The following is a 56140-nucleotide window of genomic DNA, read 5'->3' as shown; positions in this document are numbered from 1 at the left end:
TCGAAGCACAGGGCGATAAGGCGCCGAAGGTTTTCTCGCGTGCCGCGCCAACTGTACAGCGGCACGATGCCGGCCGCGATGCGGCGCAGCGCCTCCGGCGTGAACAAGGCGTGCGGCTCGAACGCAAGCCAGGCGGCCATCCAGTGCATGAAGCTGTCCGGGGTGCGCAAGGTGAGGTTGGTCGGCGATCCGATCGGAGCAAACAGCGCAGGAATGGCGTGAATGCCGCTCTCGATGCCGGGCAGCGTGAGGCGGGCGGGGTCACCATGCTCGCTCTCGAAGAACAGCGCTTCGAACACGCCGAGCAACCTCGCCAGATCGCCCGTGGCGTCGGCGGCCTCGTAGACGGCCGGCAGGCTCGCGAACATGCGCTCACCGAGTTCTTGTTTCATGGACGGTCTCCCGCGCCGCTGGGCCGGCGCGCGCCCGGGAGCGGAGCTTGGCTCGCATCGATCATGGCGTCGCGCTCGAGTTGAACGCGCGCGAGCTCCCACGGGTGCAGCGCAACCGACGTGACCTCACCCTGCGGATCGCGCATCAGCCTGCGGCCTGGAATGCTGACAACGCCGCCCAGCCGCGCATCTTCGGCGAGTGTCGATGCGACGCCGATGCGAACACCGATCCGCGCATCGGCACTGGCCATGGTTCGGGTCGCGATGCGATGAACGGCAATGTCGTCGACCCAATCGATCCCTTCGACGCGATCGATGACCTCGGCGATTTCGGACAGGTGCAGCGCGCGCCCGAACGACCGCGCGATGTCGGAAGGCTCGTCAGCGCTCAGGGGGCCATAGCGGCGGCGCAGGGCTGCGTCGATGGCCGCGCGCACGTGCGCGAGCGATGCACCCGCTTCGAGGCCCAGGCGGCAACCAACGAACACATGCAGGTACACGGGGCCGACCACGTGCGCCCGAGTCGTCAGCAAGCAACGCGGCGCCAGCTCGTCCTGCACGTCCCGGCAAAGGCGCTCAAGCGCATCGGCGTCGAGTTCGCGTTCGGGTGCGAGTACCACGCTCACGTCGCCGAGTTCTTCGGGCGCGCCCGGCGCTGCGCTATCGAACTGTTCGTGCCGTCCACGACGAAGATCGGCGCCGGCCAGTGCGAACGCCCTCACACGCTCGTGGGGGCCGAGGTGCCGGCGGGCGGCTTCGAGGGCTGCGCGCTCGAAGTCCTCCGGCGTGATCGCGCATTGCGCATGCGACAGCGCCTGCATCCGCAAGCGAATGGCCTCGTCGACCTGTTGGACCGGCGCGCCCAGCAACTCCCGCCAGCCGTCCCATTCGGGACCTTCGAGCAGCCGCAGCAGGTTCAGCTTTGCGTCAGGCGTGACCCGCAGCGCGCGGTAGGTCAGGATTTCGCTCAAGTACGCGAAGAGCTCGATCAGCGTGATACCGGGGTCGGAGGTGTTGTGGTTGGTCCACTCGGGTGCATACGCGGGAATCAGCGACAGGCCCTCGCGCACGAACTCGTCGAACTGCCACGGGTGCGCGCGTTCGTCCCTGGGCGTGTCAAGCGGGGTCATGGCGCAATACCTGCAATATCTGTCTGCACGGTGCCCGCAGCCACGATGAACGGCACGCCGGGCATTGCGTCGATGTCGAGCGAGAGCGCGTGCACGAGGTCGACGCCGTCGATCGCGCCGAGGAGCGAGTAAAGGTCCGACCGGTGCGGCCGCTCGCCGGGCGCCCAGCCTTGCCCTCGGCTTCCGCCGGTCAACGGGTGCAGGAACTGCGCCACGCGCTTCTGGCATTGCATCGCCACCTCGTGAGGCGACCCGTGGCCGTGGACGCTGATTTCCAGCTTGACCGACACACTCGCATAAGCAGGGCCGACGATCACGAGCCGGCCGGCAGGAAAGCGTCGTGCATCGAGATAGGCCTTCACCGTCGCGAGCAGCGCCGCGTCCGGTTGCGGGCGCGCAGTGTCGGAATGCGGAATGACGATCAGGCTGATCACGGCAGCGCTGGGCTCGACCGTCGCGCCCGCCCCCCTCGGCACCGTGACCAGGTCTCGGCCCGCGAAACAGTAGGCGCGTGCGACTTCGGGGGAAGCTGCGAGCGCCAGATCGGCATAGTCGGGGGCACATACTGCACGGTCGCGGTGCCGAAGCCAGGTCGATGCGCGCGCACGAACCTGGCTGCGGGTTTCGGCGTCGATGCCCCCGCTCGCCGGCTCCAGGTTGACCACGGACTCGACGCCCGGGACTGCGCTTTGCGGTAGCGTGATCGACAGGGGCGGTCGGTTTCCCTGGCGTCCACCGCCCGCCGCATACGCGAGCAAGACGATGTTGTTGGCGCCCGCTGGCGGAATCCTGCCTTGGCGTCCATCGCCAAAGCGCAGCTCGCCGGTCTGCCGATCGAGCGTGAAGTGGCGCGATGCGGCCGTCGAGTCGGAAAGGTCGTCAACCTCCTCCCACGGCACCCATGGGTCGTCGTGCTCGCGCACTTGAAGCAGCACGCCACCGATGATGGGTGTGCGCAAGGCCTTGAAGGCCTGCGACGCCCGTCCATTGCTCGACCCGAGCACTTCATTGCGCAGGGTCTGGATATGGGTGGCGGCCACTGCGTTGAGCGCCAGTCCGAGCGGCAGCGTGCGGACAGCGTCGATGGCGTCTGGCCAGGAGACGCGAAGCCATCCGAGCTGGGCCAGCGGGTCCAATGCGAGCCCCGTCCACGGCGATGCATCGTGCGACAGACGCAGTCGCACGATGCCGGAACGTGCCATGCCGTTCGAATCGTCGCGGACCACGTCCACTTCTCGCCAAGTGCCTGCGCCGCGCACTTGCCAACGGTGCGCCACCGCCGGTGCGCCATCATCGAGGGTGATGGGAAGGGTCGGCGGTGCCGGGCGCACGTGGAGGTTGAGGACGCGACCCGCCGCAAGCACTGCCTCGAGTGGCACGCCAGGCGCCGCAAGGCCGAGATACAGCGCTGGCCCGTCGACGTCGGGTGCGATGAAGAGATCGAAAGGAACGGCCGTCGCGCGATCGAGCACCTTCCTCGTCAGCGCGCCCTCGCAGATGACCAAGTCGGGCGCCATCGGACCGCGCTCCAGCGTCGCCTCCGCAGCCAGCGCCCGGATCGAGGGTGCGCAAGGTATCGAAAGCCCACCGGCATCCGCAACCGCGACGCTGCCGAAATTCCCCGAGACCAGGCGGGCGCGCAGCCAGACGCCGCTTTGGCCCGCGATCGTGGTGGACACCACGTCGGCGGGAACCGTGAAGACGACCGTCCCGTCCTGCGTCAGCGAACGGGTGCCGTCGGCGGCGACCAGCGCGCGATAGCCATTCGCGGTCGGGATTTCCCACGCAACAAGGGGCTTGCCGTCGCGGCTCACTGGCGGGATCGGCGACGATGCGGCGCCCTGCGGATTGGTCATCTGCACGCGCAGTTCGATATGGGCACCGGGCTCGACCAGGGCCGGACACAACACATGGAACACATCGCCGAAACGCGGCCGTTCGCCCAGCGGATAGAAGTCCTTGCTGATGTCCAGCGGCGCGGGGCCGTGACAGGCCGCAACGATGGGCTGCAGTGGAACGGCTGCGAGGACCAGGAGCGACACGTGCGCCACGCGCGGCGGCGCGTTCGCTCCTGCGAGCAGCGCCGGCCCACTCGGGCGCACGCTCAGCCATCGCGATTCAAGGCCCTCGATAGCCAGCGTGGGCCACGCGGGCGGCGGCTCGAGCACGACCTCGCCATCGTGCGTCATTTGCTGGGTCGTGTCGCTGCGAACGGCGAGCGGAACGAAGCCCTGGTCCGACACCACGCCCCACTCGAGCTGCAACTCCGGATCCCTCGGCGGACCGGATGCGATCCTGGCCCGCACCCGCACCTCGCGCAGTCCGGAAAGTCCGAACGCTTCGCGTTGGGCGAAGTGACAAGCGCGCGCAACCGGCAGCGCGGCATCCATCGGATCGGCCTCGCCGCGCCCCGGTGCCGCCAGCATGGCAGCCAAGTCCGCCACGCGGCGATGGCCCGGGTCGACATACCAGACCTGAACCAGGTGAGCGCGCACCAGGTTCAGGTCGTCGGCCGTTTCGAACACGACAGGCGCCGTATCGCCCGACGCCGGGGCCGCCGCGACGCGCGTATGCCTGGGCACCACGACCGGCGCAACACCCGGCGCAGCGCCGAACGCGAGATGCACGCTTGCCGCCGATGCGGGCCGTGGACGGCCGGCAACGAATTCGCTGAACGCTTGCAGGTGAAGCCGCGGCGCCTCGTTCACGCAACCGGTGACGATTTCCGCGTACCTCGCCGCCACGCCCACCAGCGCTTCGAGCAACGGGTCGCTTGGGGTGGGGGCGAATCCCTCGCGCTCGAGCAGGCGCCGCAGCGCAGCGGCGATCTGCTCTGCGCTGCGCGGGCGGTCGATGACGAGGGGTGCGGCTGGAGGCTTCAACGCCATGCTCCTCTCAGACCAACGCCCGGTCGAGGTAGAACGGGTAGACGAGGTTGTACCGGTTGTCGGTGCTGCGCACCCGGTAGTCGACTTCGATCAGCAGCATCTCGCCGCGATCGCCGCCGGCGCTCACCCGGACATCGAGCAACTCGATGCGCGGCTCCCAGATGCGCAACGCTTCGCGCGTTTCGAACGCCGCAGTGGCCCGCGTCGCAGCGTCGTTGGGTGAAAAAAGAAGCCCGCCGAGATCGCAGCCGAATTCCGGACGCATCACGCGTTCGCCCTTGCGGGTCGACAGGATGATCTCGATGGCGTCGTGCACGCTGGCATCGTCAGCGCTCATGGCCAGAGGTGACGGACCGTCGTCGCTCGTGCTCTTGCGCTCGACCGGAAAGGCCCAGCCGCAGCCCAGCACGAGGAGTTTCGACACGGGTCTCACGGGTTGGCTCGCCATGGTTCAGTTCACGTTGACCAACGCGCCCTTGATGTTCACCTGGGCAGTGGCGCTTGCATCGATGGTCGATTGCGCCTGGATCTTCACGCCCGCGTTCGACGTGATCTCGATGCCGATGCCCTCGATCGTGACCTTGCCCGTCGAGGACTTGATCGAGATATCGCCCTGGCTTTCGATCGCGATGCTGTTGTCGGAGCTCTTGATCACGATGTGGTTGTTGCCGGTCTTGTCGATGATCTCGATGCGCTCGTCGCCGTCGGAGTCGCACAGGCGCACGATGTGTCCGCTGCGCGAAGTGATGCTGCGGTTGTCGTTCTTGCCATCGCCGTTGCTCTCGGGCGGCTTGTCCTTGCCATTCCACAGCGCTCCGACGACATACGGATGCTCCAGGCTGCCATGCTCGAACGCAACGAGTACCTCGTCGTCGGGCTCCGGCAGGAAGTACGAACCCCGCCCGTTTCCGGCCATCGAACAGGCGACGCGCGCCCAGTGGCTTTCATCGTCAAGGTTGAGCCAGGGGAAACGAACCTTGACGCGGTGCATGCCGTCGGGGTCGCGGTTGTTGGTGACGATGCCGACCACGACGCCACAGAAGCGCCGCTGCGCATCATCCGGGGCGAGCAGGTCGCGCAACAGATCGTTGTGCATCACGTTGCGTTCCTCCGCGCTGAAAAGGCCGTGCGATAGCCCTTCCTGGGGGCAAACGAGTGCTCGACCGAGGTCACGTAGTACGGACCGCTGAAGCGCACCCCGAGCCCTTCGATGTTGACGACCTTGCCGGCGCGCATGCGCGGGTCACCGATGCACACTCCTTCGGCACGCACGTAGCGAAGCGCCATCTCGGCAAAGGCACGCTTGGCCATGGCATCGACCTCCTCCTGGCTTTGCACAGGCACGCTCACGCGCGCGCTGGCCGCGCCCGAGAAGGCTCTCTGCGCCGCAGACGGCCCGGAACGCGATCCGCCCATCGAGGTCGGCTCATCGCCAATCCTCGCCTTGCCGACGATCTCCTTCTTCTGCTTCGGGTCCCAGCCGCGCACTTCCAGCTCGGAGACCTGCCCGAGCGTCGACAGGCGCGGCTGAAACGAGATCAGCTCGATCTGCCGATGCAGGGTCAATTCCGCCTTCTCTTCGATTTTGCGCGGCCGGAACAAGAGGTCCCGATCCTGGACGACGACCTCGAACTCGATGCGACGGGCGCGCATGGCGAGGAACTCGAGGTCCGTCTGGTTGTGCTGCAAGACATAGGGCAAGGTCACGCCGCTGTCGCTGGTCTTGGGGTTCAGCCCCGCATCGGAGGCGATCTTGCTTGCGATGTCGCTGTCCTTGCAGTTCATGTACGAGCGCGTCTTGCGCGCGGACATCAGACGATGGCGCCGATCGTGCCCGCGAACCGTCAAGGTGGGCGGGCCCTTTTCAGGGAAATCGGGTTCCAGGCCCGTGATCTCCCCGCTCAATACCTGGGTCTTGTGCTCGCGGTAGCCAAACGCAATCTCCACCGGATTGCCTTCCTGGAACAACTTGTCGTCGATCCACTTGGGCTTCATCTCCGCCGTATCCCAGGCGGGGAGCGTCAGGGTGAACATGCCCGGTGCGTCGACATCGTCCAGCACGCTGAGCTGGCTCACGTCGGCCGCGGCTTTCAGGTCCAGCGGGGCGCCGTTGACGCGGATCTCGAATTCCGGCGACAGCGTGTTGAACTCGTCGCGGGCGGTCATGGTCCGGTCCCTCCGCTCCAAGCCACCTGGCGCGCGGGCAGCATGAGGCTCATGCCCGGCGAAAGCGCCAGCGGATTGTCGATGCCGTTGGCTTCGGCGATGAATTGCCATTGACGCGGGTCGCCGTACTCCTGCGCGGCGATCGACGCCAGGGTCTGGCCGCGCTTGACGATCCATACCTTGGCAACATCGGAGGACATCAGGTTCTGCTTCTCCAGGTCCGTCATCGTCGAGACCCATTGCTTGAAGGTGCAGCGGTTGGTCGCGCGTACCGGGAAACCGTTTTCCACAAACATCGTGAACTGGGTCTCGATCTGCTGCAGCACCCCCTGGAAAAACATGCCCTGTGCGCCCCAGGTCAGGCGACAAACGGGGGGACGATGCTTGTCTCCGTGCTGCTCCACGGTCGTCAGGTGCAGCAGCTTGTCGGTGTAGAGCTTCTTGACGCTCTTCTTGTCGGCCTGCTCTTCGTCCGTGTCATAGGTATCGAAGAACAGGTCGACGCTGAGCGTGGCGGGCTCGCCGCCGATGAACTGGGACTCCGGTGTGTCGCGCTTCGCTGCGTTCTGATTCGGCCAGGACACGCTGCGGCTGACGGTCAGGCGGTTCGGATTGAACATCGCGACGATGGTGCTGGCCGAGGTCGGCCCGCCGAACCGCAGGTTGTTGTCCGTGCTGCCTTGCGCTTCCACGAGGATGGTGAGCATCTCTAGGCCCATCGCGCGAACCCCCTTCGTTCATGTTCGGTGGCCAGGCGCGACATCAGCGCTCCCCACGCGCGTTCGACGATGTCATCAACATCGACCTCCGGGTGGGCCCCGCGCTGCTCCGGCTGCGCTGGATGAACCGTCGTCAAGCCGGAGGGCGGCGGCCCGGCAACCTCGGGCGACCACACGTCGACGGAACCAGGATCGGCCATGCGGGGTTGCGCGACCCGTGCGACTTGCGACGACGACGCGCTACCGGCGGATGCCGGCCCGCCATGCCTGACGAGCGGCATGTCGATCATGCGGGCAATGGCTGGCGCCGCGCGGACCGCGGCATCAGGCGAAGTGCCATCGACGGACGTCCTTCGCTGAAATGGCGCAGCGAGCAGGGGCATGTTCCTGCCGTCGTTGCCCGCCCCGCCGTCCACATGGACCGCGCCTGCCGTTTCGCCCGGGAGGGAAGCGATCGGCGCCAGCGCATCGCTTTCCGGCGCCGGCGCGTCCGTGCCGGGAGGGAGCGTGCTCCTTCGCAGCAGAGTCTGCGTAGCTGACGCCGGTACCGCGCCGGCATCCCCATCGCGCAAGGGCAACGCTTCGTCGCCATGCAGGCGCGGGGCCTGCGCGCGACGTGCGATCGCGACGCTGGCCAACTGCATCGGATCTGACAATGCCAGGCTCCTTGCACTGCCGATCACGTCTTGTCGAGAGACAGCAGCCACCTTGCGAGGATGTACCTCGTGTACCTCGACCAACTGAGGGACGGGATCCCCAGGGCCGGTGGGGCCGGCGGCGCCGGGCTCCTGGCGGGATCGACTTCGGGCGATGCCCGTGCGATGCCGCAATACCCCGACGTCTGACCCGGCCCCGGCGGCGACGGCCACGGACGCGGCCACGGGCGCCAAGTCGATGCGTGATGCGCGCTCTGTGGACGATGGGTGTTCGCTCGCATGATTCGGCGACAGACCCGGTCGCGGCTGCACCTCGACGAGCGGCATGCCATGTCCTGGCGCAGACACAGTGAAGTGCACGACCCGCCCCGCAGGCGCTTCTGTTCTTCGGATCCCCTGTTCGAGCGACGACGCGGCCGCGGTCAGTTGCACGGGACGCCCGGTCAACTCGGTCTCCTGCGGCACGCCGTGCGAGGGGGGCGCAGCATCGGAGATCGTCGCCGGCGCCGACGCGGCTTCCGCCAAGGTGCGCCACTGCGTCGTCGTCGCGGATTGCGCCAGTGCCGGCGCCGGCTTCGCGCTGGAGTCCACGGCACGGGACGCCGGGGTTTCGCCTGTGCCCGCGACGCGGGAAGGGATGGCGATCCGGGCCATCGGCATCGCGTGCGTGGCTGGCATGCGCGCGACGTCACGGGTCTCCGGTGGCCGAGAAGCCGGCAACGTGCGCTCTACCGGGATGACCTGTGCGGGGCCGTGCGGTGGGAGCCTCTCGGCGCGTGCAGCCACGGCTCGGCCGGACCCCGTGCGAGGGGGCACGGCACCGGCATCGGCATCGGCGCGATCTGCGGTCAGCGCGATCCTGGGCGAAGTCGTCGGTTCGCCGAACTGCGCCGCGCTCCGAATGGGCAATGGCATATCGACCTCGGCACGAGCTTGCTCCATCGGCACGACGACGGGCGAAGTCTCAATGCGGCGAGCGATCGATGCAGGGTGGCCGGGCGGCGATGGCGCCATTGCGGCCGATGCCGGCGCCGCCACCGGCTCGGCCTCACTCGGCGCGTCCCGCATGGCGGACATGATCGCCGGCTTTGCGTCCGCTGGCACCGCGCCAGAGGTGTGGCCTGACTGCTCTACCGCGCGACCCATGCGCGAAGTGCCGAGATCCCGCGTCCCCGCCGCGTCGTGGATGGTCGAAATGGGGAGGGGCGCGATGCCATCTTCCGGGCGATGACCAGCCCCGGCCAGATCGGCAACGGAAGCGGGAGCCTGGACCCGGTCCAGGGCCGGAGTCGGACTCTGACGGTCATGCGACAACGCGACCGACGCAACTGACGCGACCGATGCGATCTGGGCAACCGACGGCAATGCTCGCCGCAGAGGCATCGAGGGTGCGCGCAGGATCACTCTCGGCGCGGGCACCGTCTCCACCGGTGCTCGATACGGCAAGGAGCGCGGCACCGCCAGCGCCGGCGCATCGGCGGGATGCCGCTGCAGGTCCCCACGCCGAGGCGAAGACGCGGCACCTGGAACGCCGCCAGCAACATCGCCAGGACTGGTCGTCGAGCTCGCCGCCATCGCGGCGCGCACCGCAAGACTCACCGGTCGCAGCGCACTCACTTTCCCGATCGCCGCGACTCGCAGGGTCGGGGACAACGGCGGTGCGCCGTGCTTCCTGGAAACACGGACAGGCACGCTGGCTGCGACGCCGTCGCCACTCGGCCATGGGATGGCCGGCAAGCTCGGCGGAGCTGATTCGGCGCGTCCGATCGGGCTCCGCTGCACTGACGCGGCGCCGGCATCAGCCGAAGTCGAAGGCGCATCGCTTTGCATCTCCGTGCCCGCCTCCTCGCGGGTTCGCTGGACGAATTCCGCCATCTCCTTGCGCTGCGAGCCAGCGCCGGAATCAGCGCCGTGCGCAATGCCGGGATCGGCAGTCGCCTTGCGCCGAACCACCGCTTGCGCGACCTCATCCACAGCGACACGCGAGCCGGCGCCTGGCATGTCCGCATGCGCGACCTTTGCAAGCGCCACAGCCGATCGAAACACCCTCGGGTCGTCCCCTGCCATCCGTTGCGCGTTCGGGTCATGCACGGACAGGGACTCCACGAACGAGGTGTGCTGGTCGTGGATCGACGTCAGTCCGCCGATGACCGAGAGATTGGCTGGCGACGCCGCGATACCGACGTGCCGCGAGCGTTGCCATGCAGCGAGGCCGATGGAATCACCGCCCATCCACGGGGGCGTCGGCAAGGGGTTGGGCGGCGATGACATGGGGCCTCGTGCGTGCCGGCGTCAGCTGGCCAGCTTCTGTAGCAGGACGCCCTTGTGGATGAGCTCGACCGCTTCGAAGGCAACGGCAGATGTCGAAGCGTGCAACTCGGGTCCCGTCCACTTCACGGGACAGGCTTTCAAGAACTGCCAGGCAAGGTGAGTCGTGCCGTCGGCGGACTGGATCTCAATGCGCACGTCCTTGCGCGTGATCTTTCCGCCCATGATCTCGAGGTACCACTTCCACAGGTACTCGTTGTCCGCGATGCCGCGCTTGAGCACCAGCCGCGAGGAAAACTTGGTGGCGCCTGCGAGTTGCACGTCGTGCGAATTCACGCCGCCGGCACGCAGTGTCTCGACCTCGGTTTCAGCGCCCAGGCCGGAGACATCGCTGAAGCCGCCAATCACCTTCGCGTCACTGTTCTCGAGCGCCACGGTGAAGCGAAACGCCATGTACTTGTCCGGCGGTGGACGGGGCGGTTTCTTTGCAATTCCGGACGACTCAGCCATCGTTTACCCCCCGTTCAGCCGAGTTCGAAGCTCTCGCCGTCGCGTGACTCGTTGAGCCTCTTGTTGATGCGGGCCACCTGGTCGACCCAGAGCAGCCGCTCCTGGTGGTTCATGTCCATGATCTGTCCGTACGGCCAATGAAAGTAGTAAGCCAGGTAGGCCACCTCCTGAAACAACTGATCCGGGAGGTAGCCTAGGACTCCCCCACCGGCTCCGCCTCCACTTCAAAGGTCTTCTCGCAGGCCGGACAAGTCACGCTCAACCTGTTGTGCCCATGCTCGTTGATGCGTCGATACATCGTCTGCAGATACGCGAAGTCGGCCACCGGCAGGTCTTCGATCACCTGCGGGTAGATCTGCGGCAAGTCGCCCAGCCGCGTCACCACCCGCGCCAGCAGGATCACCGCGAGGTAGCCCGGGTTGGTCTTGACGCGGTAGTCCTGAAGCGGCGTGACCTCGTCCTTCGCCGTGGCCAGCCGCATCGTGCCTTCCTTGTGCACGCGACCTTCCGCATCGACAAACCCCCGCGGCAGGGTAAAGGGAAATTCGCTCTGAAAAGTCATTTGACGCGCTTCAGACCTTCGTGCGCGATCTCGATGGTGTCGATGGCGACTTCGTTGGCGGTCGCGTTGAACGTCGGACCGGTCCACTTGGTCGGCCAGCCCGCAGTGAACGTCCACTCGGCCGCTTCGTTGCCTTCGTCGTCGAGCAGGATGATCTGGCCATCCTTGCGCGCGTCCTTGATCTTGCCGTCCATCACCATCGTGCGCCATTTCCACAGATCCTGGTCGTCCGTGATGCCGCGCTTGAGCGTGATGTTCGAGAACTTCTTCAGGCCCGCGAGTTTCAGGATCGAGTCACCATCGCCTTCGCGGTAGTCGACGGCATCGGTGGACGCATCCAGCCCCGACACCTCTCGAAAACCAGCTTTGCTGATGCCATCGATCTGTATCCTGAATTTGAAACCGCGGAACGGATCCTTGTTGCGTTGACCAGTAGCCATGCTCGCATCTCCTTGCCGTTGGATGAAGAACTAGGAAAGCCCACTGACAGTCGATCCGCTGCCGTCATGCGTGACGCGCACGACGATGAACTCTGCCGGCACCGAAGGCGCCAATCCGACATGCGCGACCACACATCCCAGATCGCGCACCTCCGGCGGGTTGGTCTCGCCGTCGCATTTCACGAAGAACGCATCGCCGGTACGGCCGCCAGCGAGTGCACCGGCCCGTTGCATCTCGAGGCAATGGGCAGTCAGGCGGTTCCTGACGAGGTCCCAGAGCTGCGGTCGTTGCGGCTCGAAGACCAGGTCACGCATGCCCGTGGCCAACCAGCGCTTGAAGCCGATCACCACGCGTGCAGACGACACATGGGCCCACAATCCTTGGTTGCTCAGCGTTCGCGCGCCACCGACGCGAATGCCGCGGCCGCGCACGCTGCTATGGATGCAGTTGATGCCCGCGTCGTTGAGCCGACCCCGTTGCGTGGGCGACAGCCGCAGCGCGGTGTCGAGCACCCCTTCGAGGATCTCGTTCGCTGGCGCATGCTGGGCGCCGACTTTGGCGTCGATGCGCGCAATGAGTCCGGCGACGTGCCCGCATGGCGGCACCCAGCTCGGCAGAGCAGCCGATGCTGCCTGCGACTGGCGAAACGGGGAATCCCGGTAGCGCCACCCCGCGATGTCCGCGGTGCGGGGCCGGTCCGCGTCCCAGGTCGGATCGGCTTCGATCCACGGCGTGTAGAGCGCACCAAACGATGAATTCAGGTCCGACGCCATGCGCAGCAAGTCAGTGATGGCGTCTTCGTTGCCACCCGGGTGCGGGACCGCCGGCCCATCGAGCAGCGCGAATCGGTCGCCCATCGATTCGCAATGGCGCAACGCACTCAACTGCAGGTTGCCCCGCGCCTCATCGATGACCCACGGACTCCACACGTCGGGCAGGCACAGAAGGTCGACATCCGAGCGGTCGTCGAGAAGCCCGCCCGGTTCGAGCAACCGCATCAGCGCCCCTGCACCGGTACGCGGGTCGGCCGGTGGCGGCACCGCGAAGATCACACAGCGCTTGCCGCCGTTGGCAAAGAACCCGCGCACCGCCGCGCGCAGATGACTTCCCGGCGCGGGCACGATGGCCTCGTTCCAGAGTCGCGAATCCCAGCGATCGACCACGATGCCCGGCGCGCCCGAACGTTCGCGCAGCGCCGGATCGACGTCGGCCAACGCCAGGAACGCGGGCACGCCCCCAGCCATTTGCGCCGCTTCGGTCGGCGCGGAGATGCTGCTCTCCACGTAGAGGCCAGGCGGCACCCGCTCGGCTCGCCCCTCCCGTGAGAAAGCGCTGGAAGTGATGCTCATGGCCGTTCGCCCGTGAGAGCCAGGATCACGGCTGCTGCTGCCCGGTCGATTGCGAGATGCGGAAGATCACGAATTCGGCCGGCCGAACGATCGCCACGCCGATTTCAGTGATGACCTGACCCAGATCACGAACCTCCGGAGGATTCAACTCGGCGTCGCATTTCACGTAGAACGCTTCTTGCGGCGTGAGCCCGAACAGAGCGCCACTGCGCCACACATTCGTCAGGAAACTGGTCACGTTGAGAATGATCTTCGACCACAGCTTCGGGTCGTTCGGCTCGAACACGACCCATTGCGTGCCTTCGTCGATGGACTCCTCGAGAAAGCCCGCGAAGCGGCGCACGTTGACATACTTCCATTCGCCGTTGCGGTCGCCGCCTATCGTGCGCGCACCCCAGAGGGTCACTCCGCCATCCATCAAGCGGATGCAATTGACACCCTGCGGATTGAGCAATTCCTGCTTCGGCTTGCTGACGTAGTACATGACCTCGAGCGCGCCCCGCACTTGCGCGTTGGCGGGAGCCTTGTGTACGCCACGTTCCTCGTCGGTTCGGGCAAAAATGCCAGTCACATGCCCGCTCGGCGCGACGTAGGTGCGGCCACGGTACTTGGGCGAAACGTTCAACGCCGGATCGCTGTCCTGCAACCGCTTGGCCGGGTCGCTCACCTCGATATGCGGGAAATAATAGGCGGCATGCGTGCTCTTGCGCGGCAACACGTTGCCCAGTGTTTCGTACTGCAGCTTCTCGATGTCCAGGTCGTTCGAGCCACCATCGTTGACGACGCGCGGCGAATCAAGAACCGCAAACACGTTCTGGTGCGCATCGTCTTCGCAATAGCTTTCCAATTCTTCCCAGACGTCGGTGATCTTCGGCAACCCCGGCGCCGCGAGAATGGCGACGTCGTCGATCGACGTGAAGCGCTCGAGAACGTCCTTCAACTTGTCGATCGAACTCACGCGTGCCACAAAGGCGCGCGTCCCGCCGTTGGTGAAGAAGCCGTTGACCGCATGGGTCAACAGGTGATGCCCAGGATGCAGCGGAACCATGCGGCCGTCCGCATCGAGGCCAAATCCGGAGAAGTCTCCGAAGAGTCTGGCGTATTCGGAAAAATTGGTACACAGCTTGGTCGCGCAGTCGGCGGCCGACACGGCATACGGCACCAGGTAATAGGGACGCAGCACGGAGGGCGTGAGCAGTGCCTGGTCTGGAGGGTTGTCTTTGTAGTCGATCAGCTCCTGTTCGGCTGGCTTCTTTGCAGGCTCTGCAGCGCCGCTCGCAGGGGGCGGTGGCGCCGCAGCCGCTTCCGTCTTGCCTTCCTTGATCTCGTTGTTGATGTCGTCTTGCGCTTTGGTCTTCATCGCCAGCGCCTTTGCCGCCTCGGCGGCGACCTGCCTGGCGTCGGCAAGCTTCCTTTGTGCTGCGCTCACCTTCTGGGCTGCATCGCTCGTCTCTTTCGGCTTTGCGTCTGCAGGCAATGCCGTCTGGGCGGCAACGAGAGCGGTCACATCGGCCTCCAGCTTCTGGATTTCCGCGTCCTGCTTCGGCTTCTGATCGTTGATGGCCGTGATCTCGGCCTTCAGCACCTCGAGTCGCTTGTTCATATCGGTCTGGATCTTCTCGATATCCTTTTGTCGCCGCTCCTCGGCATTCGGGTCCTTCTGCGGGGAGGTGGCTTGCAGGCGCGCGAAGTCGAGCAGCTGCTGGGTGAGCACCGGGTCGTAGTCTGGATTCGGCACGGGGATGTAGATCGTGGACGGCACCAGTCCGATGAAGCCGGCGGTGTTGGTGCCGACGCCTGCAATCGGCTGCCGTGCGGAAGGTACCTCTTCAACGTACACGCCGGGTGCGTAGTAAGCCAGTCTTGCCATGTCAGATCCCCTTGTCAGTGAAAGTCGACCGAACAACCATGGTCGAGCGCTTCGACCACGCAAAGCAATTCATTGCGCGCCGGCGCCCAACCGCCGGCCGCGGCGCGTGATTCACGGAGGCCGGCCCGCGGGCGGGCCTTCCGCGTCCTCAACAACCAGATCCACATCGAGCAACGGCGGCATCCGTGCGCGATCGGCGACCGGCACGGTGATCGCCCTGGACTCGATCAGTCCGCCGCCCTGGTCGTGCCCGCCCAGCACGTAGCGTCCGGCCGGCACATCCAGGTAGAAATACAAGCCATCGCGTCGGATCTGCGTCTCGAAAGCCGACGCCTGCGCCGTCGTCGTGGCGGTGGCCGCTGCATCGGCGCGGGCGCTGCCGCGCGAGCCGGCTCGCTCGGGCACACCCGTTTGCGCTTGGACGCTCGCTTCATGTCGCAGCTGGACAACGCCACTCGAAACCGGGCTTCCATCGCGGCGGGCAACGCGCCCAGCGACGCTCACGCGCCGACGCACCACGGTCCAATGGATGTTCGCCTCGGCGCCCATGGGCAATCCAGGCTCGGCGCTTCGCACGCGGGTGCGGCTCTGCTTGGGACGGCGGGGCACGGTGCTCATGGCAAGGCCTCTGCGTCCAGTTGAATGCGGATCTCCTTCTCGATCACCAACGGCAGAACCTCGGGTTCATACACATCGACCGACAGCGTCACCATGTAGTTGAGGGCAGCCTTGGGTTTGCCGCCCAGCGCCTGCCAGAATTCGCCCAGGCTCTGGAGCCGCCCCGGGTGCAGTGTCGTCACCGGTAGTGGCAACTCCTGGTTGGCCAGGCTGCCCTTGAGCAACTCACGCGGAAGTTTCCTGAAGCGCAGCAGGGTGCGCATCACGGCGCCGAGCAATCTGTGCTCATCCTCCGACGAATCGTTCTGGCCCCCGGCTCCGCCGGGCCAAGCCGTGATGAGGTAGGACGCATCGACCCGCACGGGTGGCTGGAAGCGCGTCACAGTGCCATCGTTGTGGTGGTCGATCACCTCGTCGTTGCTGCGCAGCTCCAGGTTCTCGCGCAAGTCATACAAGAACAGATCGACAGCCGGCGGCTTGACGGTGAACTGATCGTCGGGCGCCGCGAAGGACACCGTGATCTGATCACGGCCAGGCATCTCCCGCTTCAGCAGCGCTGCGAGCGTTTGGTCGAGGTCATGAATCATGTGCGCCACTCCCTCCAAGCCCGTGGGTTGCTTACATCCTCAAGGCCGATTCTTGACAATCGATCTTGCTTCCCAACCAGCTCCCTTTGCTGATGCTTTTGTGGCAATCACTCGACGAATCGAGCTGAGGCACTGCACGAGACAGGGGGAAGGTACGCTCGCAAAAATGCATCGTCAATGCGCCATCCGATATAGGCGCATGCGCCGACAAGCCTGTACCCAAAAGGTTCGACGTCATGGCTAAGGAATGTTGTGCGTGAACTGGCCCGGCACGACCACCTTGATCACGCCGGCCCACATGCACATGAGCTGACAGTTGTTGTCGAGCGATGGAATCTGCCCCAGGGTGACGGTAGGCGTTCCGGGTACCCAGGGTGAAACTGTCATGGGGATGCAGGGCATCGGCGTCAGCACCCCCAGCGCGGCAGCAGTGGCCGCCGCCACGGAAGGATTGGCCGGACTCATGCACATACCGAAGCTCGGGATGTTGACCATCGGCTGGAAGTCCATGATCGTGGCCGCAGGCTGGTTGCTGGTGTTCACCCGGCGCACTGGCAGCACCACCAGCGATGATGGTGCTACCCCGAAACTGCACTGCAAGGTCGCGCCGTTGCAGACGTGTTGAGCCATGACTGAAGCCCCCGCCAAGCTTTCGATTGTTCAAAGCATGCATCGGCCTCGAGCAAAGCACAACGTCTTGTTTGGGGATGGGACATTGGGCGTTCGTGGTCCACGGTGAGGCGCTGTCCTGCGGCGCTGCCAAGGCGGCTTTGCTGAATGGCCAGCGACGCCGTGGCGCGGCGCCGCTTGCTGGTCCGAACACGCAGAGCACGTGCCAAGTTGCATGAACGACAACGCGACGCTGACGGGAGCGCGGCAACCGGGGCGCCCTGTGACGAGAGAGCTGCCTCGGATGCGAGCTGTGTCTCAGGCGTCGGCCAGGTGACGATGCATCGACGCGGCGGCATGCCGGAGGAGCTCGAACTCGTTGTCCGGAAGCCGCAAGCTGCGCATGTCGAAATGGGACACCGTGCCCCAGAGGCGTCCCGAGGCGGCGTCGAGCACAGGCACTCTGTGATAGGAGATAACGATCCCGCGCAAAGCATGCCCCATGGATTGCCTTCAAGGCCCACATTCCAAGACGATTCGCTGCCCGCGCCCTGCGTTCGCCCTATGGAAGTCGTCGATGGTGGTGCCCACGCAATCCGTGTTCTGCGTGCTGAATGTATTGATGTCATTGGCGTATTGACGGGCGGCAGCTTGCCAAGCTGACACAGCAACGCGGAACTCCGCACCCGTCATGCCGACAACTCCAGTGAACTGCGGGGGAGGATTGCTTGCGAGGAACTCCATGAAATCAAGACCATGGCTCCCTTCGTGGACGCGAAGCGTGGTACTTGCCGGGGTGACCCGGCCTCCCGCGACGTCGGCCGGTGTCGTCCCGCGGCCATAGGCGGAGGGGCCTTCTGGGTTGGCTCCGCGGGCATACCTTGTTCGTATGTGAACGACTGGGGTGCGGGGCCCGGTGACTCGCGTGATTCGCCCTCTGCGGGATGATGCAAAGCTGATGCCGCCCCATTGGATGTTGATGCGCGTTTCGCCTCCGGAACGGACACTGCGATCGTTCGTCACGTCGGGAAAGATCGTTACGTTGAAGCCGTTCGTTCTCAGCGTGACTCGCCCGGAACGCGCGTTCCGTGCGGCACCTTCGGGGATAGGAGTCGAGATGCCAGTTTCCATGTGATGCGCCGTTGCCCAGGCCCACATGGGGATGCGGCCTCGATTCTCGCGATACAGGTCTGCTTCGGTGCGTCCCAGTTGTGAGGCGGCACGCGTCATCAGCGCTCGGATCGCCGCGATGTAGCCTGCCCGCAAGGAGGCGATCAGGCCTGGGTCCGCGGCGAGTTGATCGTTGATCATGCGTTCGCCGTCGACAACCATCCGGTACCAGCTGTTGATCACCCGCTCAAAGCGGGCGGCATCCAGAGTGGCCAGCGGGAAGAAGGAAGCTGCGCTGGTGAATTGCCGAATGGTGGCCTGAATGAAGTCGCGCAGGTCGGCCGGGCTCGCCGGCACTGCTTGCCGCTGGATGTGAGGGCTCAGAAGTGCGCGCGCACGGCGATTTCCCAGGACCTGCTGCAATTGAAGCAACGAAGAACGGATGCCGGATGGCGACTGCAGGTGCAAGCGCAAGTCGTGCGGTATCGCCGCGGTTGAATTGCTGCTGCGAGGGCTGCGGAGCGAAGCTGCTGTACTCGAAGACCGGGAGGGACTCGGTGCGGAGTGGCAATGCGTCTTCATGCGGCCCATGATGAGTTCATGTTAGCGTGAAAGTCCTGCAGTGAATGCGTCGGGTCCGCTGTTGCACGCGGGCGCACGGTCGATTGGAAACGGGTCAAGCAACCTTCTGCGCGGTGACGGAAAACTGGTTGACCGGACGGTCCAGCCCCAGGTTCTCCCGCAAGGTACGACCTTCGTAGGCCGTGCGAAACAGCCCGCGTCGCTGGAGCTCGGGAATCACCAGGTCGACGAACTCGTTGAGCGATGCCGGCAGCACCGGCGGCATGACATTGAAGCCGTCGGCCGCGCCGTTCTCGAACCATTCCTGCATCCGGTCCGCGATGGTCTGCGGTGTGCCGACCACCACCCAGTGGCCCCGAGCGCCAGCCAGGTATTCGTAGAGCTGACGCACGGTGAGCTTGTCGCGCCGGGCCAGCTCGAGCACCACGTGGGCGCGGCTGTTCTGGCCCGGCGGCGGCTCCGGAATGTACGGAGGCGCTTCGTCCAGTTCCCATTTCGACAGATCTTCGCCGGGCCAGAAGGTGTGCAGCGTGTTCAGGCCGACGGACGGGTGGATCAGTCTTTGCAGTTCCGCCCATTTGGCCTCGGCCTCTTCTTGCGTGCGGCCGATCACCGGCGAGATGCCGGGCAGTACCAGCAACTGCTCGGGCCGCCGGCCGTACTTGGCAAGCCGCCCCTTCACGTCGCGATAGAAGGCCTGCGCTTCGGCCAGGCTGGTCCACGCCGTGAAGATGGCTTCGGCCGACGCCGCCGCGAGCTCGCGCCCCGGTTCGGACGATCCGGCCTGCACGATCACCGGGTAGCCCTGCGGCGGACGCTCTAGGTTGAGCGGACCGGAGACCTTGAAGTACTTGCCCGAATGGTTCAGTGCATGCAGCTTGGTGGGGTCGAAGTATTTCCCCGACGCCGGGTCGCGAATGAAGGCGTCGTCCTCGAAGCTGTCCCACAGACCCTTGACGACATCGATGAACTCGTGGGCTTGCTCGTAGCGGGTGGCCGGGTCGGGATGCTTGTCGAGGCCGAAGTTGCCATGAACGTTGTCCGCGCCGGTGGTCACCACGTTCCAAGCCGCCCGGCCCTTGCTCAGGTGATCGAGCGACGCGAATTTGCGCGCCAGCTGGAAGGGGTCGCCGTAGGTCGTGGAGGCCGTCGCCACGAAGCCAATGTGTCGGGTCACCGCCGACAAGGCGGCCCACAGGGTCACAGGTTCAAAGTACGACACCCGGCCCTGGCGGCTGAAGGCTTCGTCGTCACCATGGAAGCCCAGGCCCGGGCTGTCCGCCACGAAGACCTGGTCGAACAGTCCGCGCTCGGCGGTCTTGGCGATTTCGATGTAGTGGTCGATGTTGACGCCCGAGTCGGTCTGCGAACCCGGATGGCGCCATGCCGCCACGTGGTGGCCGGTGGCCATGATGAAGGCGCCGAGGCGCAGTTTGCGTTGGCTCATGAGATGGGTTCCTGTCGATTCATCCGCCGTCAGCGGCCGGCTTCCACGCGGTGAAGTGGCTCTCCAGCCTTTCGAGCGCGAAGTTCAAGGTGATTCCGATGGTCGTGATGGCAATGATCCCGAAGTACATGTCGGCGATCAGGAAGCTGTACTGCGCATAGATGATCAGGTAGCCCAGTCCCGCCTTGGCGCCCACCATCTCGGCTGCGATCAGCACGAGCATGGCGGAGGCGGCGGCCAGCCGGATGCCCACGAAGATGGTTGGCACCGCTGCGGGCAGGATCACTTTCAGGAACAGCTGCGTGGCGCTCACACCCATGGTGCGCGCCGACTTCACCAAGAGCGGGTCGACCTGGCGGACACCATTGATGGTGTTCAGCAGCAGCGGCCATGCGCACGCGTACACGACGATGGCGACCTTGGAGACTTCCCCGATGCCCAGAAGCAGCAGGAACACCGGCAGCAGTGCCAGGGGCGCGGTATTGCGCAGCAACTCGATGATCTGGCTCAGCGCGCTGCTCACGCGCTGGTACCAGCCGATCGCGAGTCCAAGGGGAATGGCAAACAGGATCGCGAGCAGCAGGCCGCCGAGCGAGCGCGCCAGGCTTACCGAGGTGTGCTGCCAGAGCTGGCCATTGAGGGCCATCGCCCAGCCTGCCGCCAGCACCTCGCTGAGCGGCGGCAGGAAAGTCGCGTCCGTCAGGCCAAGCCGCGGAGCGAGCTCCCACAGCAGCGCGAGTGCGACCGTCAGGCCGGAGCGCCAGGAGACGTTGGCAACCCTGCCGTAGAGGTGCGTGATGAGTGACGGTCCGCGCGTTCGCAGCGCGTGCGGCGCCGGATGCGTTCCGGCGTTCAGTGCGATATCAGGCATGGGAGAGTTCTTTCCTTGCAGGTTGTGCGGCGATGCGCGCGCGGCGCTCCTGGCGCGCCGAGTCGACCTCGTCATGCAGCAGAGACCAGATCTCGTGGCGCAGTTCACCGAACAGCGGCAGCGAGCGCACGTCATCCGTGCCGGCTCTCAAGGAGTCGGGGATCTCCACGATCTCCTTGATGCGCCCGGGGCGCGTGGTCATCACGGCCACCCGCTGGCCGAGCACCACCGCCTCATCGATGCCATGCGTGATGAAGACGATCGTCTTGCCCGTGCGTTGCCAGATCTCGACCAGTTCTTCCTGCAGCGTTTCGCGCGTTTGCGCATCCAGCGCGGCAAACGGCTCATCCATCAGCAGCACCTGCGGTTCATAGGCCAGGCTGCGCGCGATCGCCACGCGCTGCTTCATGCCGCCTGAGAGTTCGTGCGGAAAGCGATTCGTGAAGTCGCTCAATCCCACCAGGTTCAAGTAGTGGGCCGCCTTGTCGCGGCGCGCTCGCGCCCCGAGTCCGGCCACCTCGAGGCCGAAGGCCACGTTGTCCAGCGCGGTACGCCACGGGAACAGCGCGTACTGCTGGAACACCACGCCACGGTCACGCGCCGGGCCGACCACAGGCTTGCCATCGATCAGGACGCGGCCGCGGGTGGGCATCGCCAGGCCGGCCAGCAGGTCGAGCATCGTGGACTTGCCGCAGCCGCTGGGGCCCACGAGCACGAGGAACTCACCCAGGTTGACGTCGAGGTCGACTTCGTTCAGCGCGACAAATCTCTGAGCGGCGCCGCGATCGTCGGCGCGCACGACGAATTCCTTGCTGACGCTCTCGAATCGGATCTTGGCGGCGCTCATTTGCTTGCAGCCACCTTCTCGGCGTTCTTGAAATAGGGATTGAAAGCGTTGGTGTACAGGTCGGCAGGCTTGACCTGGCCCGGCTTGAGCAGTCCGTCCTTCACGAGCCAGTCGATCCAGATCTGGAGTTCACCTTCCTTGATCACGCCGCCCGTCCCAGCCACGCCGGTGCTCTTCCAGTACTGGATGGTGTCGGCGCTCTCGGCCCGCTTGCGGCTCTCGATGACCTTGACGAAACGCGCCCGGACTTCGGCGGGCGGCGTGTTGCGGGCCCACTCGATCGAGCGCGCCAGTGCCGACACGAGATGGCGGGTGGTGTTGGGGTTCTGTTCGATGAACTTCGTGTGCAACACCAGCGTGCCCGCGGTGAAGTCGCCGTACAAGCCGCGGTCCGTGAACAGCGCACGGATGCCGCCGCGCTCCAGTGCCTTGTCGCGCAGCACGCCGCCCAGCGTGGTGACATCCACATGGCCCTGGCGCAAGGCCTGCTCGCCGGTCACCGGCGGCGTCGCCACCAGGGTCACCTGCCTGGCTTCCACGTCGCTGACCTTGCTTCGTTCCAGGTACTCGCGGACCATGAATTCATGGTGCGCGCCCAAGGTGTTGACGGCAATCTTCTTGCCGACCAGGTCGCGTGCCGACTTGATCGGGCTGTCGTCCTTGACGTAGTAACCGGAATAGGTGTTCTCATCCGCACCGTAGTAGCCCAGCACCGCCTTGATCGGCGCCTTCTTGGCCAAGAGCTTGACCACGGCGCCGTTGAAGGCACCGCCGATGTCCACGTCGCCGGTGACCACCGTCTGGATGTCCTGCGGGCCGCTGGTGGTATTGCCCACCCACTTCGCCTTGAGCGGCGCCAGGTAGCCCAGCTCTTCGGCCAGTTCGAGCCACGTCACCTGGCCGGCCCAGCCCTGGTAGCGGATGTCGGTTTTTTCCAGCGCCTGCTGGGCGCTCGCGATGGCCGCCAGGCCCAGCGACAGCAGCGCCGCAGCAAGCAGGTTCGGTAGTTTCAGCATTCGATTTCCAAGTGGTGGCAGTGAAATAGGGCAATGGACGCACTCTTCGAGTGCTCGAGGAGGCCTCACGGTAGAGGCCCGCCACGGCGATGCCAAAGAAGAAATTCGCGTTTTGATATTTGCGGCGTCCGTCGCGTCACCGAAGTCCGGGTGGCGCTCCGGCCGCCCTCGTGTGATCGCATTCCCTAAGCGGCGGATTGGCGCCGCCTTTGCGCTACGTTCGCGGCGTTGGGCTATGTTCCGAAGGCGGCTTGTATCGCACTCGGCCGGCCCGCCAGCGAGTTGCTGCGCGACGAGCGCACCACGCCACGTCCCTCGGCCTCTGAAGGAGACAGCATGAAAAATGAAGTCAACCCGGACATCCTGATCAGCGAGGTGCAGGCACGAGCGGTCAACGTGCCACTCGAACACCCGGTGCGCACCAGCGTCGGCGTGATCGCGACCTCGCCCTTGATCCTGATCGACCTGCAAGCGAACGATGGCAGCGTCGGCCGCGCCATCCTCTTCACCTACACGCCGGCGGCGCTGGAGGCCACCCGGCAGATGGTGATGTCGCTCGGCGAGGGCCTGAAGGGTCAGCCGCTGGCGCCCTTCGAGCTCGACCGGCTGCTGGCCCAGCGCCTGCGGCTGCTCGGGCGCACCGGCATCGCGCAGATGGCCTGCGCCGGCATCGACATGGCGGCCTGGGATGCGCTCGCAGTGGCGCGCAAGCTGCCACTGGTGGAACTGCTGGGCGGCAGCCGGCGGCCGATCCCTGCTTACGACAGCCACGGCATGGACGGCGTCGAGCTCGGCGTCGAGCGTGCCGAGCGCGCAGTGGCGCAAGGCTTCGGCGCCATCAAGACCAAGGTCGGCTACGCGACGCTGGCCGAGGACCTGCGCGTGGTGCGGGCACTGCGCCAGTCGATCGGCGCTGACACGCAACTGCTGGTCGACTACAACCAGGGCCTGAGTGTGCCGGAAGCGGTCCGCCGCATTCATGCGCTCGAAGGCGAAGGCATCTCCTGGGTCGAGGAGCCCACGCTGCAGGAAGACTACGCGGGCCACGCGCGCATCCGCGAGAAGGTGCGCCTGCCGATCCAAATGGGTGAGAACTGGTGCGGGCCGGGCGAGATGGCCAAGGCGCTCGAGGCCGGAGCCTGCGACCTGGTCATGCCCGATGCGATGAAGATCGGCGGTGTGACCGGATGGCTGCGTGCCGCGGCGCTGGCCCAGGCGCGGGGCCTGCCGATGTCGAGCCACATCTTCCAGGAGGTCAGCGTCCACCTGCTGGCCGTCACGCCGACCAGCCACCTGCTCGAGCGCATGGACCTCGCGAGCCCCGTGCTGGCGCAGCCCTTGACCTTCGAGAACGGCACGGCGATCGCACCACAGCGACCGGGCACGGGCATCGCGTGGAACGAGGACGCAGTGCGCCGCTTCGAAGTCAAGGCTCGCTGAACTGGAACTCTGGAGCGTTCAGGGCTCGGGCCGCATCCACAGCCAGAGCGCGATCGCACCCATGACAAGCGGTGCCGTGATCTTGAACACGATCGGCACATCGGCAAGGAGCACAACGGCCGCGCTGAAGACCATCATCCCGCTCGCGGCCCACTTGGCACGGCGTGGTACTGCGCCCCCTCGCCGCCATTGCCGGATGTGCTTGCCATAGCGGGGGTGTTCAAGAAGCCAGTGTTCCAGTGCAGGCCAGCCGCGCCCGCCCGCCCAGGCTGCGGCGATCAAAAAGGGAACGGTCGGCAGGAGAGGAAGGAAAACCCCGACCACGCCGAGCGCAACAAACACCAGCGCCAGCCCACGCCAGACCAACTTCGCAACGCGAGCATCGAGACGCATCAGCGCGCTGGCCAGTCGGGCCGCGCGGCCGGGACCTTGGAAGGAGACATGAGGCGAATGGTAGGTCAACTGCCTGCCGAAACCGACAAGGCGTGCGACACCCCCTACTCCTCGAACACGTCGGTGCCGAACACCTCGTAGTGCACGCGAGCGTCCGGAACACCCAGCGCCTTGAGCGCTTCCACCTGAGCGCGCATGAAAGGCATCGGGCCGCAGATGTAGTAGTCCGCATCGGCCTTGACCGCGGACGCCGCGATGCGTCGCAGGTCGACCAGTCCCTCCTGGTCGTAGTCGTAGCCGAGGACGTCGCTGGGCAGCGGCGCGTCGTAGAACACGATGCTGGTCAGCCGCCGGTTCGTGTCGGCGGACGCCTTCAGGCGGTCCTTCATCGCGTGCACTGCGCCGTTGCGCGCGCCGTGCACGAACACGACCTCCCGGTCAGTGTTCTTCAGGACTGCCTTGAGCATGCTGACCAACGGGGTCAGGCCGACCCCGTCACTGATCAGCACCACCGGCGTGGTGGCCTCCATGTCGACGTGGAACGGACCGAACGGCGGGGTGATGCGTACCACGTCGCCCCGGTTGACATGGTCGTGCAGGAGGTTGGATACATAACCGGCGGTTTCGGACTCTCCCTCGCTCTCGCGCTTGACCGAGATCCGGTAGTTCCTGCCGTTCGGCGCATCCGACAGGCTGTACTGGCGCACCTGCTGCAGGCCCAGGCGCGGAACGTCGACCACGATGCTGATGTACTGACCGGGCTTGAAGTCGGCGATCGGCAGCCCGTCTTCGGGTTCGAGAAAGAAGGAGGTGATGACCTCGCTCTCCATCCGCTTGTGCCGCACCACGAAGTTGCGCCAGCCGCGCCAGCCACCGGGGCGGCGCTGCGCTTCGTCGTAGAGGGCCGCCTCGGCGGCGATCATGATGTCGGCCAGGGCCTGGTACGCCTCGGCCCAGGCGGCGACGATGTCGCCGGTGGCCGCGTCGCCGAGAACCTCCTTGATCGCGGCCAGCAGGTGCTCGCCCACCACCGCGTACTGCGCCGGCTGCACGTTCAGACTCGCGTGCTTGTGGGTGATCCGCTCGACCGCCGGGCCCAGCACCGACAGGTTGTCGATATGGGTGGCATAGGCCAGCACCGCCGCGGCGAGCGCCCGCTGCTGCTCGCCTCGTTCCTGGTGCCGCATGTTGAAGATGTTCTTGAGTTGCGGATGGGCTTGGAACAAGCGCTGGTAGAAGCGCTCGATGATGGCGTAGCCGTGCTCGGCAAGAACCGGCGCGGTGGCCTTGACGGTGGCGATGGTGGATGGCTGGAGCATCTTTGATCCTCGACTGACACCGCTGAGAGATGGATGTTATTGCTTTGAGTCCGAACGTCAATCCTGAACCGCTGAAACCGCGCTGCTTGCCCACCCACCCTTCGCGCGCCGAACCCGCCTGCCGCGGCCGTGCAGGCGGCGAGGGAAAAGCCTGGGTCCTGCCGACGCCCCTTGGCGATCCGTCTGATCTCGGTCCTTGGCCGCGCCGGCGCGTTCAGAATGGGATTTTGATGACAGATCAACCATGGCGAATGACCGTGCGAATCAGGGCGACATGTCGATCCGGAAGGCAGTGCCCGCCACCATCGACGAGTACATCTCGGGTTTTCCGCCCGAGGTGCAAGCGACTCTGCAGAAGGTCCGGCAGACAGTGCGAAGCGTTGCGCCCGATGCGCAGGAAGTCATCAGCTACCGGATACCGGCGTTCAAGCTCAACGGCGTCCTTGTGTATTTCGCTGCCTTCAAGCGGCACATCGGCTTCTACCCTCCGGTGAAGGGGGACACGCGCCTGGAGAAGGCTGTCCTGCCCTACGCCGGTGAGAAGGGCAACCTCAGGTTTCCGCTTGACGAACCTGTCCCCTTCGACCTGATTGAACGAATCACGCGACTGCGCCTGAAGCAGAACCTGACGATGGCCCACGAAGGCCGTGCGGCAAACCGCCAGCGAAAGAGATGACTGTGACACCCTGGTTGCGGCGCTTGCGCTGATCCGCGCAGGGAGGTTGCGCGCGCTCCTCGTCATGGCGCCGGAACGCCTGACCGCACTGCCGGTTGTGCCCACCCCGGCAGAAGCGGGAATGCCGCAATTCGCGCTCTCGGCTGGGGGTCTGGTCGCACCGGTGGGCACGGCCCGCGCTACCGTCGCGCTGCTGTCCGATGCAGTGATGAGGGCGCTCGCATCGCCTGAGGTCAGGGCACAGCTTGCGAGCCAGCAGCTGGAACCGATGCCCTTGCCGTCGGCCGCCTTCGGCGCACTGATTCTCTCGGACCTGCCCTTCCGGTCTGACTTCGTTCGCCACAGCCGTGTCCGGCTTGAGTTCTGCAAGGCTCTTGCTGAGCGGTGGAGTCTGCGTGGCTTGACGGATCGCTGAGGCGCGGCCGGCCCGCTGCAGAACAAGTAGGCCGCCGAGGCCGAGTCCCGTCGGCCGCGTCCGTCGGAACAGCTCGCCATCGCGCGACGGCCGGCGCCAGTGCGCCACGCCGGGGCTGGCTCGAAGCCCGCCGCCCGATCATCAGCCGCACCCTCACTTCTTCGGGCGGGGATTGATCGTCTTTTGACGATCGCCGCCCTTATCCTGCGCTTCCAACGGCAGGCCTGCGCGCGCCATGCGCATCGGCTCAGCCTCCCCGGTGATTGTGACCACCACCCGGGTCCAGCCGTCGGCGGTTCGAGCGAACACTGCCGTTCCTTCAACGCCGCTCGTGCGCACGGCGCGCAAGATTCGCGCGTCGTTGACTTCGAAGTCCGCTGGCGCGTAGACGAATGGGATTGTTTCGGTGGAACTCACCTGTGGATGCTACGACTGTTGATGGGCATGGGGGAGTCCTCACCCAGCCCTTTCCCTGTCGCCGACGATCCATCGTGATGTTCTGCTCGGAACTCGCCTGGAAGTGTTGTCAGGCGTCATCGACACAGGACCACGGATCTCTCCCCTCCTCGCGACTTCGCCGAACAGCCAAGTGACGACGCCTGCACGAACGACCTCCAGTTCCAACTGTCAACCTCATGCATCCAGCTTCACCGGAAAGTGATCGCGAGGCAGCGAGCCTGCACGATGTTGGGGCCCTATGCGCGACGTGGCAGCTCCTGATCGGGCCCTTCCGCAGCTTCACATTTCTTTAGGCCGAAAGGCGAAGTAACACAAAAGACCTCATCACGCAACGACCATTCCACTGACGCGAACCAATCCGTCCTTCCGTACGGTGGTTGCGGGTTCCAGTCAGTAACGATTACAACGGAGTGTTCGATGAAAACTGTTGCGCTTTCTTCGATTTCGATGGCGTGCGCGATCCTCGTGGCCGCTTGTGGCGGTGGCTCTGGAGGGGGTGGCTTTTTCGGGGGGGGCACGACGCCACCGCCCGCGGCGGCCAGTTCCAAGGTGGATGTGAAGGTGGTGGACGGCGCGATCTCCAACGCGTCCGTCTTCCTCGACCTGAACGAAAACGGCGCGCTGGATTCCGGCGAGCCGACCGCCAAGACCAACGCATCAGGAGTCGCTACGCTCGAGGTTCCGAACGACAGCGTCGGCAAGGCCCCGGTCGTGGCATTGGTCGGCACCGATGCGGTCGACGCCGACACCGGCCCCGTGCCGGTCGCCTTCAAACTGACGGCACCAAAGGACAGCACTGGCGTGGTCAGCCCGCTGACGACCATCGTCCAGCACATGGTCAAGGAAAACGGCATGACCACGGCCGACGCTGCTGCCGCTGCGCAGGCGCAGGCCGGCTTGAACGTTTCGATGCTGAGCGACTTCACCGCCAACTCGAGCGCCGATGGCAAAGTGGCGGCCAGCGCGGCGAGACTCTTTGTCGTCTCGGTGCAGCAGTACACGAGCACGCTGAGCCCTGCCGCCGGCAGCACAGACCTTTCTGGGGCAGTGATCACCCAGGCCGACATCGACAGGATGATTCTCGCGAAGGCGGTGGAGACCTTCCCTGTCATGGTGGAGGTCGCAAAAAGCCCCGAGGTGCAGGCGGCGTGCGCAACGCTGGGCGCCGATGCGTGCAAGACCGAGGTCACGGCTCGCGCTTCCGAGGTCAATGCGGCGAGCGGCCTGACCGCCGCATCACTGCCGCTGGTCGTCGCCGCGGCGCGCACGCCCGTCGACAATGCCACAGGCGTCGGTGGCGCCACCTTGGCGTTCCTGAATTTCGGGGACGCGAGCAACTGGTACTACCGTGTGTTCATGGCGTCTGCGGCGGAGAACACCGCAGACGCCAACGGAAACACCCGTTACCGCGGCTATTCGAGAGCGATGACGAACGGCAGTTTCGTCGAGTGGGCTACGGGCGGCTCGTACGCGCGGCGCGGCGACCGGCACTGGAATGGCAGCGCATGGGTCACCTGCGAGCTGGGGCAGCAGAACGTCCAGTCGAAGCGTGAATCCAACGGGAACGTTGCTGCCAACAACTACTGCGACGGCCTGGAGCTCAGCTCGTCAACGCGCTCGGAAGTCGACGTCTCCAGCAAGAAGATCGCGGACATCGTCGCCGTGATTCAGGCGAGCTTGCCAAACTATTCGAGCTGGGGAATGCCTCCTGCAGGGTACACCGGTGGCGGGACGGCCAACTATGGCGCGGCGATCTTCCCCGCAGGATCGAAGCTTCTTTCTCAAAGCACGACAGTTTCGCAAACCGCGTTTGCGTTCGATGTGACGTCGCCACTCCGCAGCTACAACGACGCGATCGCCGCTGGCGCCGATACGCGCGGAAATCCGGGAACGGCCTGCAGCAGCCCAGAGGCGAACGCTGCGCCAACGATTCCTGTCACGACCCTGGAGGGCATGATCGCCAAGTACAAGGGGACGCCGTGCATCTTTGGCACCCACTTCATCGGAAACGGCATTGCCAGCCCCAACCCCAGCGAATGGTGGGGTAACAGCACCTTGAGCGTTGGCCTCCTGGGAACGGCGCCGGTCCTGGCCGATCCGACGACCTTCATGACGGGGAACACCTACGTCCGGTTTGCTTTCTCGGGAGGCAACGCGATCAACTACTACTCGTGCCAGCAGCAGCACGTCAACAGGTCAGAGCGCAACTGCGTCCAGATCGGCACAGGGACGTACTCGATCCAGACACTGGGCGATTCCAGGGTACTCACCATCGCGAATCCTCCCGCCGTTGCCTCGCAGCTTGACTACGAACGCATCTTTGTGGAAAACGGCGGCCAGGTCTTCCATGGCTACAAGTCCAAGATGCGGACGACCTACTCGACGCGCTTGAACCTTCCGGCCACCAACGCAGTGTTCACTCAGCTCGGGATCCCGACAATCACCCCCTGAGAATCGGGCAAGCGCAAAGAAAAAGGGGCCACGAGCCCCTTTCCTTTCGGCCGCGGGAAAACAGGCCAACCAGATTTGGCCTGCCGAGCGAGTCAATGGTGGCTGGCTGGTGCAAACGTGGGCCACGCAAACGCCCACGACCACTTTCCAACAAAGCTCCCTCGCGCGCACCTTGCCGTTTGCGACTTGCGAGGCGGCTGGGCGAACTTCTCCACGCGGACCGTGGACAGACCTGTGGACAACTGCATGCGCAACACGGGGGATCGGCTCCAGCAGTGCGTCTGAGCGCGATGCCTACCAAACAGGCACCTTCGCAGCGCCGGCAATCTTCGAGGCGGCGGCCAGTTCATGGCCCCAACGGTTGCGCCGCGGCCCAACGACTAGAGCCAAAGCATTCATCTTGGCTGCGACGCCTTAGAAACTTGCACTGTTACGCAAAAACATGATGCGCCGGTGCGACGAATTCGTTGGAGGCTTCTGCAACGCACCAGACAATTCACGCAGGAATTTCAACTGGCTCCAAGGAGACCGACACGATGGACGACCGGATGCCCGTTCACATCCACGATCTTTTGCTGCTTGCAGCTTCGGCATGGGAGGGAAACCACCGTGCGCCCGAGGCACTGCGCGAAGCCGGTCGACAGATCCTGGTCGAAGGCGGCCCGAAGGCGCTGGCCCAGACCGCATTGCTCGCGTTGCACTGCCAGTCGAAGATGGACGGGTCGCTGAAGCGCTCGATGGGGGTGCTGCGCGGTCGCAACCTCGTCGCGTTCATCGCAAGCTGCTGGAATGACTTGCCGTCCTGGAAGATGAATCACGACCCCGCGCTCGCGCCACTGAAAGCCGCAGCGCCCGAGGCCGCGCAACTCGTGCGGCTGATGCGCCAACTGCAGGCCTTCGCCCGGCCTGAGCATTTCGGCGGCGATCAGGTTCACAGGTTCTCGTCAGCGCGTCTTTAGCGTACCCCCTCGGTGCGGGGCGGGGCGGGGCCCAGCTGACATCGCAGCGGAAGCCAGCCTTCGGGGGCCGGCGACGTCGAGGTGCGCTGGAAGCATCCTTGAGAGAGCGCAGCAATTCGACCTTGACGCGCCTGCGCCCGTCGATGCCCCTGAGGCATTCGCGTGATTTGCGGACGGGCTTCCGCGTTTGCAGCAAGGCCCCTAGGATGAGGATCTTGGTCCAAGCCTTCGCCCTGCATCGCGGCGTCGCGAAAGCGTGCGATCGAGACTCCCGTCGGAGCGGTTGACGCAACCCTGACGGACCAGCGCAAGTACCTACCACGTCGAGGTCTCCATGCGTGAAAAGACGGTCTCGTACGAGGTTGCCAAACGGCACCTCCTTGATGCGTTGAGTGGTGCCCCCAGGAAACCCGCCAAGCGCGCCACACGGACTTCGACGGGCATGGCCAAGCCGGCAGCCGCTGCGAAATCAGTGGTCAAGCGCGCCGCCACAGCGCCCGTCCGCAGGATTGCGCGGTAGTCGCGGGCCGAACGGGTTGCGGCGCAGGGTGTTCCGCATCCCCAGTAGCTGGACCACGAAGGTCCAGGCTCGGGCGTCACGTCGGCCGATGCGAAGAGATCCAGATGCCGGCGCCATGTGAGGAAACTGCAAGGGCATTTGCGACGTAGACGCGGAACCCCGCCCCGTTGCCCCGCCCCGTTGCCCTGCCGCGTGACCAACCAGTCCACGAGGCCGCAACCGTCAATCGACGGGTTCCCTCCAGGATGCACGCGCGTTCCTGACAGTTGCATCGCCAATAACCTGGTTGACGCCTTGGCATCCTTAAGTTTATAAACTATACAATACAGATAAGGAGACCTATGAGCCGGTTCGAAGACAGCGTGGTGGTGGTGACGGGGGCGGGGCGAGGCATTGGGCTGGCGATTGCCGCGCGCTTCCTGGCTGAAGGCGCTCGGGTGGTGTTGGCCGACACGCAGGCCGGGGTCTTGAACGATGCCGCGACGACGTTGGGAGTGCCTCAACGCGTGCTTGCGATCGCCTGTGACGTGGCGAATCCCGCAGATGCTGCCCGGCTTGCCGACGAGACCGACCGGCGCTTCGGCCCAGTGAGCATCCTGGTCAACAATGCCGGCATCTCGCCCAAGCACAAGGGTGTGAAGGCACTCATCGCGGACATGGACGAGGCCGAATGGCGGCGGGTGCTCGACATCAACCTCACCGGTGCCTTCCTGTGTTCGAAGGCATGTCTGCCTCACATGAAGGCACTGAGCTTCGGCCGCATTGTCAATATTGCCTCGCAGGCCGGGCGCACCCGCACCGACATCGCCGGTGCGCACTACGCGGCGTCGAAGGCCGGGATGATGGGCCTCACGCGCGTGCTCGCCACCGAAGGCGGCAAAGACGGGATCACGGCCAATGCCATCGCTCCCGGCCGCATCGAAACGCCGATGGCGGCCGAGGCTGGTGCTGCGGTGAATGCAGCCTATCTTGAACGGATACCGGTCGGCCGTCTTGGAACGCCCGACGACATCGGGGCCGCCGCCGCCTTCTTGGCGAGCCGCGAGGCGGGGTTCATCAACGGCGTCACTCTCGACGTCAACGGTGGCGCGTTCATGATCTGACGACACCCTGCCCTGCCCTCCGCCCGCAAGTAACGCCGCCCCGGCCTCAACGACAAGGAGACAAATCCATGAAGACGATCCTGAGCATGCTCGCCGCAACGGCGCTGACCTCTGCAGCTCTCGCACCGCTGGCATCGAGCGCCGCCGGCTATCCGGAAAGGGAGATCAAGCTGAACGTGGGTTACGGCGCGGGCGGCGTGGGCGATGTGTCCGCGCGCCTGCTCGCCAAGGCGATGGAGAAGGAACTCAGGCAACCGATCGTGGTGATCAACAAGGCGGGTGCGCAGGCAACGATGAACCCGACGCAGCTCGCCCGCATGGAGCCCGACGGCTACAACGTCGGCGTGCTCACCTTCGCGCCGATGGCGATCGTCCCGCACATGCTGCCGGTGAGCTACACCGCGAAGGACTTCATCTTCGCTGGCGCGTTCGGCCGCTTTCAGTACGGGCTCGCGGTGCGCGCCGACTCGCCCTACAAGACGGTCAAGGACCTGGTGGAAGCGGCCAAGGTGAAGCCGCTCTTCTTCGGCGCGCCAGGTGCACCGAACAACATCGCCATGTTCGAGCTCGGGCGCAAGACCGGCGCGCGCTTCGACCAGGTGCTCTACAAGTCCGGCAGCGAGACCGTCCTTTCTCTCGTCGCAGGCCAGGTCGACGCGATCATCCAGACGCCCTCGGAGATCGTGCCGCACGTGCAGTCGGGCAAGTTGCGCCTGCTGGCTTCGGTGAGTCCCGCGCGCTGGGCGGACCGGCCGGACATGCCCACGGTCAAGGAGAGCGGCTACGACGTGGAGATCGAGTCCTGGATGGGCCTGGCCGTGCCCAAGGGAACGCCGCAGCCGATCGTCGACCGCCTGCAGGCCGCGATGCTTGCCGCCATGAAAGACAAGGAAGTGCTCGATGGCTTCAGCCGCATGGGCATCGACGCGGTGACGATGACCGGGCCCGACTACGCCCGGATGATCGACGAGGGCTACCTGAGCATGGGCAAGGCGCTCAAGGAAGCCGGCCTGACCACGGGCAAGGGCCAGTGATGGCAGCGCAAGGCACGGCGCCGGGCGCACTGGCCGGCGTGCGCGTGCTCGACCTGAGCCGCGTGCTTGCGGGGCCCTCGGTGACGCAGATGCTCGCTGACCTTGGGGCCGACGTGATCAAGGTCGAGCGGCCCGGCGTGGGCGACGAGGCGCGCACGCAGGGGACGCGCCCAGCGCAGCGCCCGGGCAGCAACATTGAAGACACCTCGGGCTTCAGCGCCGTGAACCGGGGCAAGCGCTCGATCGAACTCGACCTCGCGTCGCCAGGCGGCCAGGCGATTGCCCGCCGCCTCGCGTGCGAATCCGACATCCTGGTGGAGAACTTCAAGACGGGCGACCTGAAGCGCTACGGGCTGGAATACGAATCGCTCGCGGCGATCAATCCCCGCCTGGTCTATTGCTCGATCACCGGCTTCGGTCAGACCGGACCGTATCGCCTGCAGCCCGGCTACGACCTCATCTTCCAAGCGATGAGCGGCCTCATGAGCGCCACCGGCGGGCCGGAGGACGAACCGGGCGGTGGACCGCAGCGCGTGGGCTACCCCATCTCGGACGCGACCGCCGGCCTCTACGCGACGATCGGCATCCTCGCGGCGCTGCACCACCGCAACGCCCCCGAAGGCCGTGGACAGCACATCGACCTGGCCCTCCTCGACGCGCAGATCGCGGCGATGACGCTGGTGCCGACCAACTACCTGATCGCGGGCCAGCTGCCCCGGCGCGTGGGCATTGCCTCGCTGATGAGTTGCCCCTATCAGGCCTTCGACTGCGCCGACGGACAGATCGTCATCGCCGTCAACAACGCCAAGCAGTTTTCGCAACTTTGCAGAGTGCTCGGGCTGGACGCACTCGCGAGCGACGAGCGCTATGCGAGCAATGCGTCCCGCGTCGCCCATCGGGCGGCCCTCGTGCCGGTCCTGGCCGCCGCGCTGGCCATGCTGCCCGTCGCGGAATGCCGGGCACGCCTGACCGATGCAGGCGTGCCCTGCGGACCGCTGAACGACATGCAGCAGGTGTTCGACGACGAGCAGGTGCGCCACCGCGGTCTGCGCCAGGAGGTCGTCCACCCGGTCAAGGGCGTGACGCCCATCCTGGCCAACCCGCTGAAGTTCTCCGAGACGCCGGTGGCCTATCGGCGCGCGCCGCCTCAGCTGGGCGAGCACACCGCCGAAGTGTTGCGCGAGGTGCTGGGCATCGACGACGCCGAGCTTGCGGCGCTGCGCGAGTCCCGCGTCGTAGGCATCGCCGACCTGGCACGCAACGAACCCACCCAGACCGCATGAAAGCCATCCTTTGCCGCCAGTACGGTCCCCCCGAGAGCCTCACGCTGGAGGACGTGCCGAGCCTCGTGCCCGGCCCAAAGCAGGTCGTCATCGCGGTGCGTGCCGCAGGCGTGAATTTCCCGGACACCCTCATCATCCAGGGCAAGTACCAGTTCAAGCCGGACATGCCCTTCTCGCCCGGTGGCGAAGTCGCCGGCGTGATCCGTGCCATGGGTACGGAAGTCACCGCTCTGCACGTGGGCGACCGCGTGCTCGCACCACTGGGCTGGGGCGGCTACGCCGAGGAGGCGATCGCGGAGGCCTGGCGCGTGCTGCCGATACCGTCAGACATGGATTTCGCGACGGCCTCCGCCTTCGTGCTGACCTACGGCACCTCGCACCACGCGCTGAAGGACCGCGCGCAACTCAGACCCGGCGAGACGGTGCTGGTGCTGGGCGCAGCCGGCGGCGTCGGGCTGGCTGCGATCGAGATCGCCAAGGCAATGGGCGCACGCGTGATCGCGGCCGCGTCGTCCGACGAGAAACTCGCCGTGTGCGCGGAACACGGCGCCGACGAACTCATCCAGTACGAGCGCGACGACCTGCGCGAGCGGCTCAAGCAGATCACGCAAGGGCGCGGCGTCGATGTCGTGTACGACCCGGTAGGCGGCGCGTACAGCGAAGCGGCACTGCGCAGCACGGCCTGGAACGGACGCTTCCTGGTGGTTGGGTTTGCTGCAGGCGACATCCCGTCGATCCCTCTGAACCTGCCGCTGCTCAAGGGCTGTGCCATCGTCGGCGTCTTCTGGGGCGCCTTTGCGCGCAACGAACCCGCGCGCAACGCGCAGAACATGGACGAACTCCTCGCCTGGTTCCAGCAGGGCAAGGTACGGCCGCACATCTGCGCGCGCTATCCACTGGAGCAGGCAGCCGACGCAATGAAGGCGATCGCGAGCCGCGCGGCCAAGGGCAAGGTGGTCATCACCATGGCGGGCGCCTCATCGTGAGCGCGAAACACGCGCTGGCCGTGACCGGCAGCGACAGCGCCGGACTCAGCCCTTGCGCGCCTGCGCCTGGAGCGCCTCGACGATCGGCGCGCCGCCCTTCACGATGTCGCGCGCGATCGCTGCGGCCGCCTCGTCGGGATCTCGTGCGCGCAGTGCTGCGAACAGGCGTTCATGCTCATGCGACACGGGGACCTTCTGGTCCGTGCCCTTGTAGATGAGGTTCAGATAGGGGCCGGTGCGCACCCACAGCGATTCGATCAGCGCCAGCAGTTCGGAGCGCTGGCTCAGCGCGTAGATGCGCAGGTGCACCTCGCGGTTCAAACGCAGCGTCGTGCGGTAGTCGCCGCCGCGCTTGGCCACCATCATCTGGCGATGCAGTTTCTCGATCGCCTTGAGGTCAGGCTCGGTGACGTGATCCACCGCGCAGCGGCACGCCAGGCCCTCCAGCGCCACCCGGATGTCACGCAATTCGATGTACGTCTCGGGCGTCAGGATCGGCACCGTGACCGACTTGTTGCGGTTCATCGCCAGCGCGCGTTCGGCCACCAGTTGGAGCATCGCCTCGCGCACCGGCGTCTGGCTGACGCCGAGGCGATCGATCAGCGTGCGTGCGCTCAACTTCTGGCCGGGCAGGAGTTCGCCGTTCGCCAGCGCGCTGCGCATGAACTCATAGACCTTGCTCGAGAGGCTCGAATGGGAAATACGTTCGGAGGCTTCGGAAAGGATGTCGCTGCCGGCCAGGGTCATTCTTCGTGTATCGGGTTGGAATGGTGGGGATTGAAGCACAGGGGACGATCGTTCAGGGCGTTCCGCGCCTATTTTTTGGTTGACATATTCTATAGTTTATAGAATTATTGGACCCACTTGAACGACAGGCAGCGCCATCCTCGGCGCGCTTGTCGACCGATCCCTCCGCCCGACCGCGCCCTCTTCGCGGGCCGGTCGCCCCGCTAAAGACGCTGGAGACAAGACATGAACCAACTCGCCATCGACCCCACCACCCAGCGCGCGACGCAGTCGCGCGGCCTCGACTACACCGACACCGTGGCACACCGCATCGCCGCCGGCTTGAAGCGGCACGGTGTCAATTGCCTGTTCGGGCAGAGCCTGCCTTCGATGGTCCACCTGGCGGGCAGGAACCACGGCATCCGCCAGATCGCCTACCGCCAGGAGAACACCGGCGGCTACATGGCCGACGCCTATGCGCGGCTGAGCGGACAGGTCGGCGTCGTCACCGCGCAGAACGGTCCCGCCGCCGCGCTGCTGGTGGCGCCCCTGCTCGAGGCGCTGAAGGTATCGATCCCTCTGATCGCCCTCGTGCAGGACGTGAACCGCGACCAGACCGACCGCAACGCCTTCCAGGAGATCGACCACGAGGCGATGTTCCGGCCCTGCGCGAAATGGGTGCGACGGGTCACGGAAGCGAGCCGCATCGACGACTACCTCGACATGGCCTTCACGGCCGCGACGAGTGGCCGTCCGGGGCCAGCCGTGCTCCTGCTGCCCGCCGACCTGCTGCTGGAACCGGCGCCGGCGGCGACAGCGCGCAGCGCGTCGCTCGGCCGCTATCCCCTTGACCGCGCCCTGCCCGACAGCGACAGCCTCGATGCGGCTGCCGCGCTGCTGGCGCAGGCCGAGAACCCGGTGGTGATTGCCGGCGGTGGCGTCCATCTCTCGGGCGCGGCAGCCGAACTCGCGCGACTGCAGGAGATCGCCAGCCTGCCGGTGGCGACCACCGTGATGGGCAAGGGCGGCGTCGACGAGGGCCATGCGCTGTCGATCGGTGTCGCGAGCTACTTCACCGGCCCCAACGGCGGCGCGCGTTACCTGAAGCCGCTCGTCACCGATGCCGACGTCGTGCTGCTGGTGGGCAACCGCACGAACCAGAACGGCACCGATTCGTGGAAGCTGTATCCGAAGAACGCGCGCTTCATCCACATCGATGTGGAGCCGATGGAGGTGGGTCGCAACTACGAGGCGATGCGACTGATCGGCGATGCGCGCCTGACGCTCGCCGCCCTGTCCGATCGCCTGGAGCGCGGCGACCTCTCCAAGCGCCGCAGTCGCCGCGCCGCGGTGGAAGCGGCGATCCGCAAGGGCCACGACAGGCATCGCGACGAGGTCGCGGCCTTGGTCGAGAGCAGCGCTTCGCCGATGCGCCCCGAGCGCATCATGAGCGAGATCGACAAGCGACTGACACCCGAGAGCATTGTCGTGGCGGACGCGAGCTATTCGTCGATCTGGGTGGCCAACTACATGCACTCGCGCCGCGCCGGCATGCGCTTCATCACGCCGCGGGGCCTGGCCGGTCTCGGCTGGGGCCTTCCGATGTCGCTCGGCGCACGCGTCGCGAAGCCCGATGCGCCCATCTTCTGCGTGGTGGGCGACGGCGGCTTCGCCCATGCCTGGGCCGAACTCGAAACGGCCGTGCGCATGAAGCTGCGCGTCGTGCTGGTGGTGCTGAACAACGGGATCCTGGGCTACCAGAAGCATGCCGAAAACGTGAAGTTCGGAGCCTTCACGGACGCCTGCGACTTCGTGCCTGTCGATCACGCGGCGATCGCCCGGGCCGTGGGTGCGCGCGGCGTACGCGTCGAGAAGGCCGCCGAGCTCGGGCCGGCACTCGACGCCGCGCTGTCGGCGGACACGATGACCCTGATCGACGTGGTGACCGATGAGAACGCCTTCCCGCCGGTGAGCTGGTACGAGGTGACCTGATGCTGGCGCTGCGAAAGACCGCGCCCGCACCGGGGCTGTCGCTCGACGAGGTGCCGGAACCCGGACGCCCCGGCAGCGGCGAAGTCCTGATCGAGGTGGCCGCCGCCGGCATCTGCGGCTCGGACGTGCATGTGTACGACTGGACCGGCAGCTACGAGTTCATGCGCAGCCGCCTGCCCGTGACGATGGGCCACGAGTTCTCCGGCCGCATCGCGGCCGTCGGGCCCGAGGTCTCGGGCCTGGCCGAGGGCGATCTCGTCTCGGCGATCCCCACGATCGGCTGCATGAAGTGCACGACCTGCGCAGCCGGCTTCCCGCAGCGGTGCAACTTCCGCCGCACGATCGGCCTGACCAGCGATGGCGCCTTCGCCCGCTTCGTGCGGGTCTCGGCGCTCGCCTGCGTCCCGCTACGCGAAGGCACCGACCCGGTGCTCGCCGCCTTGATGGAACCGCTGTGCGTCGGCGACAACGCAGCCGACGTGGGCGCCGTGACTTCCGGCGACATCGTCCTGGTGTTGGGCCCCGGCACCATCGGGCAGGCGATCGCGCGTGCCGCCGCATGGCGTGGCGCAACCACCGTGGTGGTGGTCGGTCTGAACGACCGCGTCCGCCTCGAAACCGCGCGGCAGATCGGCGCCACGCACACCATCGATCTGGCGGAGACGGCGGACCTGAGTGCCAGCTTCCTCGCTGCGACGGGCGGCCGGCAGGCCGATGTCGTCTTCGAGGCGACGGGCCATCCCTCGAGCATCAACCAGGGTCTGGCCGTGCTGCGCAAGGACGGCGTGCTGGTCACCGCGGGCATTCATGCGCAACCCGCGGCGATCGACCTCACCGCGCTGGTGCGCAATCGTCAACAGATCCGCGGCGCACACGCGTCGAGACGCAGCGGGTGGGACGTCATGGCGCGGCGCCTGTACGAGACACCCGAGGCGGTACGCCCCTTCGTGTCGATGGTGCTGGGGCTGGAGCACGCGCTCGACGGATTCGAGCATTCGCGCGCGCGCGATGTGTCCAAGGTCGTGCTGCAGCCGGGAACGGTGGGAGGCTAGCCCAGTGAGCACCGCCATGTCGGATCTCCGCGCGCGCGATGCCGTGGTGCGCTTCGAAGTACGCGACGGCCACACGGCCGTCGTCACACTGAATCGGCCCGAGGCGCGCAATGCCGTCAACGGCGCGGTCGCGGCGGCGCTGGAGGCCATCGTCGATGCGACGGAAGGCGACCCAAGCATCCGTGCCGTGGTGCTCGCCAGTTCGCACCCCGAGGTGTTCTGCGCCGGCGCCGACCTCAAGGAAATATCGGCCGGCAGGCGTGCCAGCCTGCGCACCGAACGCGGCGGCTTCGCGGGCCTGGTGTTCGCGAAGCGCGACAAGCCCTGGATCGTCGCCGTCGACGGCAAGGCGCTCGCCGGCGGCTGCGAACTGGTCCTGGCCTGCGACATGGTCGTCGCGTCCCCGCGTGCCTCCTTCGGCTTGCCGGAGGTGCTGCGCGGGCTGATCGCCGCCGCAGGCGGCCTCTACCGCCTGCCACGGGCGCTGCCCGCCAATATCGCCCTCGAGATGATCGCCACGGCGCTGCCGATCGACGCCGAACGCGCGCACCGCTTCGGCCTCGTCAACCGGCTCGTCGAACCGGCGCGGGTGCTCGACGAGGCGTTGCAGCTGGCGTCCCAGATCGCAGCGAATGCGCCGGTGGCCGTGCGCGAGAGCCTGCGCGTCGCCCGTGCGTCCCTCGACCTCGACGAGACGGCGCTGCGCCAGCGCAGCATCGCCGGCATGGCCATCGTCGCGGCCAGCGAGGATTACCAGGAAGGACCGCGCGCGTTCATCGAGAAGCGCCCGCCGCGCTGGTCCGGGCGCTGAGCGCAGTGCCCGAGCTCGAGCCCGCGCAATGCCCGGGCCTTCAGGTGTTGAGGTAGTTCAGCGGCAGCCCCGGCCGCGGCCAGTCCATGGCCACCAGCTTGCCGGTACTCGACAGCGTGATGTAGGCGGTGCGCAGGGCCGCGCCGCCGAAGCAAATGTTGGTCGTCATCGCGTCCGGCGTCGGCACGTGGCTGACCTTGCTGCCGTCCGGTGCGATCACCGTGATGCCGCCGTTCGCCAGGGTCGCGACGCAGACGTTGCCCTCGCTGTCGATCGCCAGCGAATCGAGGTTCTGGTAGCCGGGCAGGCCCACGACCAGCCGTCCGCCGTTCGGCGATTGCGGCCAGGGCTCCTTCGCGATCTCGCCCGGTGCACTCAGGTCGAAGGCCCAGACACGGCCTGTGAATGTCTCGGCCACGTAGAGCGTGCGCTCGTCGGCCGACAGGCCGATGCCGTTCGGCGACCACAGCGGAAAGATCAGCTCCCGGATCTGCGATCCGTCGGCCCTGGCGTAGCAGACACTTCCGCGATCGACGTCGCGCGGCCGGGTCTTTCCGTGATCGGTGAACCAGAAGCCGCCGTGCCGGTCGAACACCAGGTCGTTCGGCCCATGCAGCGGCGCCGCGTCGCTTCGCTCGTACAGGCGCTCGACCCGGCCATTGCGGAGGTCGACTGTCTCGATCCAGCCGCCGGCATAGTCCTCGGCCTGGCCGATCGGGCGAATGCCGTGCTCGGCACTGTCGTGCCACTTGAAGCCGCCGTTGTTGCAGATGTAGACCTTCCCGTCGGGGCCGATCGCCGCGCCGTTGGGCCCACCGGCGAGCTTCGCAATGCGCTCGACGCGGCCGTCGGCGCCGACCCGCGTGAACGTCTTGCCCTCGATCTCCACCAGCAGCACGGAACCATCGGGCATCGCGATGGGCCCTTCGGGAAAGCGCAGCCCGGCGGCCAGTTCGCGGATCGGGGATGTCATGTCTTGTCTCCTTGGTTGTGGCGGGAAATCGGGGCGCGGAGCGCATCGACAGTCGAGGACGCTCTCGCAGGCGGCGCGGCAAGTGCCGAAGTCAGGTCCTCGAAAGAAACTTCGAGGGAGGTGAGCACGTCGATGACGGTCGGCCGGTCGGCCACGAGCGCGGCCTGCAGGGCGGCACCGAGCTTGGACGCTTCGGTCACGCGGATGCCCTCGCAGCCCATGCCGCGTGCGATCGCGGCATGGTCGAAGTCGCCCAGCGTGGTCGCGAACGGTCCGCGCGAATGGAGTGACCAGCCGAGCGCCTGGTTGTTGAAGATCACCACGATGATCGGCAGCGCCTGCTCGACCGCGGTCATCAGGCCGTTCATCGTCATGGCGAAGCCGCCGTCGCCGCACACCGCGACCACCGGTCGATCGGGGTGCACCAGCTTTGCCGCGAGCGCCGCGGGAATGCCGAAGCCCATCGGCCCCGCCCCCGCCGCCTGCAGGAAGGCGCCGGCCGAGCGCGTCTGGTAGCAATGCGTCATGAAGATGCGGTTCTCGCCCGCGTCGCACGTGATCACCACATCCTCCGGCAGGTGGCGCTGCAGCTCCGCGATGATGCGCTGGGGCATCAGCGGACTGGCCCCCGACCGGTACGCTTCGCCGTCGAAGTGACCGTGGCGCGCTCGGTGGCCCTTCACGCGCTCGATCCCGTCCGAGGGCGTCGCGCCGGCAAGTGCGTCGCGCATCTGGTCGAGCACCGTGCCGGCGTCGCCCAGCAGCACATGTTCGGCCGGGAAGGTCCACGACGCATTGCGCGGCTCCACGTCGATCTGGATGAAGGCCTGGCGCTCCGGGTCGAGCAGCAACGGGCTTTCCCGGGCAGTGTCCGACGCCGTGAGCTTGGATCCCACGACGACGACCAGATCGGCCTCCCCGACGCAAGCGTTCGCGCCGTCGGTTCCGAAAGTGCCGAACACGCCGAGCGCGAGCGGATGCGTCTCCGCGAGCACGCCCTTGCCCGAAGGCGTGGTCACCACCGGCAGGCCGGCGGCCTCGGCGAAGCGGCGCAGCGGCTCGTACGCAGCGGCGAGTCGCACACCGTTGCCGGCGACCAGCACCGGGCGGCGCGCCGCACGCAGCGCGGCGATGGCGCCCTCCACCGCCTTCGGGGCCGCTGGCGGCAGCGCCACGGGCAGGTAGTGGCGCGTCGGATAGAGCCGCGGCTGCGAGTCGGGGCCGACATGGCCCGTGAGCGCCTCGAGTCCGTAGATCACGGCCACCGGTCCCGGCTGGCCGCTGAGCGCGTGCTTGATGGCGAGTTGCGTCGCCTGCACCGCCGCGGTCGCGTCGTGCACGGCGAACACCTGCTTGGTGATGCCGCCGAATGCCTGGCGCGCATCCCAGTTGCCGTACTCGCCAGTGCCCGACTGGTACGGGGCATGCAGGCCGAACGGGGGCGTGTCGCTGAAGTCGGTCAGCAGCAGCATCGGCGAGCTCGAGAGGCGGGCCTCGATCGTGCCGACCAGTCCATTGCCCAGCACCCAGGGCCCCTGCCCGAGCACGACGCCCGGCTTGCGCGTGAGGCGTCCGTAGACCTCGGCCATGACGGCGGCCAGCGACTCCTCGCGCACCAGCACGGTCCGGATCGTGTCCTGCCGTTTCTCCAGCGCGCCAAAGATGCGGCCGGTGTGGCCGCCGGAGATGCCGAACACGGCATCGATCCCGGCTTCCTCGAGCACCGCGGCAATGAGTTCGGGGCTGGGACGGGTGGTGGTGAGCGAGCGCTGGATGGTCATGGCAGAAAAGTTCGGAAAGGTTGTCGTTGACTGCTGTGCGGGTTCTTGCAATGCGTGGCTGTCGATGCCCGGCGGCACCCCGGGTGTTGCCCCCTTGACAGGATCAGGGGCAGCCCATTCAATACATCCTGTAGTTTATAAACTATTTTATTCGAGACGCCTCGGCAAAACCCGCCCCCTCGGAGACAGCCCCTTCCCATGCAGGTCCTCATTCAACTCATCGTCTCGGGCGTGCTGCTCGGCGGCGTCTACGCCCTCTGCGCACTCGGGCTCAATCTCATCTTCGGCGTGGCGAAGGTGGTCAATTTCGCGCATGGCGAATTCCTGATGCTCGGCATGTACGCCGGCTACTGGCTGATGCGGGGAACCGGCATCAACCCCTACTTCGGTGCTCCCCTGATCGGCGCGGCCTTCTTCGTCCTCGGCCTGCTCTTCTATTGGTGCCTGATGCGCTTCACCATCTACAAGCCGGAAATGACCCAGGTATTCGCCACGCTCGGGCTGGGCATCGCGCTGCAGAACCTGGCGCTGCTGCTGTGGAGCGCCGACTACCGGACAGTGCAGGTCATGCCGGCCGGTGCCGAGTCCGTCGACCTGCTCGGCATCACGATCAGCAGCAACCGGCTGGTGGCCTTCGGCTTCGCCGCGGCCATCCTGGGCGCGGTGGTGGTCTTCATGCGCGCGACCTTCCTCGGCCGCGCGATCGAGGCGATCTCGCAGGACATCGTGGCCGCCCGGCTGATGGGCGTCAACCCGAGTCGCATCTTCCTCATCACCTTCGGTCTCGGGATCGGGCTGACCGGCATCGCGGGCGCAGTTCTCGTTCCCAGCTTCTATGCATTTCCGTCGGTGGGCACCTTCTTCGTGCTGGTGGCCTTCGTCGTGGTGGTGCTGGGCGGCCTCGCGAGTCTTCCGGGCACGGTCATTGGTGGCCTGGTGCTGGGCGTCGTGGAATCGATCACCGGCTTCATCAGCCCCGATCTGAAGGAAGCCACGCACTTCGTGCTGCTGATCCTGCTGCTCGCGGTCCGACCGCACGGCCTGTTCGGCGTCAAGGGCGCAGAAAAGGAGGCACTCAAATGAAGTCGCGCTACCTCATTGCAAGCGGCCGCGACGCGGCTTGGGCCGGCGTGCTGGCGGCCGTCGTCATCGCTGGCGCGCTGGTCCCCAGCAACGACCACTATCTCAACCTGCTGATCCTCACGCTGATCTATGCGGGCCTGGCCTCCGCCTGGAACATCGTGGGCGGCATGGCCGGACAGTTCTCGCTCGGCCACACGGCCTTCTTCGGCATCGGCGCCTACACCTCCACCATCCTGCTGAACTATGCGGGCATCAGTCCGTGGCTGGGAATGCTGGCGGGCGCAGTCTTCAGCATCGTGCTGGTCGTGATCATCGCCTTCCCGACCTTCCGCATGCGCGGCGTCTTCTTCGCGATGGCCACGCTGGCCTTCGGCGAGACCGTGCGCATCCTGCTGATCTACTCGCGCAAGTTCGTCGAGCTGCCCTACGGCCTGAGCGTGGACTTCGTCCCGGGCTTGGCCCGCATGGTGTTCTCGGACCGCAGCAGCTATGTCTGGCTGGCGGGCGGCTACCTGGCGGTCGTGCTCGCCGCTGCCTTCCTGCTGTCGCGCAGCTACACGGGCTTCTACCTGCGCGCAATCCGCGACAACGAAGAGGCCGCCGACGCCGCGGGCGTGCCCGTGCGACGCTACAAGCTGCTCGCGCTCGTGGTCAGCGCAGCGCTCACCTCCATCGGCGGCACGCTGATGGCGCAGTACGTCATGTACATCGAGCCGGGCACGGTCTTCACCATCAGCTTCTCGGTGGACCTGGCGCTGATGGCGATCCTGGGCGGCGTGGGGACGCTGGCGGGCCCGGTGCTCGGCGCTGCGATCGCCCTGCCCTTTCGCGAGTTCCTTGTGGAGGCGTTCGGAAGTTCGGCTTCCGGCACCCACCTGGTGGTCTACGGGCTCATGCTGGTGGTGATCGTGGTGCTGCTGCCCCAGGGCCTGGTGGGCGGTCTGCAGGATCTGCGCGCGTGGGTGCATCGTCGCCGACGGCAGCCCGCCGGGCGTCCGGCCATCGTGCCCGCGGGAGGCGAATGATGCTGCAGGTCCGGAAACTCACCAAGCGCTTCGGCGGGCTGGTCGCCGTCGATGCGGTGGACTTCGAGGTCACGGCCGGAGAGATCTTCGGGTTGATCGGCCCGAACGGCGCCGGCAAGACCACGCTCTTCAACCTCGTCGCGGGCGCCATCGCACCGGACGGCGGCGACATCCTGTTCGAGGGCCACTCGCTGGCCGGCATGTCGTCGGCGGGCATCTGCCGGCGTGGTCTTGCGCGGACCTTCCAGATTCCGCAGACCTTCCATTCGATGACGGTGCTCGAAACCATCATGACCGGCAGCATGCTGCACCGGCGCCGCGTGGACGAGGCGCGCGCCGCAGCGAGCGACGTCGCACGCCGCGTCGGGCTGGGCGCGCGACTCGACCTGCCGACGCCATCCCTCACGACCGCCGAGAAGAAGCGCCTGGAGGTGGGCCGCGCGCTGGCCACGACGCCGCGCATGCTGCTGCTCGACGAGGTGCTGGCGGGACTCAACTCCTCGGAGGTCGGCGCCATGCTCGACCTGATCCGCGCCGTGCGCAGCGAAGGCACGACGGTGCTCTTCGTGGAGCACAACATGGAGGCGGTGATGGGCATCTGCGATCGGCTCGTGGTCATGGACACGGGCAGGAAGATCGCGGACGGCGCGCCGCTGGAGGTCATGCGCAATCCCGCCGTCGTCCGTGCCTACCTGGGCGATACCGCCATGGAGCCCGCCCATGCTTGAAGTGAAGAACGTCGATGCCGGCTACGGTGACACTCAGGTGCTGTTCGGCATGAGCATGGCCGTGCGCCGCGGCGAAGTCGTTGCGATCGTCGGCTCCAACGGCGTCGGCAAGACGACACTCATGCGCACGATCGCCGGACTGGTGAAGCCCACGCGCGGCAGCATCCTGCTCGATGGTGTCGCGATCGGCGGCGAGCCGAGCGATGCGATCGTCGAGCGCGGCGTGGTGCTGGTGCCCGAGGGTCGGCGCCTGTTCCAGCGCATGAACGTGCGACGCAACCTGGAGCTCGGTGCGTACTCCAAACGCGCCCGGCCGCATCTGGCCGAGCGACTGGACTACGTGCATCGCCTGTTCCCGATCCTCGCGGAGCGGGCGCAGCAGCTTGGCGGCACGCTCTCGGGCGGCCAGCAGCAGATGTGCGCCATCGCACGCGGGCTCGTCGCGATGCCCGAGGTGCTGATGCTCGACGAGGTCTCGCTCGGGCTGGCGCCGATCGCGGTCGACGTCGTTTACGACGCCATCCGCGCCATCCGCGACACCGGCGTCACGCTGGTGATCGTCGAGCAGAACGTCGGCCGCGCACTGGCACTGGCGGACCGCGCCTACGTGATCCAGCACGGCCACGCAGCGCTGAGCGGCACCGGCCGCGAGCTTTCCCAAAATCCCGAGGTGCAACGCATCTATCTCGGCCTCGGTTCGCCAACGCAACAGGAGACAACCGCATGAGCAAGATTTCCCGACGTTCCTTCGCTGCCATGGCTGGCGGCGGCCTGGCTGCCGCGGCAGCATCGCCTTCCGTCTTCGCGCAGAAGCCGCCCCTGAAGATCGGTGTGCTTCTGCCGCTGTCCGGGCCCCTGGCGACGCTCGGAAACGACGTCTTCCGCGGCTTCCAGCTCGCGCAGGAATGGGCCAATGCCGAGGGCGGCGTGTTCGGCCAGCAGGTCGAGTTCGCGGTCGCCGACGTTCCCAGCTCCACGGAGGCGGTATCGCAAGCGAACCGGCTCATCAGCAAAGACGGCGTGAAAGTGATCGTCGGCTCATACGCCAGCTCGATCTCGCTGCCGGCAAGCCAGGTCGCCGAGCGGAACAAGGTCATCTACCTCGAGCAGGGTGCCGTCGCCGACGACGTGACCAAGCGCGGCTTCAAGTACCTGTTCCGCATGATCTACCCAGCGACCACGCTGGGCGCCGGCGCGGCGCGTTTCGTGACCGACACCATCGCGCCGGGCTGCGGACTCGAAGTGCCGAAGATGAAGGTGGCGCTGCTCACGGAGGACTCGGCCAACGGTACCGCCATCGCCGAGGGCGCCAAGGGATGGCTCGCCCAGAAGGGCGTGACGGTCGTGGACGCGACGAGCTACAGCTACAAGACGACCGACATGTCGTCGATGGTGCAGCGCTACAAGTCATTGCAGCCGGACGTGCTGATCGCCTGCCAGTACACACCCGACTGCATCCTGTTCGCGCGACAGTCGCGCGAGGCGGGCCTCAACTTCAAGGCGGTGATCGGCAACGGCGGCGGGCACAACGTGGGCGAGTACGCCGATGCGTTGATGGACGACGTGAACGGCGTCTTCAACGCCGGCACCTCGGTGAACATCAATCCGGCCGGTCTCACGCCGGAGGCGGCGGCGCTCTTCAAGCGCTTCCACGAGGAGCACCGCAAGAAGCACAACGGTCGCGATCCCTCGGCCCACACCGGCATGGGCTTCACCGCGATGTACCTTCTGCTCAAGCGGATCCTGCCGGATGCCGGAGCCATGGACACGGAAAAGATCCGCACGGCCGCGCTCGCCCTCGACATGCCCGCGGGCTCCACCATCGTGGGCTGGGGCGTGAAGTTCGACCCGACGACGCAGAGCAACACGCGGGCCTTTCCGACCTACGATCAGTGGCGCGCGCGGAAGATTGTCACCATCGCACCGGAGCCCTTCGGCCTGATCAAACCCGTCGCCATGCCCTTGCCGGTTTGGGGCAAGCGCAACGCGATCTGAACGGGACACGATGACGATCGACTACGACCGGCTGCGCAGCCGCGTCTTTCCCGACGTGGTACAGACTTACGGCCCGCGCGATGTCATCCTTTACGCGCTCGGACTGGGCTTGGGCAACAACCCGATGGACGCGCACCAGCTGCAACATGTCTATGAAGACGGGTTGCGGGTCCTGCCGACCATGGCGGTGGTGCTCGGCCATCCCGGCTTCTGGCAACGCGATCCCGGCACCGGCATCGCCTGGCAATCGGTGGTGCATGGCGAACAGAGCCTCGTCGTGCACCGCCCGCTGCCGGTGTCCGGCAGCGTGACCGGCCGCATGGTGGTGGAGGAGATCATCGACAAGGGCCCCGGCCGCGGTGCGCACCTGCACACCCGCCGCGACCTGTTCGACAACGCCGACGGTGCATTGCTCTGCGTGCTGCGGTCCAACGCCATCTGTCGCGCCGACGGCGGCTTCGGCGGACCGGCCGTCGACATGCCAGCAGCACCGCCCCTGCCGAGGCGCGAGCCAGACCGCTTCCTTGACTTCGCCATCCCGCAGCAGGCGGCGCTCATCTACCGGTTGAGCGGCGACGACAACCCGCTCCACGCCGACCCGGCGGTGGCGCGACTCGCCGGTTTCGAGCGCCCCATACTTCACGGCCTCTGCAGCTACGGCGTCGCCGGCCATGCGGTGGCGACGATGGCGGCCGGAGGCGACGCTTCTCGCGTACGACGCCTCGACGCGCGATTCTCGGCACCGGTTTATCCGGGCGACGTACTCCGCACCGATGTGTGGATGGGTGAATCGGAGGGCGTGCGGTTCCGCTGCAGGGTGTCTGCGCGCAACGTCACCGTGCTGGATCGCGGGCTGGCGCAGATTGTCCCCTGACGACGCAGCGGCTCCTCCGGTAGCGCATGCCCATGGTCTTCTCGAAGCCGCGGGACCCGCCGGTGCGGTCCTTGCCGACGACCACATGGACGGACATCTCCAGGCTGAGGAAGTCGCTCCCGCTTGTTGATCGGATCCCAAGCCACGAGCTTGACTGGTGTCTGGCCTCTGGGCGGGATGTACAGTCGGTGGAAAAACTCGAAGTAGTGATACCCGTAATTGCTTGGCACCCCCACTCAATCGATGATTTCGGCGCCGGCACTCACTTCAGCATCGCGGTGCCCTCCTCGCCACGAAGCCTTCGCCCGGGCGAGTCGACACGAGTCCGCCAACCGCTTCTCAGTCAGGCGCCCGCCGAGCGAAGACTGCGCCGGAACCACCACCGTCCTACAGTGGAAGCGTTGCCGCAGGCCAGAATGAACCGATGCAGCGTTCTCGATCCCACGACCCCGCCACGGCCTTGCCGCTTCCTTCCTTCATCCAGCGCGCGGTCGACAGCCTGGCGCAAGAACTGCTGCGTCCGCGAGGCTCCCCCGCGATGGACTTCACCCAGCCGGCCGGAGAGCCGGCATTGGCGCCGCACGACTCCATGTCGTGGCAGGTGTTCAAGAACCCGGTTGCGATGTTCGTCGGCGGCGTGGCCGCCGTGATCCTCGAACTGGCAGAGCCACGGGTGCGCACCGGCGTCTGGGAGCACTCCACGTTTCGCACGCGGCCGATGCAACGCCTGCAGCGCACGGGCCTCGCGGCGATGGTGACCGTGTACGGGGCACGAAGCGTGGCCGAGAAAATGATCGCGGGCGTGGTACGCCGGCACGGTGAAGTCGCCGGGCACACGCCGGCTGGTGAGCCCTACGCCGCCAACGATCGCGCCCTGTTGACGTGGGTGCAGGCGACGGCCGCCTTCGGATTCGTGCAGGCCTACCATGCGTACGTGCGTCCGCTGCGGCAGGACGAGTTCGACCGCCTCTACCTCGAGGGTGCCCCGGCGGCCCGGCTCTACGGCGCCCTCGATGCGCCAACTTCGCAGGACGAGGTGAGTGCATTGTTCGACCGCATGCGCGGGCGCCTGGAGGCCTCACCCATCGTGTTCGAATTCCTGGACATCATGAGCAACGCTCCCATCCTCGCTGCCCCATTGCGCCCAGTGCAGCGGCTGCTGGTTCGCGCGGCCGTGGAGATCACGCCGGTGTGGGTGCGCGAGTGCCTGGGACTGACGCGCGCGCACGGCGCAGGCGCCATCGAAAAGCGCCTCGTCCACTGGGCTGGCAGCTTCGCCGACAGGATCGTGCTGCGGGAGAGCCCGGCGGCCCAGGCCTGCCGCCGGCTGGGCTTGCCTGCGGACTACCTCTACCGCCGGCGCAGCCCGTAACGCTGCCGGGCCACTGCCCGCTCGTGCCCCCACACCGCTTCGGCGAGCCGGACTCGAGAAGTGCGGACACCGCCCGCCTGATCCCGGCCGGCCGACCGCGCCTGATTCAGATCGGCCAGTGCCCGGGCGTGGAGCCCATCGAAGCGCGCGGCGTCAGCCATTCGATCGCTGCCTGATTGAACGCCTCGGCGTTCTCGATGTTGCTCAGGTGCCCGGCATCCGGCAGGACGCTGACCGGCGCACCGCCCATCTTGGCCGCCATCTCGTGATGCATGGCCGGTGGCGTCAGGCGGTCGTCCGCACCGACCACGAAGTGGGCCGGCGCCGCGATCAGCGAAATGTCGCCGAGCACCACCTGATCGACGGTGGCCTGCAGCGACTTGATATACGACGCCTTGTGCAGCGCAGCGATGCTGTCCACCAGTTGCTGCAACTGCGCGGGCGTCGCCTTCGGCCCGACCAGCGACCGGGCCACCGCATCGGCGATGTCAGCCGGCTCCTTGCCCGCGAGCAGCGGCGCACGCCGGCTGTCGACGAAGGCCTGGCGCTGTTCGGGCGTGAAGGCTTCGAAGCCCTCGTGCGTATCGAGCAGCGTGAGCGTCGCGATGCGGTCCGGATGCCGCAGCGCGGTGCGCATCGCGATGCGCCCGCCCATGGACAGGCCGACGAGGTGCGCCCGCTCGACACCGAAGTGATCGAGCACGCGCAACACATCGTCGACGAAATCGTCGAAGGCCAGCGCACCCTCGTAGTCCTCGCTGCCGCCATACCCGCGCGCATCCCAGGCGGCGCAGGCGAAGTGCGGGGCAAAGGCCGGCAGTTGCGCGCGCCAGTTGCTTCGATTGCCGCCGATGCCATGCATGAACAGAGCGAACGGGCCGTGGCCCGCGAGGTCGACGGCCAGCGAGGGGGCGCCGAGAATGCGGTAGGTCACGGGCATGTCAGAGTCCCAGATAGGCTTGGCGGATGCGCGGATCGCCGGCGATCTCGGCGGCCGGCCCTTCGGCAGCCACCCGTCCGTTCTCGACGACGTAGGCATGGTTGGCGACTTCCAGCGTGCGGTGCACGTCCTGCTCGGCCAGCAGCAGCGTGAGGCCTTCCGAAGTCAGGCGGCGCACCAGCGCGAAGATCTCGAGCGCCATCACCGGCGCGAGGCCCAGCGTCGGCTCGTCCAGCAGCATCAGCCGCGGCTCGGCCATCAGGCCGCGCCCGATCGCGAGCATCTGCTGCTCGCCGCCCGACAGCGTCATGGCCTGCTGCGAACTGCGCTCGCGCAGGCGCGGGAAGATGTCGAACACCCGCTCGACGTTGTGCTTCCAGCGCGGGCGCGCCCGCACGTTGATGCCGCCGAGTCGCAGGTTCTCGTGCACGGTCAGCGAGGGGAACACCATGCGTCCCTCGGGCACCAGGACCAGGCCTGCCAGGACCCTGCGGTCCGCGGCTGCGTGGCCGATGTCTTCGCCGAGGAAGCGCAGCGCACCGCCCTGCACCGGCAACAGCCCGCACAGGGTCTTCATCAGCGTCGTCTTGCCGGCCCCGTTCGCGCCGAGCAGCGCGGTCACGCCCCCTTCGCGGACCTTCAGCGACAGGCCGTGGACCACGCGCGTCGAACCGTAGCCGGTGACCAGGCCCTCGACTTCCAGCATCGCCGTGTTGCTCATGCATGCGCTCCGAAGTACACCGACAGCACCTTCTGGTTGTCGCCGATCTGCGCCGGCGTGCCCTCGGCGATCAGTTCGCCGTGGTGCAGCACGACGATGCGGCCGCACAGTTCCATCAGCGCGCGCATGACGTGCTCGATCACCAGCAGCGTCAATCCCCGCGTTGCCTGCAGATGGCGCAGGGTCGCCAGCATCTGCCCGACCTCCGTCGGCGTCAGGCCGGCCATGACCTCGTCCAGCAGCAGGAGCCGGGCGCCGGTGGCGACGCAGCGCGCGATCTCGAGGCGCTTCTGCCCCGACAGCGTCAACGACGACGCGGGCCGCTCGGCGAAGCTCGCGAGGCCCACCTCTTCGAGAACCTGCAGCGACGCGGCATCGGCGTCCGCCCGGCGCCGGAGTTGCGCGTGCCCGAACATCGCGCCGGTGCGCAGGTTCTCCAGCACGGTGAGCGAGGGGAAGGGCTTGACGATCTGGAACGTGCGCGCGACGCCGAGCCGGCAGATCTGGTCGGGCCGAAGGCCGACCACCGGCGCGCCGTCGAACTCGATGGCCCCCGCGGAGGGCCGAGAATTGCCGGCGATCAGGCTGAACAGCGTGGTCTTGCCGGCGCCGTTGGCGCCCATCACGCCGACGATCTGGCCGGCGCCCACATCGAAGGACACGTCGTGGAGCGCCGTCAGGCCGCCGAAGCGCTTGCCGAGACCGCGCACCGAGAGCAGCGCGCTCATGGCCGGGCTCCCGCTGCGCGTGCCTCGCGCCGACGGGCGCGGGCGCCGGCCAGGCCGACCAGCCCGTTCGGCAGCAGCAGCACGAAGGTGATCAGGATCGCACCGAGGATGATCATGTAGAGCAACGGCGCGTTGGCCCACAGCAGCTCCTGGATCAGGAACAGGAACACCACGCCGAGCACCGGCCCCTTGGCGTTGTCGCCGCCGCCCAGGATCGCCATCGCGATCACGGTGATCGAGATCATCGGATCGAAGACGCCGCCGACCACGAAGTAGGTCGAGCGCAAGGCCATGACCGCACCGACCATGCCCGGAATCGCCGCCGACAGGACGAACGCGATCAGCTTGAAGCGCACGACCGGAACACCCAGCGTCTCCGCGGCCTCCTCGTTCTCGCGCAGCGAACGCAGGCCGTGCCCGAAGCGCGAGCGGCTGACCCAGGTGAGCAACCCGGTTGCCAGCAGCGCCAGCGCGAACATCGAGAAATAGACGACCACCAGGTCCGGCGTGCCGAACAGGATCCGGCTCGCGGTGCCGCTCGCCGACTCGGCCGCCATGATGCTGAACTTCACGAGTTCCGCGAGGCCGAAGGTCAGGATCACGAAATAGGGTCCGCGCACGCGCAGCACCGGCAGCCCGACCAGCGCCGCGAACAGCGCCGCCAGGCCCCCGGCCGCGAGGATCACGAGCACGAAGGGCAGCTGCTGCCACGTCACCACCATCAAGTAGGCACCGAGCCCATAGAAGACCACGTGGCCCAGCGACACGTAGCCCGTCATCTTCGACAGCACGCACCAGCTCTGCGTGAGGGCCAGCCACATCAGCAGCGTGAGCCCGGTGCCCACGAGGTAGTCGTTCGCCACGAACGGAAGCACCGACATCGCGATCACTCCGATCGTCACTGCGGCCAGCCAGGCGCGATCGCCCCAGAGATTGTTCATGTCACTTTTGGGTCGAGCGCCTGGCGAGCAGGCCGTTGGGAAAGAGCAGCAGCGCGCCGACGAAGCAGCCGTAGAGCAGCACCGAGCGCAGGTTCGCGGACGTCAGGGCCACGCCGTAGGTCTCGATCACGCCCAGCAGCAGCGCCGCCACCAGCCCCGCCATCACGTTGCCGAGGCCGCCCAGGATGATCACGATGAAGCCCGCGATCGTGAACGGGAAGCCCGAGAACGGCGAGAACTGCTCGAGCATCGACATCAGCACGCCGGCCAGCGCGGCGCTCGCGAAGCCGAGCGCAAAGCTGGACCATTGCACGCGATCGACGTCGACCCCGACGATGTAGGCGGCTTCGCGCCGCTCGATCACCGATCGCATCGCGAGCCCCGCCATGCTGCGGCCGAGGAACAGCGCGACACCGATGCAGGTCGCGCCCGCCACCACGAGGGCCGCGATGCGGTTGCCCGTCATCGCGACGTTGCCGACGCGCCAGACCTCGTCGAGGTACTGGTAGGCCCGGTTGTTGGGCGTGAACAGCATGGCCGCGGCGTTCTGCAGGATGATCGACAGCCCGAAGAACAGCAGCAGCGAATTGCCCTCCATGCGCCCCGCGTCGGCCGGTGCCACGGCCAGCAGGCGGCGGAACAAACCCTTGTAGAGCGCGTAGCCGAGCAAGGCCCCGAGGCCCGCCACCACCGGCGCCGCGACCAGCGGCGAGATGCCCGCGATGCTGAAGGCCCAGTAGCCCGCGTAGGCGCCCAGCATCACGAGGTCGCCGTGCGCGACGTTGAGCATCCGCATGGTCCCGTAGACCAGGTTGAGGCCCAGCGCGACCAGCGCGTAGAGCGAGCCCGTCACGAGGGCAGCGAACAGCAGCTGCCCCGACGACAGCACGTCGAAGACCGGCATTTACCAGGACTTCTTGGCTTCGTACTGGCCGGTCGCGATGGACTTCGGCCACACGATCTGGAGCTTGCCCTTCTGCGTCTGCACGAAGGCCGTCGGCGTGATCGCGTTCTGCACGCCGTCGAAGCGCACCGGGCCGTTGATGGTCTCGAAGGTGTCCTTGCTGATCACTTCGCGGATCTTCGCCTTGTCGAGGCCGCCCTTGGCGACCGCGGACTCGAGGATCTCGAGCGACATCCAGGCGAGCGCCGAATTGAGGTAGTCCGGGTCTTCGCCGAACTTCTTGACGTAGGCGTCGTGGAAGGCCTGCGAGCCCTTCCACTCGGGACGCGGCGACCAGTGCGCGATCGTGATCACGTCCTCGGCCGACGCGGCGCCGACCGCCTTGGCGAAGAAGGCATCGCTCGGGCCGATCGCGATGAACTGCACCGGGCTCGACAGGCCGAGCTCCTTGGCCTGCTTGGCGTAGAGCACCGAGTCGCCCGGGTACGCGAGCGCGAGCACGGCATCCGGATTGGCCTGCTTGACCTGCGTGAGGATCGAGGTCATGTCCTTGATGTCCGGCGGATACTCGGTCGAGAACTTGACCTCGATGCCGGCCTTCTTCAGTTCCGGCTCGAGGTAGTTCTTGATCTCCTTGGTGAACGGCAGCACGTTGGCGATCACGACGGCCGTCTTCACGTTGTTGGCCTTCAGCATGGCCGTGAGCTCGACGCCGATGCGGTCCGGGATGGCCGAGGTCGGGAACCAGATGTAGCCCGGCTTGACCTGGCGCAGCGCGACCGACGCCGCCGTGTTGCCGACCATCGGGAACTTGAACTTCTCCAGCACCGGCGCAATCGCGATCTGGAACGGCGTGCCCCAGGGTGCCAGCAACAGGTCGACCTTGTCGTCGGTGATGAGCTTCTCGTAGATGCGCACGGCCTGCTCGGGCTTCGACTGGTCGTCATAGGTCACGAACTCGACCTTGCGCTTCTGGCCGCCCACGACCATGCCGCCGCGCGCATTGACCTGTTCCTTCCACAATTCGTAGGTGTTGGACTGCGATGGCGTCGCGTTCGCGAGCATGCCGGTTCGCGCCATCGAGTAGCCGATGCGTATCGGCTTGTCGGCCTGCGCGAAGGCCGCGGGGACCGTTGCCATCACGGCGAGCGCGGCGATGCCGCTCATGACCAACCTGCGATTCGATGTGGGGCTCTTCATTGACGTTCTCCTGTCGACGGGATGGGCGATGCGGCGGTCTGCCGCATCCACGCTGCTGCGAGTGCCGGCCACCCCGAGAGGTGTTCGCCACAGGCGACGCTGGCCTCGAAGTGGTCTGCCCCTTCGAGGATCTGGACCTGCACGGGGACGCCGGTGGCGCGCAGCGCCGCCTCCATCTGCTGCGCCTGCGTGACGAGATGGGGAAAGTCGCGGCTGCCGTGGGTGATCAGGAACGGCGGGCAGGCCGCAGCCTCCAGCCGGTGCAGCGGGGAGGCGTCGGCATCGACGCGCGCTTCGTCCCCGGTGCCGAGGAAGCGCGGGCGCACCGACAGGCCGCTGCCCGGCCCGAAGCGATAGACACCGGAGACCGGCAGGCAGCCGCGGACCACGTCGGCGGGCAACGCCCTTGACGCGCGCCAGGCCGCCGAGACCGCCAGCAGCGCGGCATAGTGGCCGCCCGCGGAATGCCCGCCCACGAAAATCCGGCGCGGATCGCCGCCGTGCGTTCCGATGTGGCGCCAGGTCCAGGCGACCGCGTCCGCCGCGTCGTCGAGACCGGCCGGGAACACATGGCGCGGCGCAAGCCGGTAGCCCGCGCTGACCAGCACCACGCCCTGC

The 56140-nt window shown here is 66.7% G+C and carries 55 protein-coding genes (2 of these 55 running past the window's edge); 19 read left to right on the top strand and 36 right to left on the bottom strand.

Translation table 11 applies throughout. The features are described from left to right. The 23 genes from QTI04_RS02780 to QTI04_RS02670 all read right to left on the bottom strand — a co-directional run. Nucleotides 1-392, bottom strand: the 5' portion of a protein-coding gene (locus QTI04_RS02780; protein WP_286614109.1) for a hypothetical protein. Its footprint begins 295 nt before the window's first position; only the first 392 of its 687 coding nucleotides appear in the window; it begins with the start codon at nt 390-392; the stop codon falls past the left edge of the window. Further along, nucleotides 389-1522: a hypothetical protein gene (locus QTI04_RS02775; protein ID WP_286614108.1), complete on the bottom strand. Its 1134-nt coding sequence runs from the start codon at nt 1520-1522 to the stop codon at nt 389-391. The genes QTI04_RS02780 and QTI04_RS02775 overlap by 4 nt, the downstream gene beginning before the upstream one ends. Continuing rightward, the gene (locus QTI04_RS02770) at nt 1519-4404 is read right to left on the bottom strand and encodes a putative baseplate assembly protein (RefSeq protein ID WP_286614107.1); all 2886 of its coding nucleotides are present in this window, start codon (nt 4402-4404) and stop codon (nt 1519-1521) included. Before QTI04_RS02770 ends, QTI04_RS02775 begins: the two co-directional genes overlap by 4 nt. A 13-nt stretch (nt 4405-4417) precedes the next feature. After that, on the bottom strand, nt 4418-4834 hold the full coding sequence (locus tag QTI04_RS02765; RefSeq protein WP_286614106.1) for a GPW/gp25 family protein: 417 nt from the start codon (nt 4832-4834) through the stop codon (nt 4418-4420). A 27-nt stretch (nt 4835-4861) separates the two neighbouring features. Next, nucleotides 4862-5506, bottom strand: a complete 645-nt coding sequence (locus QTI04_RS02760; protein ID WP_286614105.1) for a phage baseplate assembly protein V — start codon at nt 5504-5506, stop codon at nt 4862-4864. After that, complete coding sequence (locus QTI04_RS02755) at nt 5506-6576, bottom strand: phage late control D family protein (protein ID WP_286614104.1); 1071 nt, start codon at nt 6574-6576, stop codon at nt 5506-5508. Before QTI04_RS02755 ends, QTI04_RS02760 begins: the two co-directional genes overlap by 1 nt. Next, nucleotides 6573-7283, bottom strand: coding sequence for a LysM peptidoglycan-binding domain-containing protein (locus QTI04_RS02750; RefSeq protein ID WP_286614103.1), 711 nt, complete (start codon nt 7281-7283; stop codon nt 6573-6575). The genes QTI04_RS02755 and QTI04_RS02750 overlap by 4 nt, the downstream gene beginning before the upstream one ends. A 2-nt stretch (nt 7284-7285) precedes the next feature. After that, entirely contained in the window at nt 7286-10222 is a 2937-nt protein-coding gene (locus tag QTI04_RS02745) for a hypothetical protein (RefSeq protein WP_286614102.1), read from the bottom strand. Between the two features lie 21 nt (nt 10223-10243). Further along, a complete protein-coding gene (locus tag QTI04_RS02740) occupies nt 10244-10672 on the bottom strand; it encodes a phage tail protein (RefSeq protein WP_286614101.1) in 429 nt (142 codons plus the stop codon). A 71-nt stretch (nt 10673-10743) separates the two neighbouring features. Further along, entirely contained in the window at nt 10744-10905 is a 162-nt protein-coding gene (locus tag QTI04_RS02735; protein ID WP_286614100.1) for a DUF6760 family protein, read from the bottom strand. A gap of 17 nt (nt 10906-10922) precedes the next feature. Next, nucleotides 10923-11291, bottom strand: coding sequence for a phage tail assembly protein (locus QTI04_RS02730; protein ID WP_286614099.1), 369 nt, complete (start codon nt 11289-11291; stop codon nt 10923-10925). Further along, entirely contained in the window at nt 11288-11731 is a 444-nt protein-coding gene (locus QTI04_RS02725; RefSeq protein WP_286614098.1) for a phage tail protein, read from the bottom strand. Before QTI04_RS02725 ends, QTI04_RS02730 begins: the two co-directional genes overlap by 4 nt. Nucleotides 11732-11761: 30 nt before the next feature. After that, nucleotides 11762-13081, bottom strand: a complete 1320-nt coding sequence (locus QTI04_RS02720) for a phage tail sheath subtilisin-like domain-containing protein (protein WP_286614097.1) — start codon at nt 13079-13081, stop codon at nt 11762-11764. A 25-nt stretch (nt 13082-13106) separates the two neighbouring features. Beyond that, complete coding sequence (locus tag QTI04_RS02715) at nt 13107-14951, bottom strand: phage tail sheath C-terminal domain-containing protein (RefSeq protein WP_286614096.1); 1845 nt, start codon at nt 14949-14951, stop codon at nt 13107-13109. 111 nt (nt 14952-15062) lie between these two features. Next, on the bottom strand, nt 15063-15569 hold the full coding sequence (locus QTI04_RS02710; protein WP_286614095.1) for a hypothetical protein: 507 nt from the start codon (nt 15567-15569) through the stop codon (nt 15063-15065). Then, entirely contained in the window at nt 15566-16156 is a 591-nt protein-coding gene (locus tag QTI04_RS02705) for a DUF4255 domain-containing protein (protein WP_286614094.1), read from the bottom strand. Before QTI04_RS02705 ends, QTI04_RS02710 begins: the two co-directional genes overlap by 4 nt. Before the next feature lie 240 nt (nt 16157-16396). Next, nucleotides 16397-16786 (bottom strand): DUF4280 domain-containing protein, encoded by a 390-nt coding sequence (locus QTI04_RS02700; protein WP_286614093.1) that lies wholly within the window; start codon nt 16784-16786, stop codon nt 16397-16399. Between the two features lie 297 nt (nt 16787-17083). Continuing rightward, complete coding sequence (locus QTI04_RS02695) at nt 17084-17269, bottom strand: hypothetical protein (RefSeq protein WP_286614092.1); 186 nt, start codon at nt 17267-17269, stop codon at nt 17084-17086. A gap of 9 nt (nt 17270-17278) precedes the next feature. Beyond that, a complete protein-coding gene (locus QTI04_RS02690; RefSeq protein ID WP_286614091.1) occupies nt 17279-18343 on the bottom strand; it encodes a hypothetical protein in 1065 nt (354 codons plus the stop codon). 208 nt (nt 18344-18551) lie between these two features. Next, nucleotides 18552-19904, bottom strand: coding sequence for an LLM class flavin-dependent oxidoreductase (locus QTI04_RS02685; protein ID WP_286614090.1), 1353 nt, complete (start codon nt 19902-19904; stop codon nt 18552-18554). A gap of 19 nt (nt 19905-19923) precedes the next feature. Then, nucleotides 19924-20775: an ABC transporter permease gene (locus QTI04_RS02680; RefSeq protein ID WP_286614089.1), complete on the bottom strand. Its 852-nt coding sequence runs from the start codon at nt 20773-20775 to the stop codon at nt 19924-19926. Beyond that, nucleotides 20768-21622, bottom strand: coding sequence for an ABC transporter ATP-binding protein (locus tag QTI04_RS02675; protein WP_286614088.1), 855 nt, complete (start codon nt 21620-21622; stop codon nt 20768-20770). The genes QTI04_RS02680 and QTI04_RS02675 overlap by 8 nt, the downstream gene beginning before the upstream one ends. Continuing rightward, a complete protein-coding gene (locus QTI04_RS02670; protein WP_286614087.1) occupies nt 21619-22638 on the bottom strand; it encodes an ABC transporter substrate-binding protein in 1020 nt (339 codons plus the stop codon). Before QTI04_RS02670 ends, QTI04_RS02675 begins: the two co-directional genes overlap by 4 nt. A 336-nt stretch (nt 22639-22974) precedes the next feature. On the opposite strand from QTI04_RS02670, the gene QTI04_RS02665 reads away from it, so the two are divergent. Beyond that, nucleotides 22975-24078, top strand: coding sequence for an enolase C-terminal domain-like protein (locus QTI04_RS02665; RefSeq protein ID WP_286614086.1), 1104 nt, complete (start codon nt 22975-22977; stop codon nt 24076-24078). 18 nt (nt 24079-24096) lie between these two features. Here QTI04_RS02665 and QTI04_RS02660 read toward each other — a convergent pair whose 3' ends face one another. Both QTI04_RS02660 and hmpA read right to left on the bottom strand, forming a co-directional pair. Next, nucleotides 24097-24471, bottom strand: coding sequence for a YbaN family protein (locus QTI04_RS02660; protein ID WP_286614085.1), 375 nt, complete (start codon nt 24469-24471; stop codon nt 24097-24099). 104 nt (nt 24472-24575) lie between these two features. After that, nucleotides 24576-25790, bottom strand: coding sequence for an NO-inducible flavohemoprotein (gene hmpA, locus QTI04_RS02655; RefSeq protein WP_286614084.1), 1215 nt, complete (start codon nt 25788-25790; stop codon nt 24576-24578). A gap of 196 nt (nt 25791-25986) precedes the next feature. On the opposite strand from hmpA, the gene QTI04_RS02650 reads away from it, so the two are divergent. Then, on the top strand, nt 25987-26466 hold the full coding sequence (locus QTI04_RS02650) for an iron chaperone (protein ID WP_286614083.1): 480 nt from the start codon (nt 25987-25989) through the stop codon (nt 26464-26466). Further along, nucleotides 26438-26881 (top strand): tripartite tricarboxylate transporter substrate-binding protein, encoded by a 444-nt coding sequence (locus tag QTI04_RS02645; RefSeq protein WP_286614082.1) that lies wholly within the window; start codon nt 26438-26440, stop codon nt 26879-26881. Before QTI04_RS02650 ends, QTI04_RS02645 begins: the two co-directional genes overlap by 29 nt. Before the next feature lie 153 nt (nt 26882-27034). Here the strand turns inward: QTI04_RS02645 and QTI04_RS02640 are convergent, their stop codons facing one another. Then, on the bottom strand, nt 27035-27298 hold the full coding sequence (locus tag QTI04_RS02640; protein WP_286614081.1) for a hypothetical protein: 264 nt from the start codon (nt 27296-27298) through the stop codon (nt 27035-27037). Nucleotides 27299-27757: 459 nt separating this feature from the next. On the opposite strand from QTI04_RS02640, the gene QTI04_RS02635 reads away from it, so the two are divergent. The 6 genes from QTI04_RS02635 (at nt 27758) to QTI04_RS02610 (ending at nt 35676) form a co-directional block, all read left to right on the top strand. Beyond that, nucleotides 27758-29791 (top strand): hypothetical protein, encoded by a 2034-nt coding sequence (locus tag QTI04_RS02635; protein WP_286614080.1) that lies wholly within the window; start codon nt 27758-27760, stop codon nt 29789-29791. Between the two features lie 536 nt (nt 29792-30327). After that, nucleotides 30328-30750 (top strand): hypothetical protein, encoded by a 423-nt coding sequence (locus QTI04_RS02630; protein WP_286614079.1) that lies wholly within the window; start codon nt 30328-30330, stop codon nt 30748-30750. An 861-nt stretch (nt 30751-31611) separates the two neighbouring features. Further along, the gene (locus tag QTI04_RS02625; RefSeq protein ID WP_286614078.1) at nt 31612-32373 is read left to right on the top strand and encodes an SDR family NAD(P)-dependent oxidoreductase; all 762 of its coding nucleotides are present in this window, start codon (nt 31612-31614) and stop codon (nt 32371-32373) included. A gap of 68 nt (nt 32374-32441) precedes the next feature. After that, a complete protein-coding gene (locus tag QTI04_RS02620) occupies nt 32442-33407 on the top strand; it encodes a tripartite tricarboxylate transporter substrate binding protein (RefSeq protein WP_286614077.1) in 966 nt (321 codons plus the stop codon). Next, nucleotides 33407-34690, top strand: a complete 1284-nt coding sequence (locus QTI04_RS02615; protein WP_286614076.1) for a CaiB/BaiF CoA-transferase family protein — start codon at nt 33407-33409, stop codon at nt 34688-34690. The genes QTI04_RS02620 and QTI04_RS02615 overlap by 1 nt, the downstream gene beginning before the upstream one ends. Beyond that, nucleotides 34687-35676 (top strand): NADPH:quinone oxidoreductase family protein, encoded by a 990-nt coding sequence (locus QTI04_RS02610; protein WP_286614075.1) that lies wholly within the window; start codon nt 34687-34689, stop codon nt 35674-35676. The genes QTI04_RS02615 and QTI04_RS02610 overlap by 4 nt, the downstream gene beginning before the upstream one ends. Before the next feature lie 45 nt (nt 35677-35721). Here QTI04_RS02610 and QTI04_RS02605 read toward each other — a convergent pair whose 3' ends face one another. Beyond that, nucleotides 35722-36423: a GntR family transcriptional regulator gene (locus tag QTI04_RS02605; protein WP_286603933.1), complete on the bottom strand. Its 702-nt coding sequence runs from the start codon at nt 36421-36423 to the stop codon at nt 35722-35724. Nucleotides 36424-36648: 225 nt separating this feature from the next. Here QTI04_RS02605 and QTI04_RS02600 point away from each other — a divergent pair, with 225 nt between their 5' ends. From QTI04_RS02600 to QTI04_RS02590, 3 genes are read left to right on the top strand one after another with little or no spacing between them, the layout of a single operon-like run. Then, on the top strand, nt 36649-38394 hold the full coding sequence (locus tag QTI04_RS02600) for an acetolactate synthase catalytic subunit (RefSeq protein WP_286614074.1): 1746 nt from the start codon (nt 36649-36651) through the stop codon (nt 38392-38394). After that, nucleotides 38394-39446, top strand: a complete 1053-nt coding sequence (locus tag QTI04_RS02595) for a zinc-binding dehydrogenase (RefSeq protein ID WP_286614073.1) — start codon at nt 38394-38396, stop codon at nt 39444-39446. Before QTI04_RS02600 ends, QTI04_RS02595 begins: the two co-directional genes overlap by 1 nt. A 16-nt stretch (nt 39447-39462) precedes the next feature. After that, nucleotides 39463-40257: an enoyl-CoA hydratase-related protein gene (locus QTI04_RS02590; RefSeq protein ID WP_286614072.1), complete on the top strand. Its 795-nt coding sequence runs from the start codon at nt 39463-39465 to the stop codon at nt 40255-40257. 40 nt (nt 40258-40297) lie between these two features. Here QTI04_RS02590 and QTI04_RS02585 read toward each other — a convergent pair whose 3' ends face one another. Further along, nucleotides 40298-41230, bottom strand: a complete 933-nt coding sequence (locus QTI04_RS02585; RefSeq protein WP_286614071.1) for an SMP-30/gluconolactonase/LRE family protein — start codon at nt 41228-41230, stop codon at nt 40298-40300. Beyond that, nucleotides 41227-43011, bottom strand: coding sequence for a thiamine pyrophosphate-binding protein (locus QTI04_RS02580; protein WP_286614070.1), 1785 nt, complete (start codon nt 43009-43011; stop codon nt 41227-41229). Before QTI04_RS02580 ends, QTI04_RS02585 begins: the two co-directional genes overlap by 4 nt. 198 nt (nt 43012-43209) lie before the next feature. Between QTI04_RS02580 and QTI04_RS02575 the strand changes: the two genes are divergently transcribed. From QTI04_RS02575 to QTI04_RS02545, 7 genes are all read left to right on the top strand, one after another. Beyond that, nucleotides 43210-44094, top strand: coding sequence for a branched-chain amino acid ABC transporter permease (locus QTI04_RS02575; protein WP_286603927.1), 885 nt, complete (start codon nt 43210-43212; stop codon nt 44092-44094). Beyond that, nucleotides 44091-45119, top strand: a complete 1029-nt coding sequence (locus QTI04_RS02570) for a branched-chain amino acid ABC transporter permease (RefSeq protein WP_286614069.1) — start codon at nt 44091-44093, stop codon at nt 45117-45119. Before QTI04_RS02575 ends, QTI04_RS02570 begins: the two co-directional genes overlap by 4 nt. Next, nucleotides 45119-45847 (top strand): ABC transporter ATP-binding protein, encoded by a 729-nt coding sequence (locus tag QTI04_RS02565; protein ID WP_286603924.1) that lies wholly within the window; start codon nt 45119-45121, stop codon nt 45845-45847. Before QTI04_RS02570 ends, QTI04_RS02565 begins: the two co-directional genes overlap by 1 nt. Continuing rightward, the gene (locus QTI04_RS02560) at nt 45840-46574 is read left to right on the top strand and encodes an ABC transporter ATP-binding protein (protein ID WP_286614068.1); all 735 of its coding nucleotides are present in this window, start codon (nt 45840-45842) and stop codon (nt 46572-46574) included. Before QTI04_RS02565 ends, QTI04_RS02560 begins: the two co-directional genes overlap by 8 nt. Continuing rightward, nucleotides 46571-47842, top strand: coding sequence for an ABC transporter substrate-binding protein (locus QTI04_RS02555; protein ID WP_286603921.1), 1272 nt, complete (start codon nt 46571-46573; stop codon nt 47840-47842). The genes QTI04_RS02560 and QTI04_RS02555 overlap by 4 nt, the downstream gene beginning before the upstream one ends. A gap of 10 nt (nt 47843-47852) precedes the next feature. Beyond that, entirely contained in the window at nt 47853-48716 is an 864-nt protein-coding gene (locus QTI04_RS02550; protein ID WP_286614067.1) for a MaoC/PaaZ C-terminal domain-containing protein, read from the top strand. A 424-nt stretch (nt 48717-49140) separates the two neighbouring features. Then, entirely contained in the window at nt 49141-50088 is a 948-nt protein-coding gene (locus QTI04_RS02545) for an oxygenase MpaB family protein (RefSeq protein ID WP_286614066.1), read from the top strand. Between the two features lie 106 nt (nt 50089-50194). Here the strand turns inward: QTI04_RS02545 and QTI04_RS02540 are convergent, their stop codons facing one another. The 7 genes in view from QTI04_RS02540 to QTI04_RS02510 are tightly spaced (at most 1 nt apart) and all read right to left on the bottom strand, a layout consistent with a single transcriptional unit that may run on beyond the window. Further along, nucleotides 50195-51028 (bottom strand): alpha/beta fold hydrolase, encoded by an 834-nt coding sequence (locus tag QTI04_RS02540; RefSeq protein WP_286614065.1) that lies wholly within the window; start codon nt 51026-51028, stop codon nt 50195-50197. 1 nt (nt 51029) lies between these two features. After that, nucleotides 51030-51749 carry an ABC transporter ATP-binding protein gene (locus QTI04_RS02535; RefSeq protein WP_286614064.1) on the bottom strand — a complete coding sequence of 240 codons (720 nt, stop codon included), beginning with the start codon at nt 51747-51749 and terminating at the stop codon, nt 51030-51032. Then, nucleotides 51746-52477, bottom strand: coding sequence for an ABC transporter ATP-binding protein (locus tag QTI04_RS02530; protein WP_286614063.1), 732 nt, complete (start codon nt 52475-52477; stop codon nt 51746-51748). The genes QTI04_RS02535 and QTI04_RS02530 overlap by 4 nt, the downstream gene beginning before the upstream one ends. Beyond that, a complete protein-coding gene (locus QTI04_RS02525; RefSeq protein WP_286614062.1) occupies nt 52474-53418 on the bottom strand; it encodes a branched-chain amino acid ABC transporter permease in 945 nt (314 codons plus the stop codon). The genes QTI04_RS02530 and QTI04_RS02525 overlap by 4 nt, the downstream gene beginning before the upstream one ends. 1 nt (nt 53419) lies before the next feature. After that, entirely contained in the window at nt 53420-54322 is a 903-nt protein-coding gene (locus QTI04_RS02520) for a branched-chain amino acid ABC transporter permease (RefSeq protein ID WP_286614061.1), read from the bottom strand. Further along, complete coding sequence (locus QTI04_RS02515) at nt 54323-55522, bottom strand: amino acid ABC transporter substrate-binding protein (RefSeq protein ID WP_286614060.1); 1200 nt, start codon at nt 55520-55522, stop codon at nt 54323-54325. Continuing rightward, nucleotides 55519-56140, bottom strand: the 3' portion of a protein-coding gene (locus tag QTI04_RS02510) for an alpha/beta hydrolase (protein ID WP_286614059.1). Its footprint extends 248 nt past the window's final position; only the last 622 of its 870 coding nucleotides appear in the window; its start codon lies off the right edge, out of view; the stop codon is at nt 55519-55521. The genes QTI04_RS02515 and QTI04_RS02510 overlap by 4 nt, the downstream gene beginning before the upstream one ends.

The organism is Variovorax sp. J22R115 (assembly GCF_030317005.1).
Classification (GTDB): domain Bacteria; phylum Pseudomonadota; class Gammaproteobacteria; order Burkholderiales; family Burkholderiaceae_C; genus Variovorax.
The sequence above is the reverse complement of the archived record's forward strand: the minus strand, read 5'-3'. Positions and strand labels throughout refer to the sequence as shown.

Excerpts from the sequence above, each read along its gene's own strand:
- QTI04_RS02540 (WP_286614065.1), bottom strand. The coding sequence starts at position 51,028 with ATGCCCGTGACCTACCGCATTCTCGGCGCCCCCTCGCTGGCCGTCGAC.
- QTI04_RS02525 (WP_286614062.1), bottom strand. The coding sequence starts at position 53,418 with ATGAACAATCTCTGGGGCGATCGCGCCTGGCTGGCCGCAGTGACGATC.
- QTI04_RS02590 (WP_286614072.1), top strand. The coding sequence starts at position 39,463 with ATGTCGGATCTCCGCGCGCGCGATGCCGTGGTGCGCTTCGAAGTACGC.
- QTI04_RS02760 (WP_286614105.1), bottom strand. The coding sequence starts at position 5,506 with ATGCACAACGATCTGTTGCGCGACCTGCTCGCCCCGGATGATGCGCAG.
- QTI04_RS02620 (WP_286614077.1), top strand. The coding sequence starts at position 32,442 with ATGAAGACGATCCTGAGCATGCTCGCCGCAACGGCGCTGACCTCTGCA.
- QTI04_RS02705 (WP_286614094.1), bottom strand. The coding sequence starts at position 16,156 with ATGATTCATGACCTCGACCAAACGCTCGCAGCGCTGCTGAAGCGGGAG.
- QTI04_RS02575 (WP_286603927.1), top strand. The coding sequence starts at position 43,210 with ATGCAGGTCCTCATTCAACTCATCGTCTCGGGCGTGCTGCTCGGCGGC.
- QTI04_RS02560 (WP_286614068.1), top strand. The coding sequence starts at position 45,840 with ATGCTTGAAGTGAAGAACGTCGATGCCGGCTACGGTGACACTCAGGTG.
- QTI04_RS02630 (WP_286614079.1), top strand. The coding sequence starts at position 30,328 with ATGGACGACCGGATGCCCGTTCACATCCACGATCTTTTGCTGCTTGCA.
- QTI04_RS02555 (WP_286603921.1), top strand. The coding sequence starts at position 46,571 with ATGAGCAAGATTTCCCGACGTTCCTTCGCTGCCATGGCTGGCGGCGGC.
- QTI04_RS02720 (WP_286614097.1), bottom strand. The coding sequence starts at position 13,081 with ATGAGCATCACTTCCAGCGCTTTCTCACGGGAGGGGCGAGCCGAGCGG.
- QTI04_RS02580 (WP_286614070.1), bottom strand. The coding sequence starts at position 43,011 with ATGACCATCCAGCGCTCGCTCACCACCACCCGTCCCAGCCCCGAACTC.
- QTI04_RS02695 (WP_286614092.1), bottom strand. The coding sequence starts at position 17,269 with ATGGGGCATGCTTTGCGCGGGATCGTTATCTCCTATCACAGAGTGCCT.
- QTI04_RS02535 (WP_286614064.1), bottom strand. The coding sequence starts at position 51,749 with ATGAGCAACACGGCGATGCTGGAAGTCGAGGGCCTGGTCACCGGCTAC.
- QTI04_RS02665 (WP_286614086.1), top strand. The coding sequence starts at position 22,975 with ATGAAAAATGAAGTCAACCCGGACATCCTGATCAGCGAGGTGCAGGCA.
- QTI04_RS02660 (WP_286614085.1), bottom strand. The coding sequence starts at position 24,471 with ATGCGTCTCGATGCTCGCGTTGCGAAGTTGGTCTGGCGTGGGCTGGCG.
- QTI04_RS02685 (WP_286614090.1), bottom strand. The coding sequence starts at position 19,904 with ATGAGCCAACGCAAACTGCGCCTCGGCGCCTTCATCATGGCCACCGGC.
- QTI04_RS02520 (WP_286614061.1), bottom strand. The coding sequence starts at position 54,322 with ATGCCGGTCTTCGACGTGCTGTCGTCGGGGCAGCTGCTGTTCGCTGCC.
- QTI04_RS02675 (WP_286614088.1), bottom strand. The coding sequence starts at position 21,622 with ATGAGCGCCGCCAAGATCCGATTCGAGAGCGTCAGCAAGGAATTCGTC.
- QTI04_RS02715 (WP_286614096.1), bottom strand. The coding sequence starts at position 14,951 with ATGGCAAGACTGGCTTACTACGCACCCGGCGTGTACGTTGAAGAGGTA.
- QTI04_RS02745 (WP_286614102.1), bottom strand. The coding sequence starts at position 10,222 with ATGTCATCGCCGCCCAACCCCTTGCCGACGCCCCCGTGGATGGGCGGT.
- QTI04_RS02625 (WP_286614078.1), top strand. The coding sequence starts at position 31,612 with ATGAGCCGGTTCGAAGACAGCGTGGTGGTGGTGACGGGGGCGGGGCGA.
- QTI04_RS02710 (WP_286614095.1), bottom strand. The coding sequence starts at position 15,569 with ATGAGCACCGTGCCCCGCCGTCCCAAGCAGAGCCGCACCCGCGTGCGA.
- QTI04_RS02565 (WP_286603924.1), top strand. The coding sequence starts at position 45,119 with ATGCTGCAGGTCCGGAAACTCACCAAGCGCTTCGGCGGGCTGGTCGCC.
- hmpA (WP_286614084.1), bottom strand. The coding sequence starts at position 25,790 with ATGCTCCAGCCATCCACCATCGCCACCGTCAAGGCCACCGCGCCGGTT.
- QTI04_RS02570 (WP_286614069.1), top strand. The coding sequence starts at position 44,091 with ATGAAGTCGCGCTACCTCATTGCAAGCGGCCGCGACGCGGCTTGGGCC.
- QTI04_RS02725 (WP_286614098.1), bottom strand. The coding sequence starts at position 11,731 with ATGGCTACTGGTCAACGCAACAAGGATCCGTTCCGCGGTTTCAAATTC.
- QTI04_RS02750 (WP_286614103.1), bottom strand. The coding sequence starts at position 7,283 with ATGCTCACCATCCTCGTGGAAGCGCAAGGCAGCACGGACAACAACCTG.
- QTI04_RS02550 (WP_286614067.1), top strand. The coding sequence starts at position 47,853 with ATGACGATCGACTACGACCGGCTGCGCAGCCGCGTCTTTCCCGACGTG.
- QTI04_RS02585 (WP_286614071.1), bottom strand. The coding sequence starts at position 41,230 with ATGACATCCCCGATCCGCGAACTGGCCGCCGGGCTGCGCTTTCCCGAA.
- QTI04_RS02635 (WP_286614080.1), top strand. The coding sequence starts at position 27,758 with ATGAAAACTGTTGCGCTTTCTTCGATTTCGATGGCGTGCGCGATCCTC.
- QTI04_RS02600 (WP_286614074.1), top strand. The coding sequence starts at position 36,649 with ATGAACCAACTCGCCATCGACCCCACCACCCAGCGCGCGACGCAGTCG.
- QTI04_RS02605 (WP_286603933.1), bottom strand. The coding sequence starts at position 36,423 with ATGACCCTGGCCGGCAGCGACATCCTTTCCGAAGCCTCCGAACGTATT.
- QTI04_RS02755 (WP_286614104.1), bottom strand. The coding sequence starts at position 6,576 with ATGACCGCCCGCGACGAGTTCAACACGCTGTCGCCGGAATTCGAGATC.
- QTI04_RS02595 (WP_286614073.1), top strand. The coding sequence starts at position 38,394 with ATGCTGGCGCTGCGAAAGACCGCGCCCGCACCGGGGCTGTCGCTCGAC.
- QTI04_RS02610 (WP_286614075.1), top strand. The coding sequence starts at position 34,687 with ATGAAAGCCATCCTTTGCCGCCAGTACGGTCCCCCCGAGAGCCTCACG.
- QTI04_RS02700 (WP_286614093.1), bottom strand. The coding sequence starts at position 16,786 with ATGGCTCAACACGTCTGCAACGGCGCGACCTTGCAGTGCAGTTTCGGG.
- QTI04_RS02530 (WP_286614063.1), bottom strand. The coding sequence starts at position 52,477 with ATGAGCGCGCTGCTCTCGGTGCGCGGTCTCGGCAAGCGCTTCGGCGGC.
- QTI04_RS02545 (WP_286614066.1), top strand. The coding sequence starts at position 49,141 with ATGCAGCGTTCTCGATCCCACGACCCCGCCACGGCCTTGCCGCTTCCT.
- QTI04_RS02775 (WP_286614108.1), bottom strand. The coding sequence starts at position 1,522 with ATGACCCCGCTTGACACGCCCAGGGACGAACGCGCGCACCCGTGGCAG.
- QTI04_RS02680 (WP_286614089.1), bottom strand. The coding sequence starts at position 20,775 with ATGCCTGATATCGCACTGAACGCCGGAACGCATCCGGCGCCGCACGCG.
- QTI04_RS02515 (WP_286614060.1), bottom strand. The coding sequence starts at position 55,522 with ATGAAGAGCCCCACATCGAATCGCAGGTTGGTCATGAGCGGCATCGCC.
- QTI04_RS02730 (WP_286614099.1), bottom strand. The coding sequence starts at position 11,291 with ATGACTTTTCAGAGCGAATTTCCCTTTACCCTGCCGCGGGGGTTTGTC.
- QTI04_RS02615 (WP_286614076.1), top strand. The coding sequence starts at position 33,407 with ATGGCAGCGCAAGGCACGGCGCCGGGCGCACTGGCCGGCGTGCGCGTG.
- QTI04_RS02670 (WP_286614087.1), bottom strand. The coding sequence starts at position 22,638 with ATGCTGAAACTACCGAACCTGCTTGCTGCGGCGCTGCTGTCGCTGGGC.
- QTI04_RS02740 (WP_286614101.1), bottom strand. The coding sequence starts at position 10,672 with ATGGCGTTTCGCTTCACCGTGGCGCTCGAGAACAGTGACGCGAAGGTG.